Origin of the sequence: Deinococcus aetherius (assembly GCF_025997855.1) — a bacterium.
Lineage (GTDB): Bacteria > Deinococcota > Deinococci > Deinococcales > Deinococcaceae > Deinococcus > Deinococcus aetherius.
Window position 1 is genome coordinate 626,662 of the sequence record NZ_AP026561.1, and the last position, 55,011, is coordinate 681,672.

Consider the following 55,011-nt stretch of genomic DNA (forward strand, 5'->3'; position numbering starts at 1 on the left):
TGGGATTCGGGGGGTGGAACGTGCTGTCGGGGCGCCTGGGCAAGCGGGTGGGCCTGCTGCTGGGGCTGGGGCTGATGATCGTGAGCCTGCTGCTGTACGTCTACGCGGTGCCGCGCGGGGTGGTCTCGCCCCAGTTGATCGGCACCATCGTCCTGAACGGCCTCGGGCTCGCCGCAGTGTCCCTCTTTCCCTGGGCGATGCTGCCCGACGTGCTGGAGTTCGACGAACTGCGCAGCGGCGTGAGGCGCGAGGGCCTGCTGTACGCCCTGCTGCTGCTGGGTCTGAAGGCCGCCGGGTCGCTGGGGGTCTTTTCCAACGCGCTCGTGACGAGCCTGCTGGGCTACGTGGCGGGCCAGGCCACCCAGAGCCCGGAGACGGTGCGCGGCATCGCCCTGATGATGGGCCCGGTCGCGGCGGCCGTGTATCTCCTCGCCCTCGTGTTCGTGTGGCGCTACCCCATCACCCGCGAGAACCACGCCCGGGCCCGCGAGCAGCTCGCGGCGAGGGCATCCCCCGCCCCGCTCGCCCCCGGGGACTGAAAGGACACCGTGACCGACATCCTGCGCACGCCCGACGACTGCTTCCGTGACCTGCCCGGCTATGCCTTCGCCCCGCACTCCCTCGACGACCTGCCCGGTTACGGGGGGCTGCGGATGCACTTCTTGGACGAGGGCCCCCGGGACGCCCCCGAGACCTTTCTCTGTCTGCACGGCCAGCCCACCTGGAGCTACCTGTACCGCCGCATGATCCCCGTGTTCACTCAGGCCGGTTACCGCGTCGTCGCCCCCGACCTCTACGGCTTCGGGCGCTCGGACAAGCCGGTGGACGACGGGGTGTACAGCTTCGACTTTCACCGGAACTCGCTGTTGCACCTCATCGAGCGGTTGGACCTACGCAATGTCACCCTGGTCGTGCAGGACTGGGGGGGACTGCTGGGCCTGACGCTTCCGATGGAGATGCCGGGAAGGTTCTCGCGCCTGCTGGTCATGAACACGGCGCTCGCTACCGGGGACGTGCGCCCGAACGCCGCCTTCTACGCCTGGCGGACGTACTCGAACACCCACCCCGATATGGACGTGGGCACCCTGCTGCGGCGGGCCTCGCAGCGGATCAGCCCTGAGGAGGCCCGGGCGTATGAGGCGCCCTTTCCTGACCGTCTTTACAAGGCGGGGGTGCGCGCCTTTCCCCGGCTGGTGCCAACTTCCCCAGATGCCCCTGGGGCTGAGACTGCGCGCCTGGCGCGGAGCTGGTGGGAGGTGCAGCTTCACATCGAGAGCTTCATGGCCGTCGGCCTGCGGGACCCGATCCTGGGCGCGGGCCCCATGCGGCACCTACGCGCCCACATTCGCGGCTGCCCGCCGCCGCTGGACCTGCCGCACGCGGGCCACTTCGTGCAGGAGGACGCGGGCGATGAGGTGGCCCGCAACGCCCTGCGCGCATTCGGCCTGCTGCCCGGAGGTGCTGATGACCACCTCTGAGTCCCCCGCGCCGCACTTCGAGGTGGCGGTGATCGGCACCGGCTTTTCCGGGCTCGGCGTGGCCGCTGGCCTCAAGCGGGCGGGAATAACCGATTTCGTGGTCTTCGAGCGCGCCTCGGACGTGGGCGGCACCTGGCGCGACAACACCTACCCCGGCGCGGCGTGCGACACCGAGTCCAACCTCTACTCCTTCTCGTTCGCGCCCAACCCGGGCTGGAACCACACCTACGCGCCCCAGCCCGAGATTCTGGCGTACCTGAGGGACACTGCCCGGCGCTTCGGTCTTCTCCCGCACGTCCGCTTCCAGCACGCGGTCAGGAGTGCGGCCTGGGACGATGCCGAGGCCCGCTGGCATATCGAGACGAGCGCGGGCCCCTTCACCGCCCGCTTCCTGGTTTCCGGCCACGGTCCCCTCGCCGAACCGAAGTGGCCGGACATCCCCGGCCTGGACACCTTTCCGGGCCCCGTCTTCCACTCGTCGCGCTGGCGGCACGACCTCGACCTGACGGGAAAGCGGGTGGCGGTGATCGGCACGGGCGCCTCGGCGGTGCAGTTCGTGCCCGAGATCGCGAAGCAGGTCGGGCGGCTGACCGTGTATCAACGCTCAGCCCCGTGGATCGTGCCGCGCCTGAACCGCCGGGTGGACGCGCGCACCCAGCGCCTGTACCGCGCCCTGCCCGCCGCGCAGCTCGCGGACCGTGGACGGATCGCCGCCCGGCGCGAACTCCTCGTGCTGGGCTTTTTCGACCCCGGCAAGGAGAGGCTCGTGGCGGACGTGGCTCGCGCCCACCTGGAGGCGCAGGTCCAGGACCCCGAGTTACGGGCGAAGCTCAAGCCGAACTACCGTGTGGGCTGCAAGCGCATCCTCGTCTCGGACGACTATTACCCGGCGCTGACCCGCGAGGGCGTCGAACTCGTGACGGACCCTATCCGGGAGGTCCGCCCGGAAGGGGTGGTCACCGGGGACGGCACCCTGCGCGAGGCCGACGCCATCGTCCTCGGGACCGGCTTCCACGTCGCCGAGTCGCCCGCCGCCCGGGTCTTCCGGGGACGGGATGGCCGCACGCTCGCCGAGGTCTGGAACGGCAGCCCGCGCGCGTACAGGGGCACGACGGTCCACGGCTTTCCCAACCTCTTCCTGATGGTGGGGCCGAACACCGGGCTGGGGCACACCTCCATCGTGTACATGATCGAGGCGCAGGTCGCCTATCTCGTGAGCGCGCTGTGCCACCTGCGCCGTGAACACCTCCTCGCCCTCGATGTGCGCGAGGACGCCCAGCGGGCCTACAACGACCGGGTGCAGGCGGAGTTGGCGAAGTCGGTCTGGGTGAAGGGAGGCTGCACGTCTTTCTACCTCGATCAGCATGGGCAGAACGTCGGGCTGTGGCCGGGTTTCGCCTTCCGCTATAAAGCGGGGTTGCGCCGCTTCGATCCCGGCAGCTACCACTTCCGCCTCAGCCCGGTGCCGCTGGGACGGTCCGGCGTCCGGGCGGGGGCGCGGTAAATGCGGCTTTCGGGAGAGACGGTCGCGGTCGTCACGGGCGCCGGGTCGGGCATCGGTCGCTCGCTGGCCCTCGACCTCGCCTCGCGGGGGGCGAGTCTCGCTCTCGCGGACGTGAACGCCCCGGCCCTGGAGACCACCCGCGACCTCGCCCGTGGGGCCGGGCAGGTCACCCTGCACCGGGTGGACGTGTCGAGCGAGGACGCCGTGTCCACCCTCGCCCGCGAGGTGGAGTCGGCCCACGGGCGCGTGACCCTCCTCGTCAATAACGCGGGCGTGGCGCTGGGCGGCACCTTCGACGAGGTGAGCCTGGAGGACCTGCGCTGGATCGTCGGCGTCAACTTCTGGGGCACGGTATACGGTTGCGAGTTCTTCCTGCCCCTGCTGCGCCGTGAGGGGGCCGCGCACATCGTCAACGTGTCGAGCGTCTTCGGCCTGATGGCCCCGCCCGGGCAGACCGGGTACGCGGCGAGCAAGTTCGCGGTGCGCGGCTTTTCCGAGGCCCTGCGGCACGAGCTGGCGGGCTCGAACGTGGGAGTGAGCGTGGTGCACCCGGGCGGCGTCAGGACGGGCATCGCCCGGAGCGCGCGGGCGGGCTCCCGGTCGGGGCGCGACCCGGCGCGGATCGCCCGCGAGGTGGCCGACTTCGAGCGCACCTTCGTGACGAGCCCGGGGGACGCCGCCGCCCGCATCCTGCGCGGGGTGGAGCGCGGCGAACCCCGCATTTTGATCGGTCGGGACGCGCAGGTTATCGACCTCGCGGTGCGGCTGTGGCCGACCCGGTACCTGCGGGTGCTGGAGCGGCTGACCTGACCTACCCTTCCGGGCCAACGCAGGAGGTCGCTTCCCCAGTGCCCACATGCTGACGAAGTGTCCCCCATACCGACTCACCGCTCGCTTCGCCCGGATTCGGTCCGCCGCCGTCCGGGGTGGCATAGCGAAGCGCGGCCCTGCCCGGGCACGCACCCGAGCCTTTACCGGCGGGCAGCGTCCGCGCGCCCGCCGAGGTGCCGCGCCCGCGCCGCCAGGAGGGCCAGAACGTCCCCCACCTGCTCCCGGATGGCCGGGTCGAGAATCAGGCCGTCCGGGCCGACGCTCTGTCGGGGAACGGGAATCCGGGCGCACGCCGCCTCGACCACGCTCACGCCCGTGTAGCCCAGCACCTTGCGCAGGGAGTCGTGGGCGTCGGCGGCGCCCGTCGGCGAATGCAGCCCGGAGGCGTTGATCCAGGCGGCGGGCCGTCCGTACGTCTCGCCGCCGCCCACCGTCCAGTCCAGCAGGTTCTTGAAGGCGCCCGGGAGCGCCCCGGCGTACTCCGGCGTCGAGAAGAGCAGGGCGTCCGCCTGTCCCAGGGCCGCCCGCAGGTCGGCGACCGCCGGGGGCAGGGGCTCGTGATCGTCGTCCGGGTTGAAATGCGGCAACCGGTCCAGGCCCGTGTACAGCACCGCCTCCACCCCTGGGGGCGCCACGGCACCCGCCGTCTTCAGCAGCGCGGTATTTGTCGAGCCCGCCCGCAGGCTTCCCGACACCATCAAGACCCTCACGGAAGCTGTCATCGCGTCCAGCCTAACTTTCCCAGGAGTCGGCGGCGCGGTCCCCTGCGCCGTCCGTAGAGCACGACCGCCTCTCCGCCGTCCCCGGGGTTCGCGCCTCACCGCAACGAGAGCGCGGCGAGCGTCAGCCCGGCCAGGGCGACGGCGAGGCCCAGGGCGCGCGGGACGATCACACTGTCCCAGCGCCGCTGAAGCGGCCGGGACGCCAGGTTCCAGTGGCCCTGCGCCGCAGCCGCCGTGAGCGCAGTATTCACCGGCTTCGCCACCGTGAGGTACGCCGCGAGCTGCGTGCCCAGACCGGCCAGCGCGACGAGCGCCCAGCCGCTCGCGGTCGAGCCGGTCCCCGAGGCGAACACCAGCCCGAGGGTGGAGGCGAGGCCGAGCGCGCCGAACACCGGCATGCGCGCGTCGCCGTACCGGTGCAGCCGCCCCATCACGTCCGTCACACTCTCCTCCCGGGCCTCCTCGAGCGCCGGGCGTCCGACGACGGCGAAGAACACGTCCGTGCCGTACACCACCCCGGCGGACAGCACCCCCGTCACCACCAGCACCTCGGCGAGGCCCGTCATCGCGCCGCCTCCACCCGCACGCCGGGCGGCAACAGGCTCGCCCCGAGCTGAAGGAAGAAGTCGAGGGTGTTAAGTTCGTCCCAGTGCTCCTGAAGTTGCCCGCCCCGGACGTGCCAGATGTCGATGGAGCGCATCTCTACCGTGTGTCCGGTCGGCGCGTAGCCCATCAGCGGGTGGGTAAAGGTGCCCCGGTACGTGAAGCGGCCGATCAGGGTATCCGCGTCCTCGTACACGGCCTCGACCGTCACCGTGAAATCCGGGAAGGCGTGCAGGAAGGCCTCGAAGACCGCGACGCTGCCCGCCTTGCCCGGGGCGGCGAAGGCGTTGTGGTTGACATACTCCTCGTGCAGCAGGCGCGCGTACGCGCTCATGTCGCGCTCGGTGAGCGACTGGGCAAAACCGTGGGCGAGGTGTGTGTTTGACATGCAGGGCTCCTGGAAGACTGCGGCGGCCCGTCAGCCACGCAGGGTGGCCCGGGATGGGGGGGGCGAACGGGAGCGTTGCCTGGGCGGTTGTTCGAGGGGTGGGGTCAGGAGCACCACCGCCCGAAGTGCCCTCATCCTCGCGCCCAAAACGAGAAAACGCCAATCGAACGTTCGCCCGGGCCATCAAGAAAATGAATGACGGGGGGCGCCGCCGGGTAGGCTGAGCCATGGAGCTTCGGCAACTGCGGCTCTTCCTGGCGGTAGCGGAGGAGGGCAATTTTACCCGCGCGGCCGGGCGCGTGAACCTGTCGCAACCCGCCCTGACCCACCGGATTCACCAGTTGGAGGACGAACTCGGCGTGCGGCTGTTCGAGCGCACCTCGCGCGGCGCGCGGCTCACGCCCTCGGGCGAGTCCCTGCTCCTCGACGCGCGGCGCCTGCTGGCGGAAGCCGAGCAGAGCGTGCGCCGGGCGCGGCGGGCGGGCGGACTGGCGGACGGCGTGCTGCGCGTGGGCTTCGACTTCGTGGAGTTCGGCAGCGTGGGCCTCATGCCCGCCCTGCTGGGCGCCTTTCGCGGTCAGTTTCCTGAGGCGGAGGTGCGACTCTCGACGGGGAGCGAGGACGACCTGGAGCGCGCCCTGCTCGAAGACCAGCTCGACATCGCTTTTGTGCTGGGGCCACCCGGGCGGGGGGACCTGCGCTTCCACCCGCTGTTGCACGGCCCCTATGCCCTCCTGCTTCCCGCCGCGCACCCGCTGACCTCGTGGGAGGCGGTGCCCCGCCGCGCCCTGGCCCCCGTTCGCCTGATCCTGCCCCGCCTGCGGGCGCGGGACGACGCGGCCCTGCGTTCGTGGTTGAGCGCTCCCGAGGGGCAGGCGGGGGTGGTGTTTGAGGAAGCAGAGGTCGCGGCGATGGTGGGGTTGGTGGCGGCGGGGGAAGGGGTGGCGGCGCTGCCGTCGGGCCTGCTTCCCCCGTCGGTGGGTGGGGGGACCGTCGTTCGCCCGCTGGAGCCGCCGTCCCTGCCCTGGTCGTTCGGCCTGATGTGGCGTGGGGACAGGCCGCCGCCCATGGCGCAGATGGCGCAGCGTCAGATCCGGCGGATGGTGCCGAGGCCCGTCCCGGTGGACCTTCCTGTCAACCGTCCCTGAATGCCCGCCGCCGTTCGCGGGACGCCACCCTGGCTGGGGGCAAAAGGGGTGGAGACCGTCTCCGGGAGGCTCCGGCCCGGTGCGGAATGGCGTGAACCCGGGCCGGTCGGGTTCTCACCCTCGCGCCCGGGTTCACAGGCCGCCTCACCGGGAAGGGCTCACATCCGCCCGACGTGGGCTCCAGTGCTTCGCCCAGTCCCCAGTCGCCCGCGCCACTCGGGCTCAGTACTCGGCCAGCCCCTCCGCCCCCGGGGCAGGCAGTCCGTGGCCGTCGCCGCCCTCCACATTCAAGACGTGGCAAGAAATCGTGCGCCAGGCGGCCTGACGTTCAGACTGCCTGGCTTCTGGAACCTCCGCCGCACCTCAAGCTTCAACAACTTGCCACAACCCACAGCGGGTCAGCTTAGCCGATTCGGGTTTGGGGCGGCGCGCAGTGGGGTTGATGCCTGAGCTATGCGGCAACTTCACTCCGCGCCCTTCAGGTGTCCTCCGCGACGGGCGTACACAGTTCGATCAGCGCGCCGTGTCGGTCGCGCACATAACTCACCGTCTGGCCCCAGGGCATCTCGGCGGGCGCCCGGACCGGCACGGCCCCGGCGGCCACGGCCCGCTCGAAGGCCGACGCCACCTCGGGCGTCACGAACACGAGTTCGGTGCCGGCCGCGGCCTGGTCCGGGCGCTGCACGCGGACCGCCAGGTTCAGGTTCTCGGCCATCGCGGGTGAGGCGAAGGCCAACCTCGTGCGGCCGGTGTCGAGTTCGGCGTACTGGCCGCCGCCGTCGACGAAGCGGCGCCGCAGTCCGAAGGCCCGCTCGTAAAATTCGACGGCGGCGACGACGTCCGGCACGTACACGATCACGTATCCCAGATCCATGACTTCAGCGTGCCATCTTCGCCCGCGCGGCGCTTGGACGAATCGGCCGCCGCGCGGCGCTCGTGGCCGAACGCCGTGGGGGACAGGCCCGCGAACTCGCGAAAGTCGCGGTTCATGTGGGCGTGGTCGAAGTAGCCCGCGTCGAGCGCGAGCGAGGCGAGATCCGCGTCTGCCCGGGCGTCGAGCAGGCGTACGGCCCCCTGAAAACGCAGGACGCGCGCGAGGACCTTGGGCGGGAGTCCCACCGTCTCGACGAGGTCGCGCCGTAACGTGCGCTCGCTCACGCCGAGAACGGCCGCTGTGGACGCGACCCGCCACCCGCGCCCGAGGAGTTCGACGGCCCGCCCCACCCGGGCCGAGACGCCCGGCGCGGAGCGCGTCGGCATTGAGGCGGCGGCCCATCGCAGGACCCGCAGGGCCTCGACCGGCGAGGCGGAGCCGCGCAGGCGCTCTTGCCAGGCCCCGAGCTGGGGCAACGCCCGGTCGACGGCGACCTCGCGGCGGTACAGGTCGGGCGGGCGAACGCCGAGGCGGCCGGCCGCCATGCCGGGACGGAACCGAACGCCCACCGCGGGCGCCGGCATCGCGCCGTCGAGCAGGAAAGCACGGTCGGTCGGGCCGACGAGGCTGAGCTGCCCCTCGCCGGTCGTTCCTCCGAAGCGGAAGATCAGATCGACGCAGCCGTCGGGCAACACGCGGAGCGGGGAGACCGCCGGACCCGGCGTGGTTGGATTGACGCACCACAGCGCGTCCACGGCGAGGCGCAGTGGAGCGGGGGGCGGGAACTCGTGGTAGGTCGGCACGGCGCCTCAGCCTATGACGAACAAGTCCTCGCTTCGACCGTCGCTCGCACCCTGTGGGCGCTGCGTCTTGCCTACCGCGTGCCCCCCAAGGTTCCGCCCAAACGCCTCAGTATCCAGCCAGCCCCTCGGTCCCCAGCGCGGGCAGCCCGGTGCCGTCGCCGCCCTCCACGGCGCTCAGGCGACCGTCCGACCCGACCCGGTACGCCCCCACCACGCCCAGCCCGCTGTACTGCTGGTAGAAGTACTTCCCGTCGGCGCTCACCACCGCGTCCACCGGGCCGCTCGACGGGTTCCCGCCCACGTCCGCGAAGCCGCCCGGCGCCCGGTAGGCCTCGGCGGCGGACACCAGGTTCAGGCCGCCCGCCGGCGTCACGGTGTACACACTCACATTCCCGGAACTCGTGTTGCTGGCGTACAGGAACCTTCCGTCCGGCGTCAGGGTCAGCCAGCAGGTGGCCTTCTGCCCGTTGACCACCGTGGCCTGGATGGGCGTGAGGGCGCCGCTGGAAGCGACGTTGTACGACGACACCGCCCCCGAGCCCGCCTCGGAGACCAGCAGGACGCGGCCGTTCACGAACGCGGCCCCGAAGGGCGCCTGGCCCGCGCTGGCGTTCACGTTCGGGGTGCCCAACGTGCCGTCCGCGTTCACGGGATACACGCTGACCTTGCCGGTGTTCAGCTCGCTGACCTCCAGCAGCGCGCCGTCGGGGCTGAACAGGATCTGGCTCACGAGCGTGGTGCCGCTCGTCGCGTAGCGTGCCCCCGCGATGGGGCCCAGCGACCCGTTCGCGCCCACGCGGAAGCCGGTGAGCTGCACACCCCCGTCGCCCGCCCGGGCGTGTCCCACGTACAGCACGTCGCCGTGCAGCGCGAGCGAGGTCGGTACGGTGCCGCCGGTAGGGGAGGTGCCCACCAGGGTGAGGTTTCCATCCGCACCCACCCGGAAGGAGGACACCGTGCCGCTGCCCGCGTTCACCGCGAAGAGCCGCGTGTGGTCGGTGCTGAGGACCACGCTGTCGCTGGAGAAGAGGGGATCGACCCCCTCCTTGCCGGGGTCCACCACCAGCCTGCCGCCGACGCCCTGCCCGCCCGTGGGCGTCTCACCGAGGCGGGTAAGTCTGCCGTCCTCGCTGCGGCCGTAGTGGACGATGGCGTTCGCGCCTGCCGCGTTCGTCATAGCGAACAGGTGCCCGGCGTAATTCGCCCCCGGGGTGGTGAGGGTGCCGCAGGCGGCGAGGCTGACGGTGAGCAGGGCGGCGAGCGGCGCTTTCAGAAAGCTGGACATAAGGTTCCTCCTGGGGGTGGGCGACTCGCTTGAAATACGAGCAGAGGTGACTTGGGCGTTCGATTCACGTGGGAAAGCGCCGCATCTCCTTTCCCACGACCGTCACTCCAGCGGCGCCATGCCGAACGCCGCGCGGCTCCCGGCGCACCACACGACCACGCTGCCGAAGCCCGCCGACATGTCAACGCCGGGGGGCAGGGCGAACTCGAAACTGCCCCGGGGCAGGCTCATCTCGCCGAGCTGAAGGGCCGAGCCGCCCTGGCCCCCCTCCACCTGTGCCCGGGTTGGCACGCCCTTGTGCAGCCACACTTGCAGACGCGGGCAGCTCCCCGTTTGGAAGCGGTGCAGCAGCAGGTGGGTGGCCCCCTCACGGCTGCGAAAGGCGACCACCGTGCCGCTCGTCGGGGCCGCCCAGCTCCGGAAGACGCCCGTGCGCTCGATCACGCCGCTGGGCGCCACGCTGCTCTGCGCGCCCGCCACCCCCAGCACCGCGAGGGCAAGCAGCAGCGCCGGGCCGGGCTGTTGTCCGTTCTTCACTTCGTTTCCTTTCACGTGCCCTCAGGCGTGTTTCCCCGGCCCCGGATGGGCGAGCAGCGAGGGCGCCCGGCGACCTTCGGCGGGCCCCTCGTCCACCCTCGCCAGGGGCACGGTCAGAGCGGCGCTCTGCATCGGCAGCACCTCCCGCCAGTCGCGGATGAGCTGGCGGTACGCCTCGCCCACCGGGCGGATGTTGCGCTCCAGGTCGAAGAGCCCGAGCGGATTGACCCGCCCGCTCTGCTCGCACAGGGCCGTGTCCCAGTCCACCTGATCGGTCAGCGAGTACCACGTGAAGCCCACGATAGGCACCCCGTTCTGGCGCAGCCTGGTCAGGTTGGCCCACTCCTTGTACAGCCAGTTCACCGCCTCCTGCCCGCTCTCGCCCTGCCACAGGTTCGTCTCGGTGTGCATGACGGGCAGGCCGTAGCGGTCGAAGTACTGCTGGGTGATCAGCGCGTACCCGAAGACCTCGCCGCAGAACTTCCAGGTCCCGTCCGCCGTGACCCGGTGCTCGTTGGTGGCGTAGTAGTCGTTGCCCATGATGCAGTGGTGCTTGAGGTTGTGCATCAGGAAGAAGCGGTACTCCTCGCGGGTCATCCCGTTCCCGAGGAGGTACTCGTACATCTCCGAGTCCACTCGGTGCCCGTAGTTCAGGTCGAGCGACAGGAAGCGCACGTCGTTCAGGAAGCCCGCCAGCTCCGCCGACGCCGGAGTCTCGGCGTGGAAGTACTCGCTGGATTCGCTCTGGATGAAGATGGCGTCGGGCCTCGCGGCGAGGATGGCGTGCATGGCGAGGACGTTGGCCTTGACGAGGTGCTTGAGCGCCGTGACGAAGCCCCGGTCCGTTCTGAGCCGCTCGTTCCACCAGCCGTACTTGCCCGAGAACATCGCGCAGACGAACATCTCGTTGACGGGCGTGTAGAGCTGCACCCAGGGGAAGCGCCGCGCGAAGGCGCCCGCGTAGGCGGCGAACAGTTCCGGGAAGTCCGGGTTCTGGAAGTCCCCGAGCCAGTCCGGCACCCCGAAGTGGCACAGGTCCACGATGGGGGTGATGCGGAGGCGCCGCAGCTCCGCAAAGGTCTCGTCCGCGAAGCTCCAGTCGTACCTTCCCGGCGCGGTGAAACTCGTGTGCAGTGGGGGGCCGTAGCGCAGGAAAGGAATGCCGAGTTCGGTGACGAGTTCGAGGTCGCGCCGCCAGTGGGCGTAGTGGCCGCACTTCGCCATCTCGTCCACCCGCTCGCGGTTCTCCCCGATGGTAGGGGCGCTGTTCTCGATGCCGGTGGCGAACATGAAGTGGGTCATGGGGCCTCCCGGGAGAGGGCCGGGGAGGGGAGACCTGCCCCCGGCCCCCGCCGTCACTGAAGCGGCGCGGCGCCGAAGGCGGTCTTCACGTCCGCGCACCACAACACGACGCTCTTGTAGTCGCTGGCCTTGGTTCCGGCGGGCAGCGTGTACGTGAAATTGCCGCTGAACTTCTTCAGGGTCCCGACGCCGACGTGCTTCACCCTGGCGATGTCCGCGTCCTTGGCGCCCTTCATAGGAGCGGCGCCCGTATACAGCCACACCTGAAGGTCCGGCCCGGGTTCGGTCTTGAGATTGCTCAGGGTCAACGTCATCTTGCCGCCCGACTCGCTCAGGGTGGCGGTGCCCGTGGTGGGCGCGCCCAGGGCGTGAAAAGAGCCCGAGTGGGACATGCCCGACTGGGCCGCCAGGGCGGTCAGGCTACCCAGCAGGGAGGTGACGAGGACGGCGGAGAGGAGCTGCTTGTTCATGAGACCTCCAGGGGGGCGGGGAAGCGGTGGCGGATGCCGGACCCAGGGCGCACCCTGGGCCTGAACCTGCGGTCTTTACGACACCTTTACTTATCCGGAGGAGCAGGGAAAAAACAGGGTAATAGGGTCAGGTCAGCGGGTGCACCGCGCGGACGGTCCAGGCGGTGCGCCCGAGCGGTCCGTCCACGACCTCGAAGCGGACCTGGGCGCCGGGGGACGGAGCGCGGTCCCCCTCGCCGGGGATGGCGGTGAAGGGCCGCGACTGGCAACGGACGCTGCTGGTCAAGTCAGAACTCCTCTCCGCGCTCCCGCCACGCGCGTACACTGATCCATGGCTTTGATTGACCCCGCCGCGCTTGGCACCTTCCTCGTCGCGTCGCTCGTCATCATCATGGCTCCTGGCCCCGACTTCGCCATGGTCGTCGCGCGTTCCATCAGCGGCGGCTGGCGGGTTGGCCTCTCCACAACCTTCGGCTTTTCGCTCGGCGTCCTCGCGCATACCCTGTTCGCCGCGTTCGGTCTCAGCGCCCTGCTGCTTACCTCCGCGCTCGCCTTCGAGATCGTCAAGTGGGCCGGGGCCGCCTACCTCATCTATCTCGGCATCAAGGCATTGCTCGAACGCACGCCGCATGTCGCCTTGCCCGGTCAGGGCGCAGCCCCGCCGACCCTGCGCCGGGCCTTCTGGCAAGCCGCGCTCACCGACCTCCTCAATCCAAAGGTCGCCCTGTTCTTCCTGGCGTTCCTGCCGCAGTTCATTCATCCGGAGCGAGGTTCGGTCGTCGCGCAATTCTTGATCCTCGGCCTGCTGTTCTTGCTCGTCGGTCTCGTGTGGGACGCGTTCCTGGCAGTCCTCGCTGGCCGCGTGGGCGTGTGGGCCGCGCGGCACCCGTGGTTCGTGCTCGTGCAGACCAGGATCAGCGGCGCCGTGATGCTCGCTCTCGGTGTTCGACTCGCTTTGTCGCGCCGCGACGCGGTGTAGCCCTCACACAGTCGCTGGAAGTGGGGCAAAGCGGGCGGTTCTTGCTGGCGCACGAGGCCGTCTGGACGACCACCATCCCCATCGCTTGCAGCCCCGCCCCCACTTGTCGGACGTACCGGGCGCGCTCAGGCCCGAGAGGTGAACGGTCTGTCCCCGGTGGTCGGGCAGGGCGAGGTCCGGGAAGAGGTCGCCGGGACCAGGAAGGCTACGGGAGCGAGCGGGGCCTGCCCGAAGGGGTCGGGCCGCACCTGAAGGCCCTGATGGCACCGTCGGCGCTCGACAATCTGGCGTTCCTCGCGCGTCAGGCGCACGAACACAGGTTCATTCTCAGGGCGTTGCCGTCCGTGACAGGCGCCATCGCGAGCCTCACGTCCACGTGAGTCGACGCCGTCCCGCAAGCGTCGACCAGGCAGGGTGACGTGGGCGTGAGGGCGCCGCCTCGGTGCGGAGGCCGGACCGGGGATCGGCGCCTGACAGGCGGTGCAGCGTCCGCGCCGTTCTCCTCCGTAGGGTCGGACCATGAGACCAGCCCCGGCGGCGTTCCCCTCACGCTCACCGCCCAGTGATCCCGTCCTGCCGCACGGGTGGCCGACTTTGCAGGAGCTGTTCGAGCAACGCGGCACTCCGGGCGGGCGACTCCTGTTCCGGCGTGCCCCGGGCCCGGTCCAGCACAATCAACTCTATTCCCGGATTCTGGGCGGCCAAGCGCCGCCCCGTCGGTAACCCCACCTGCCGCTCGTGCTCGCCCCACACCATCACGGCGGGCACGGGCAGGTCGCGCAGCAGGGGCGCGAGGTCGTAGCGCAGATCGCCGCTCAGGAAGGGCAGTGCCGAGTACGCCGCGCCCGGCCGCCGCGCCGAGTCCAGACTGCCCTCCACGACCTCCCGGCTCACCGCCGCCGGGTTGTAGAAGCCCTGCCCCCTCAGCCACGAGCGGATGAAGCTGCCCCGGTGAAAGATCAGGCGGTAGAACACGGGGCCTAGCGTGCGCGAGCGGGCAATCGGCGTGAACGTGCGCCGGTAGAACGGGGCAAAGGAGTCCTCGCCGAAGTCCAGACCGCCCGAGGGGGTCCACAGGATCAGGCGCCCGAACAGCTCCGGGCGTTCGCGGGCGAGTTCGGCCACCCAGCCTGCCGCGAGCCCCTGGGCCACGACGTGGACGGGCTCACCGAGGTGGGCCAGCAGGGTCCGCAACTGGTCGACGTACTCCCCTCCCAGCAAGGACCGCCTGGGGTGCTCGGAGCGCCCCCAGCCCACCCAGTCGGGAGCGACCACCCGGAAGCGCCGGGCGAGGACGGGGGCCACCTTGCTCCAGTACCACGCGGAGGCGCCGCCCCCGATGCCGTGCAGGAGCACCAGGAGTTGCCCCTCGCCCGCCTCGTAGTAGCTCATCTCGCCGCTGGGGGTGCCCGGGCTCCGCCGGGAGAAGCTCAGGTCCGTGAAGTCGGTGGTGGGGTCGGAGGTGAGGCGGCCCCGCCAGGTGAGGAAACCGGCGGCAGCGAGGCCGCCCAGGAGCGTCCAGAAGAGCGTCCGTTTCATCTTCGCCTCCCTTTTCACGGGGTCGCCGGGCTCATGCCCGTCCGACCAGCGAGCGGGCATTCTCGGCGCGCCGGGCGGCCAGGTCCTCGTCCACGGTGAGCACCAGCTTGCCGCGCACGCGCCCGCTCGCGCTGTACTCGTGCGCCGCCGCCCCGTCCAAGAGTGGGTGAGTGCGGTCGATGACACTCTTGAGTTGCCCACCCGCCAGCCACTCACCGAGCGTTTCGAGGTCGGCGCCGCTCGGCTGCACGAACAGCGACCGCAGGCGCCGACCTCCCCAGAAGGCCGACAGCCACGCGGGGGTGAGGTTGCCGATCACCGGGTTGACGGTGACGAACGTGCCGCCCGCCCGCAGGACACGCCGCGCCCGCCGGAAGGCGAGGTGGTTCACGGCGTCGAACACCACGTCGAAGCGCGGGGGACCGGCGGTGACCTCCTGCCCGGTGTAGTCGATCACCTCGTCCGCGCCCAGCGAGCGCACGAGTTCGGCGTTGCGGCCGCTGCACGCGGCGGTGACCCGCGCGCCCAGCGCCCGCGCGATCTGCACCGCGAAGGTGCCCACGCCGCCCGAGGCGCCGTAGATCAGGACGCGCTGCCCCGCCCGCAGCCCGGCCTTGTCGCGCAGGGCCTGCAGGGCGGTCAGCCCCGCGAGCGGAACGGCGGCGGCGTCCCCCAGGCAAATGCCGGTGGGGACAGGGGCGACCAGGGCTTCCCGGGCCACCGCGAGCTGGGCGTACCCGCCCCCCTCCCTCACCGGGAGCATGGTGAACACGGCGTCCCCAGGACGAAAGCGGGTGACGGCGCTTCCCACGGCCAGGGCGACTCCCGCCACGTCCGAGCCGGGCACGAAGGGGAGCTTCAGCCGCACGGCGCGGCGGAATTGCCCGCTGCGAAAGCGCCAGTCGGCGGGATTGATCCCGGCCGCAGCGACGCGGATCAGCACGCCGTCGGCGGGGACCTCTGGCCGGGGCAGGTCGAGCGGCTGAAGCACTTCGGGCGGGCCGTACCGGGTGAAGCCGAGCGCGTGCATGGTCGCTCCTTTCGCCGTGGGGCGGTAGTGATCTTAATACACCGAATGGTGTATTACCGACTGTACACGCCGGTGATCCTTCCCAAGTGCGTGCGGTCCCACCATTGAAGTGGAGGCTCGCCCCCACACTCGGGATCAGGAGGCTCCACCATCTCCAAGGCACCCAGGTCCACGCGCCCGGTAGGTCGGCCCCGGCGTTCCGCCCCCGGCGAGCCCGTCCCCGACACGCGCGCCCGGCTGCTGGGCGAGGCGCAGGTGTTGCTCGAACGCTGGGGCTACGCGGGCATGGCCGTGGAAGATGTGGCGCGGGCGGCGGGCGTCACCAAGAAGACCCTCTACCACCACTTCGGTTCCAAGAACGCCCTGGTGATCGCCCTGATCCACCTCCGCCTCGATGAGCACGGGGCGGCCGTGCGGGGCATTCTGGCCTCGGCCCCCAGCGCCCGGGAGGGACTGGAGGCCCTGACGCTGTGGTTCGCCGCGCGTCCGCCCGCCCACGACGTGTTGCGGGATACCGCCCGCTTCCTGCCCGGGGAGGACCAGGTGGTTCTGAACCAGGCCTTTTTGCGGCACGTGATCGCCCCCCTTGAGGAGGCGCTGCGGCGCGGAGTCGAGGAGGGGGAGTTCGAGCCCCACGACACGACGTTCGCGGCCTGGATGCTGCTGGGCATGCTGTCCACCCTGCCCGCGCTGCTGGTCCTGGGACATCTCCCGTCCCTGCCGGGGAGCCTGATGACGCTCCTGATGCGTGGGCTCGAACAGCCGAAGACTCCCCCCTGACCCGTGGTCCTCCCGGCGCCAACGTGGCGGGTCGGGTCAGAAGAAGATGGGGAGGACGACCGGTCTCCCCGGTTCCGCGTCCAGCTACCGAATCAACCCCTTGCCCCTCAGGTAGGCCCGCGCCACCTCCTGCGCGCTGCGGCCCTCCACCGCGATCCGCCCGTTGAGGGTTTGCAAGGTTTTCCCGTCCAGGCCAGCGAAAACCCGGTTCAGCAGGCCCTCGATCCTAGGGTCGGCCTTCAGGGAGGCGGTGCGGATGATGGGGGCGGGTTGATACACGGGCTGCACGCCCAACGGGTCTTTGAGGGCCACCAGCCCCAGGGCGGCGAGGGTGCCGTCGGTGCCGTAGGCCATCGCCGCGTTCACGCCGCTCGTCCCGGCGGACGCGGCCGTCTGGGTCTGGACCGGGGTGGCCCCGGCGAGCACGAGTTTCTGGTCGGCCCGGAGCTTGAAGCCGTAGGCCTTTTCAAACGCGGGCATGGTGTCGGGCCGGTCGAAGAACTCCGGCGACCCCGCGATCTTGAACGTTCCGCCCCCCCTCAGGTAGCGCGCGAGGTCGGCGAGCGTGGAGAGCCTGCCCGACTGCGCCAGCCTCCGGGGCACGGCGACGACCCAGGTGTTGTTGGCGTTGGCGGGCCGGAGCCACGTCACGCCGTTTTTCGCGTCGAGTTGCCGGGCGAGGGCGTAAATCCTGCTGGGGTTGCCGGCGTCTTTGGGGTTGATCTTGGCGTCGGAAAAGAGGTAAACGGCGTTGCCGGTATACTCGGGGTACACGTCGATCTCGCCCGCCAGCAGCGCCTTGCGGTTCACGCCGGTGTCCCCCAGGGCCGTCTTGTCGGTGACCTCCATCCCGGCATTCCTGAGCGTCAGGACGATCATCTGCCCCAGCAGTTGCGCCTCGGGGTCGAGCTTGGAGCCCACCACGACGGGCGCGGCGAGGGCGCCCGGGGCGAGAGCGGCGGACAGGAGGGCGGTGAGGTGAAGACGTTTAGGCATGAAGCTCTCCGGCAGGGTGAAACGCCACGGAGTCGCTTTCCGCAAGCGGCGGCACGTCTCCGAGGGTCATGAAGAGGTTATTCAGGGACTCGGCGAGCGTCGGGTGCGAGATCACCGCGTCACGCAGCGTGGTGAAGGGCAGGCCGCCCAGCATCGCCATCTGGAGGGTCGCCGCCACCTCGCCGCCCTCGGGACCCAGCACCGCCGCCCCGAGGATGCGGTGCGTCTTCCGGTCCACGACGGCCTTCATCATCCCCGCCGTGCGCCGGGTCTCGATGGCGCGGGCCACATACGCCATCGGCAGCGTGGCGACGAGGATGTCGAGGTTCCGCGCCCGGGCCTCCCGCTCGCTCAGCCCCACCCGGCCCAGTTGCGGGTCGGTGAAGAGGGTGTAGGTGGGGAGCCGGTGGAGATGCCCGCGTCCGTGGAGCAGCCGGTCGCGCACGAGCCGGTAGTCGTCGTAGGCGACGTGGGTAAAGGCGGGGCCGCCGTTCACGTCCCCCAGGGCGTACACCCCGGGCACGTTCGTCTCCAGGTCCGCGTTCACCGGGATGAAGCCCCGGGCGTCGAGTTCGATCCCGGCCGCCTCCACGCCCAGGCTATCCGTGTTGGGCACGCGGCCCGTGGCGACGAGGAGGTGCCGGGTGTGACGGACGCACGGGCCCTCGGGGGTGCGGAAGTGCAGCGTGGCCTCCCCCTCCGGCCCGGGCTCCACCCGCAGGTCCCGCACGAGGACGTGAACGTCCAGTCCTTCCTCCCGCAGGGCGCCGAGCAGGGTGCCCGCCACGTCCTCGTCCTCGCGGTCCACGATCTGCGCCCCGGTGTGCAGGACGGTGACGTGGCTGCCGAAGCGCGCGAACATCTGGGCGAACTCCAGCCCCACGTACCCGCCGCCCAGCACGACGAGGCGGCCAGGCACCGCGTCCAGTTCCATGATGCTCGTCGAGGTCAGCAGATGGGGCACGTGTCCGAGCCCCGGCACCGGGGGCAAGGCGGGGCGGGCGCCGACGTTGACGAAGATGTGTCCGGCGGTGAGGCGGCGCTCGCCCTGTGGGGTCCGCACGCTCACCTCCCCCGGCCCGGTGAAGCGCGCGTGCCCGAGGAGGGGGGTGACGCCCTGGGTGCCGCGCAGCCGCCGCTCGCTGCCCCCCGCGAAGGAGGCGACGAGTTCACGCTTGAGGCGGCGGACCTCGCCCAGGTCCACCCGCACCGGGCCCGCCTCCACCCCGTAGTCGCGGGCGCGCCTGGCGCGGTGCGCGGTCTCGGCGCAGGCGATCATCAGCTTGGTGGGCGAGCAGCCCTCGTTGACGCAGGTGCCGCCCCAGTGCTCCCGCTCGGCGATGGCGACCCGCCAGCCCGCGCGGCCCAGCTCGGCGGCGAGCGGTGTGCCCGCCTGCCCCGAGCCGAGGATGAGGGCGTCGTAGGGTTCCGGTTCGGGCATGGCAGCGTCCTTTCGGGCGGGCTCAGGGCGTGGGCGCGAAGAATTCGTAGAGGGCCGCGTAGGGCACCCGGGCCTCGGCGCCCACCCGGGAGGCGTCACAGCCCGTGGTGGGGGCCGTCCCACCCAGCGTGTACAGCCGCCGCACGAGGGTCGTCCCCTTGAAGGCGCCCGGCTGCCCACTCCGGGCCGGGGTCGTCGCGCGGGCCTCGAGCAGCAGCCAGGGAATCGCGGGCGGGGTGGAGGGGGGCGCGGGCACGCTCCTGAGGACGCGCCCCACCACCGTGCTGCCGTCCGCGCCGTCCTCCCAGGTGGGACCCGCGTAGTGCGTGCCGACCTTGCGGAACACGCCCCTCTCGGCGCCGTAGAGGTCCGCCTGCGGGGCCCGGAAGGTCCAGGTGGAGACCCCGCCCAGCGCCGCGCAGGTGTAGACCTGCACGCCCACGCCGACCACGCGGCGGGTGAGGCGGTTGCCCCCCGGCACGGCCAGTTCGGCGGGGACGCCGGGCAACTCGCCGGGGGTCTGCGCCGGGAAGGCGAGGGGCCGCGCGGTGGCGGGCAGGGAAGCCTCCGGGGCGGGCGTGCCCTGCCCACACGCGACGAGGCTGGCGGCGAGGAGGGCGAGGGGCGCGGTGCGGGCAAGGAAACTGAGCATGGGGACCTCCCGGGAAGGGCCTAGCGGGCCCCGCCGAACACGTCGAACTTCTTGACGAAGGCGTCCTGTCCGCCCTGCGACACCTGACCGTCCAGCCCCCCGGTGGTGGTGCCCCCGACCGTCACGCCCCACAGGGCGCCCGCGCTCACGCCGCCCGCGTCGTAGGACACCAGGAAGGCGTCGAGACCGCCGGGCGCGGGCTGCCCGTCGAGGCCCGCGCCGTTGTAGCCCACCACGTACACGTTGCCCCGCAGGTCACGCGCGATGCCGAGGGCGGTGTCGTCCTGATCCGTGCCGAACTGCCGGGTGCCGAAGGGGACGAGGGTGGTAGCTGACACGGGCGAGGCGGAGTTGGCCGAGGTCTCCGGGGAAGGTGTGGCCGTTCCGCTCGCCGCGAGCAGTCCGGCGAGCGACAAGGTGCAGGCGGGGTGTTTCAACACCTGCTCCTCCAAAGCTCGGGAGAGCGTGTCTGGGGGCAGCCCTGGACGCCGCCCTGGACGCCGCCCTCTGCTTCGGCTCACAGGAAGCGCAGGACGATGGGGCAATTCACCACGAAGCCCGTCGAGCCGAAACGCGCGCCGCCGGGCCCGGTGATGAAGCCGCGCTGCGCCATGCCGAGAATCTGGAACTCCTCGATCATCCGCGAGCGGTATCCAGCCTGAATGGCGGTGGGCGTCCACTCATACACGTTCAGGTCCCACATCGGGCTGTAGTCGGTCGCCACGGTGGGGATGCCGCCCAGCACGTTCAGCGGCCCGGGCACGCCCGCGTCCCCCAGCGCCGAGTTGAAGCCCTGCCGCTGGGGGTTCTGCTTGCCGGTCGGCCCGTTCACCGCCGCGAACAGGCGCTCGACCGCGCTGAAGACCCCGTCGTCCCCGCCCACCGGCAGGTCCTTCATGCCGGGCGCCAGGGTCACGTTCTCCATCGCGGCGGGCAGCTCGTCCGAGGCGTCGAGGCTGAGGTACAGCACCGGCTTGGAAAACGAGAAGCCCGGCGTGAGTTGCAGGGTGACGGTGCCGCCGCTCTTGCCCTCGGGGCAGATCGAGACCACCTTGTCGTGCACGAGCCGGTGGTCCACGTTGCCCCGACAGAAGCGGGTGAGTTCCCCCGCGGAGTTGCCGAAGGCCACGACCGGCGCGTTGTAGATGTGCCCGCCCGCGTTCTCGATGCGGACCAGTGGAGAGTAGTTCGCGTCTCCCACCGCACCCGCCTTGAAGGCGCGCGGCGGGAAGAAGTTGGGTGCCGCGCCGGGAGTGAGGACGTGCTCGGGGGCGAAGCTCACGGTGCCGGACGCGAAGGTGAGGGTCCCGTCGCGCCCCAGGGTGGCGTTGCGGGCGGCGCGGCCCACGTTGCCGTAGGTGAGCTTGGCGGAGTAGTTCAGGCCCAGGGCGTCGGCGTTGCCCCGGTCCGTCGTGTCGGTCAGGACGTACCAGACGTTCCTGCCGTCACGCATCTGCCCCCGGTACAGCGGCAGGGTGATCGTCCCCTTCTCCTGGTCCACCGTGCCCGAGCGCAGCAGTTGCAGGGGACCCACGAGTTCCTTCTGCGTCTGCGACGGGGCCGGGCCGAAGTAGGTCGCGGGAATGTCCGCGCCGATGGAGGCGGGCGCGGGGCGGGTGTCCGAGTCCTGGGCGTGGGCTGTCCCCACGGCGCCCGCGAGGAGCAGGGCGCCCAGGGTCAGGGCACGGGTGGTGTGGGGCCGCAGGCTGGTCATGTGTTGCATAGGTCCTCCCCCTGTCTCTCGTCGGCGGGTCAGGGCGGACCTGCCGACGGGTGTGCCGGGCTGCCGCAGCGCGGGTGTCCGCGCCGCGTCACCAACCCGGCGGTGTTTACGACACCTTCATCCTGGGAAGGGACAGGGGAAAAATCGGGGTAACGCGGGAGGTGGCTTCGAAGTCGCCCACGCTGGGGGTGGTTTAAGGACGCGATACCGTTGGCGAAGTCGGTGGGTGAGGCGCACCCTGAGAGATGCTGCGTCCAGACCCACTTGGCCCTATCCCTAAAGACACCGCTCGAATCGCCCTTGCGGCCTTTCCCAAAGGGAATCTCTACCTCAAGCTCCGAGACGAGTTGGGCGTGCTGTACACCGACCAGGACTTTGCAGCGCTGTTTCCAGCGCTGGGTCAGCCTGCCCTGCCTCCCTGGCGACTGGCGCTGGTCACGGTCGTCCAGTTCCTCGAAAACCTGACGGACCGGCAAGCTGCTGAACAGGTTCGAGCGCGGTTGGACCTTAAATACCTGCTGGGATTGGAACTGAGCGATCCAGGCTTCGACTTCAGCGTCCTCTCGGAGTTCCGGGCTCGTTTGGTCGCGGGTAAGGCCGAACACCTGTTGTTAGACAGGATGCTGACACGCTTTCGGGAGAAGGGCTTGCTCAAACGGCGTGGACAACAGCGGACCGACTCGACCCATGTCCTGGCAGCGATCCGCCACCTGACCCGGATCGAGTTTGTCGCTGAAACCTTCCGAGGCACGCTCAATGCAGTCGGGCGCCATGCGCCCGACTGGTTGGCCCCGCGACTGGACTCACGCTGGCGCGAGTGGTACGAACACCGTGTCGAGTCGTATCGCTTTCCTCAGGGCGCACAAGCTCGCTTGGCCTATGTGCAGCAGGTCGGGCAAGACGGCTTTTCGTTGCTCGACCGCCTGCACGCCGATCCCAGTGCGGCCCCGCTGCTGAGCTTGCCCGCCGTCCAGACCCTTGAGCTGGTGTGGTCGCAGCAGTTCAGACGCAAGGCGGGCGAAGTGCAGTGGAAGCCTGGCACTGCCGTCCCACCTTCTGCACAGCGACCGGAGTCGCCGTATGACACCGAGGCACGCTTCTCGACCAAGCGTGGTCGTGGCTGGGTGGGCTCCAAGGTGCATCTGACGGAAGCCTGCGAACCGGATCTGCCGGAAGTCATCACCCACGTTCATAGCTCGTCTTCCTGCACCCAGGACATCCAGGTCATGCCCACCCTTCACCACGCACTGGCGGCCAAGGAGATGTTGCCGAAGCAACATCTCGTCGATTCGGGCTATGTCAGTGGGACCGTCCTGGCCGACAGCTTGGAGCAGCATGGGGTCGAGGTCATCGGGCCCACTCGACCGGGAGCCAACTGGCAACTCCGTGATCCGGAGGCCTTCAAGCTCGACGACTTCAGCCTTCACTGGGAGAGCCAGCACGCGACCTGTCCGCAGGGCCAGCGGTCGACCAGTTGGCTGTTGGGGCAGAGCCCAGAAGGTATCCCCCTGGTCTTTGTCTCATTCCCACGCAAGGTGTGCCAGTCGTGCGAGGTCAGGGCGCGCTGTACCAAATCTACGAGCGATGGACGGTGCCTCACCTTGCTGCGCCAACCGGCCTTCGAGGCCCTACAAATGATGCGCAAGCAGCAGGAAACACCTGAGTGGAAGACCTTATACAACCGGCGGTCCGGGATTGAGGGGACAGTTTCGGTCGCGGTACGTGCCCATGGGGCACGCACCGCTCGGTATCGAGGAGAAGCCAAACTGCGCTTACAGGGGATGGCGACGGCAGCGGGAATCAATCTCGAGCGCGTCTACGCCTGGTGGCAAGGTCGGCCCAGGGCGGCGACCAGAACAGCTTGTTTCGCCCGCCTTCCAGCGACCGCCTGACTTCGCCAACGGTATCAGGACGCCGCTACAAAGAGCAAAGTGAGGGCGTTCTCGAGCTAGACCGGGAAGCGCCCGATCACCCGGTCGTACTCGTGCTGGGCCTCGCCCAGCGTGAGCCGGGAGTAGACCTCCAACGACCGCCGGGAAGCGTGGCCGCTGTACGGCCGAATCAGAGGTACGCTCGAAGTGCAATTGGACCGAGCCGACCACGGGGGCACCCTCACAAGTGCTCACCACATAAACGGCACCTCTCCGGTCCCTTTCAGGCTGGGGTCACCCGAAAACAAGCCAGTTTGACCTCACTCATCTCCCGCACCGTGAACTGCACGCCCTCGCGCCCCAGCCCACTGTCCTTCACGCCGCCGAAGGGCATTCCATCCACCCGGTAGTCGGTGCTGTCGTTGATGATGACCGCTCCGCAGTCCAGGTCGCGTACCGCGCGGAACGCCAGGTTGACATTTCCCGTGAAGATGGCCCCTTGTAGACCGTAAGACACGCTGTTGGCCCGTCTTACCGCCTCGTCATAATCGTCAACGCGCTCCAAAACGGTCACTGGCCCATAGACCTCCTCCTGATAGAGCCGTAGGTCACCCGCCACGTTCTCCACCAGGGTCGGCGCAAAGAAGGCGCCGTCGCGTGTTCCGCCCGTCAGCAGGGTTGCTCCGGCGGTCACGGCCTCCTGCACGAGCGTCTCCACACGCCGGGCACTCACCTCGCTCACCAGGGGCCCCATGTCCGTGTCCTCGCTCAGCTTGTCTCCCACGCGGTAGCCGCGAGCCCCCTCAACGAGCCGTGAGCGGACCTCCGCATAGACCGCGTCCTGAACCAGAACGCGCTGCACATGCAAGCAGTTCTGTCCGGCCGCCCAATAGGCTCCACTGAGGATGCTCGGCACGGCGAGGTCGAGGTCGGCGTCATCCATGACGAGGGTGGGGCAGTTGCTGCCCAACTCCATCGCCAGCCGTTTGAGCCCAGCGAGCCGGGCGATCTGTTGGCCGGTCCCCACGCCACCCGTGAAGGACACCATCCGCACCCGTGGGTCGGACACGAGCGCGGGTCCAATTTCCGTGCCGTCTCCAGTCAGAACCTGAAGGACGCCAGGGGGCAGGCCCGCCTCGCGCAGCACCTCGGCGAGCCCCAGGGCGCTGAGCGGGGTCTGCTCGTGCGGTTTGACGATGACCGCGTTGCCCGCGGCGATAGCGGGACCTACCTTGTGGGCCACGAGGTTCAGGGGATCGTTGAAAGGCGTGATCGCCACGATCACGCCTACCGGCTCCCGGGTCCAGTAGCCAATTCTCCCCTCGCTGCCCGGGCGCTGGTCGAAGTTCACGATCTCCCCGCCCAGACGCCGCGCCTCCTCGGCACACAGGCGCAAGGTGGCCGCGCAGCGCGCCGCCTCCTTGCGCGCCTCACGAATCGTCTTGATGCCCTCCGAGGCGATGGTGCGGGCAAACATCTCCTGGCGCCCTCCGATCAGTTCGGCGGCGAGAGAGAGGACCTGGACCCGCTCGTGGGTCGGCAGCGCGCGGGCAATTCGCCTCGCTTTCCACGCCACCGACAACGCCAGTTCCACATCCAGCAGGGTCGCCTTCGGCACCCGGTCAATCAACCGTCCGTCCTGAGGGTCCCGCACATCCATCTGGGGCGCACGGTCCACCCAGTTCTCGCCCAGCAGCATCCTCATGCCTGGACCTCCAGGACCGGCCCCAGCCACAGCCGCATCTGTTCAGGGGTCAGGTTGCCTCCACACAGGACCGTACCCACCGCCCGGCCGCGGTACAGGTCTGTGTGTTCGAGGAGCGCGGCCACACCCACGGCGGCAGAGGGCTCAACCACGAGCCCGGCGTGTTCGTGGATCAGGCGCATGGCGCGCAGGATGACCTCCTCGGAGACCAGGTGCACGTCGTCCACCAGCCCCTGCATGTCCTCCAGGGCCTCGGGTATGGGGACGCGGACGGCGAGGCCGTCCGCGATGGTGTTCACACGTTCGTGCTCGATCACGCGGCCTGCCTGCCACGACTCGATCATCGCGGGCGCCCCCTGCGCGCCCACGGCGACGACCCGGGTGCCCGGACTCCTGGCCTTCATCACCCGCGCAATGCCGTTGAACAAGGCGCCATTGCCCAGGGCGACGAGCACCACGTCCAGAGGTTGGGGGAGCTTAAGCAGTTCCAGTCCGATGGTGGCCGCACCCTCAAGGGTCTCGATGTCGAGGCTGTCCACCACGAGGCGCGCGTTCCCCTCTGCGGCAACGCGGGCTGCCTCCAGCTTGGCCGCGTCGAAGTCCTCACCGTGCAGCACCACCCGGGCCCCGAGGGCGCGTATCCGGTCGAGCTTCAGGTGATTTGCGCGCGTGCTGGCGTACACCGTGAGCCCGACGCCCCGTTTCCGACAGGCGTAGGCCATGGCCTGCCCGAGGTTTCCAGCGCTGGCGCATAGCAGCGGTCTGTCGTCGTTGACCTGCGAGACCAGGAAGTCCGCGCCGCGACCCTTGAAGGAGCGGATGGGACCCAGCGTCTCGACCTTGAGCAGGAGGTGAACGCCGATGAGTTCGCCCAACGCCTCGCAGGAGTACTGCGGCGTATCGAGGAATACCGGATCAATGGTTCGCGCGGCTTCCTCGACCCGGGCAAGGGTCACACGATGGGGAAGGGGCATGGCCCAGTTTGCCCCTATCTGTATCCAAAGTCAAAGTTTGGATTCAGAAGTAGAGTTTGGACATGCCGAGTGTGAAGGTTTCCGTGACCGATCAACTGCGGGAGGACATCCTGAATGGCCTGTACCTGCCGGGGCAGGCGCTCATTCAGGAGGAATTGTCACAGGGGTACGGCGTGAGTCGCCTCCCGGTGCGGGAGGCGCTGCAACGCCTGGAAGGCGAGGGCCTGGTGCGGCAGGAAGGCAAACGCGGTGTGGTCGTCGCGCACCTCGACCCATTCGAGGCAGAAGACCTCGCGCTGATGCGCGCACAGCTCGAACCGCTCGCGCTCGAACTGGCCTTTGGGCATTTGACCAAGGCCCAGCTCGGACGCGCAGAGGACCTCGTGGACGCGATGGCGCGGGAGGACGATGCCCGGCAGCACGGCCGGTTGAATTGGGCTTTTCACCGCACCCTCTACGAACCCGCACACCGTGCCCGCCTGCTCCACACACTCGATGTGTTGCACCGCAGCGCCGACCGCTACATGCGCTTTCAATTCAACGTTATCGACAACAAGCGCCAGAGCCAGCAGGAACACTCGGCGCTCCTCGCCGCCCTTCGGGCGCAGGACCTGGGAGAGGCGCAGCGGGTGCTCGAGCACCACATCGTCGACGCGGGCATCCAACTCGTCGCCTTCCTGCACACGCATCTGAATACTCCTGAGAGGACCCACACAAGAAGACCCTGACTGCGGCTTTTGGGACGGAGGAGAACAGGCAGGACGAACACCTCCCGTGCTGCCCGGGAAAGACTTCACTTTGCACTTCCTGGCAGCTTCCTTGAACCATGGCCACGCTGTGCGGGGCTCAAGGCCCGCCGAGCGCGGCGTGAATGCCGCCGTCCACCGGATACGCGGCGTGTGCGGCATCACGTCCCAGGGCGGCATCACCGGAAGAGAAGCCCGGCAGTCCACATGTCGGCGGGACGCCGGGTCCGCTGGCCCCGTCAGCTGGTGGAATGCCCCTCGCCCAGCTCGTCCTCCAGCACCCGCCGGTGGGCCCGGCGCGCGACGTTGGCGCTTGCCTCGTCCCCCAGCGCCGTCAGGACCCGGATCACGCCCCGGTGCGCGTCCTCGTTCAGGGGGTCGAGTTCCACCGCCCGGCGGTAGGCGTGCAGGGCTTCCCGGGGAGAGGCCGCCTCCACCTTCGCCCCCAGCATCAGGGCGACGGTCACCGCGTCGTCCAGGGCGCGGCGGCGCACCAGTTCCACCCACTCCCCGCGCGCCCCGCTCAGGAACTCGCCCCGGTAGCTCATCAGCACCTCGCGCATCGCCCGCTCCTCGCCCGACTCGGCGGCGCGCGCGAGGGCCACTACGTCGGCCCGCACCTCGAAGCGCGGGGAGAGGCGGTAGGTCCCCCCCTCGAAGGGCAGCGGGTTGAAGTCGAGCCCCCCGCCCTCGGCGAGCGACGCGCGGGCGCGCCGGACCACCACCTTGAAGTACTCCAGTTGCGAGGGCGTCACGGTGCCGTCCCACAGGGCGTCCACGATCTGCTCGCGGGCGGCGGGCCCGTACAGGGCGAGCCACGCGAGGAGTTCACCGCACTTGGCGAAGGGCAGGCGGACCTCCCGCTCGCCCACCCGGACCTCCAGGGGGCCGAGGGTGCGCAGCGTGAGGGTGGGCATGCTCGGCGCCCCCGCCGCGCTCAGGGGCGGCCCGAAGCGTTCCGGCCACCAGCCCCGGCGCACGGCCTCCGCGTACAGGCCCCCCACGGCGGGCGCGTCGGGACGCAGCAGGCCGTCCCCGCCGAGGGCGTCGAGCCGCGCGACGACCTCGGCCAGGTCGGCCCGCGCGAGCTGCCCGGCCCGGCGCGCGAGTTCGGCGAGGTAGACCCGGGCGCGCAGGGCCGCGTCGGGTTCCGCGCCGAGCGCCGCCGTGAACAGGGGCCGCGCGTCGGCGGGCCGGGCGTCCCCAAAGGCGATCAGCCCCTCCTGAAAGGCGAGTTCGGCGGCCAGGGGCAGGTCCAGGGCGCTGCGCTCCGGCGTGCCCGCCACCGCCAGCCGGGCGCGGTCCAGGGCGAGCCGGGCGGCTCCCGCGTCCCCGGCCCGGCGGGCCGCCTCCACCGCGCGGACCCAGGTGACCCCCTCCAGCCCGTCGGGCGCGCCCACCTCGCGCGCCGCCTGCCGGGCGCGGGCGTAGGCGTCCAGCGCGTCCCTGAACCGTCCGGCGTGGCGGTGCACGTCCCCCAGCGTTCCCAGCAGCAGCGGCAGGTGGCGCACGCCCGCCGCCTGCGCGTGGGCGAGGGCGCGCTCCAGTTGCCCGCGCGCCTCCTCCAGTCGGCCCTGAAAGGCGTAGAGGGTGGCGAGGTTGTTGCGCTCCACCGTCGCCCGCCCGGGCAGGCCCAGCGAGTCGTACAGCGCGACCGCGCGCTCCAGCAGCGGCACCGCCGCGCCGTACTCGCCCATCCCGGTGTGGCACAGCGCGAGCAGGCTCAGCCCCCCCGCGAGGTCCGCCGCGTCGCCGCTCGCCTCGGCGCGCCCCACCACGTTTTCGGCCACCGTCCGGGCGTCCTCGGGCCGCCCCAGTTCCCAGTACACGGTGGCGCGCGCCTGGCGGGCCCCCGTCAGCGCCGGGCCCTCGGCCACCCCCTCGGCCTCGTCCAGCAGGGCCAGCGCCTCCTCGGGGTGGCCCAGCCCCAGCGCCCGCCGCGCGAGGTAGGTCAGGGCCCGCGCGTCCGCCTGCCTGGCCGCCCGCAGCGCGAGCAGCGCCGCCTCGCCGCGCCCCTGCTCCCCCGTCTCGATCTGGGCGACCGCCAGGGCCCGGCGCAGGGCGGGGGGCAGCCCAGCCTCCCCCAGGGGCCCCAGGACCTCCCGCACGAGGTGGTGCTCGGCGCGCTCCTCCAGGGCGGGGACCAGCGCGAGAGCAAGGCGCCGGACGTCTCCCTCCCGCCCCGCGAGGTGGTGGTGGCGTGTGGCCTCCAGCACCCCGCCGCGCGCCTCGGCGGCAAGGGCGGCGACCCCGTGCAGCCGCGCGTGCCGCGCCGGGTCGCGCAGCAGGGCCGCCTCCAGTTCGGCGCGCAGCAGGCGGTGGGGGCGCCAGCGGTCGTCCCCCAGGGGCGTGAGGGGCAAGCCCGCCTGCCGGGCCACGCGCATCAGGCCCGGGGGCCAGGTGAGGCCCATCCCGCTGGCCCCGGGGGCACTCCACTCCTCCAGCACGCTGAGGTCGGCCAGCACCGATTGCTGCCCGGGGGTGAGGCGGGCGAGCAGCTCACGCACGAGGTCGGCGGGGTCCGGCGGCGCAGGCCCGCCCGCGGCGAGCAGCCCCAGCCCGATGGGCCAGCCCTCCAGCGCGCGGTGGGCCTGCGCCGGGTCGAGCGTGGAGCCCCGCGCAGCGAGGAAGGCGCGCGTCTCGGCCTCGCTGAAGGCCAGCTCTCCCGGGCCCAGCACCAGGGCGTCGCCCCGCGCCCGGCGGCGGGCGAGTTCGAGGTTCGAGGCGTCGTAGGCGGCAATCAACACGTGGTGGCCCTCGCCCAGCGCGTCGAGCAGGGCGGTGAGCCACCCCTGGGCGTCCGGGCCGAGCCGCTCGGCATGGTCGAGCACGAGGGAGACGCCGAAGGGAAGGGCGTTGAGGTGCGCCCCCAGCGAGGCCGCGAGCCGGGCGGGAGGCGCCCCCGCAGCGGCCGACCGGCGCAGGTCGCGCACCTCCTCCGGCGACAGCACCGGCACGAGGGCCGACAGGACGGAGGCCGCCAGGGTGGCAGGCATGGCGTCGTCGGGCCGCAGGCTCAGCCAGCTCACCCCCCGCCCACCCCGTCCGGACGCCGCGCGGGCGTACTGCGCGAGCAGGGTCGTCTTCCCGAACCCCGAGCCCGCCGCGAGGACGATCAGCCGCTCCTCGGCCGCCAGCAGCCGGGCCAGGAGCCCCCCGCGCGCCAGTTCTTCCGCCAGGGGGCGCGGAACCGGTCCCCAGGGACCGGCGGGCGGAAGGTCGGGCGGCTGCGGCAGGGCGTTCACCTCCGGGCACGGGCGGGAGTCAGGGCAGCGGACAGGGGCAGGTTCACCCTCACTGTAACTCGTTTGGATCAGGGTCAAAATGGGCCGTGGTCCCGCCTGCGGAGGGTAAGGTACTCCCACCCCCGCCTTGACGTTGGTTGAGCCCAACCCTTCAGGCTCAGGTCACTTCTAACCCTGGCCTGCCTCCCGCCGTCCCCGTTTCGGCGTCTCCTGCGCCTGCAAGGCACCGGCGGCGCGCTTCGAGGTCAAGGCAACGAAATACCTGCGACGAGAGGGCAGCTATCTTCAGCAACTCACCGGGTACCTGGTGCTCGACCGTCTCGGGGGCATTCAGGGCAGCACGCTCCCAGTACGGCGACTCGGGGTGTACTACGCCCGGCACGGCGTGTTGCAGGTAATGCACGTGCGGGAGGTCTTTCGACCCGGCCTGTTGCCCCAGCTCGTGACCTGGTTCGACGACAGCCTGCCGACGAAGTGAGCCCCTTCAAGAACAGCTCACCCGTCATGGGCAGGGAGAGCAAATGCGCCGCAGAGGTTCCCCACGTGCGTGTAAGGGTCAGGTCATGTGGCTGCGGCTCCTCCCCCTGCTGTTGATCGTCACCGCGTAGGCCCAACCTCCCTCTGGGCCTGCATCCCAACTTGCGGTCACCACGTTCTGTCGAATTGGCGGGTCAGCTTCAAGGTGAAAGCCTGTCAGCTAGGAGCACCTTCACACAGATCACCGTGCAGGCGCTCTGCAAAGCTCAGGCCAAGACCACAGCGCATGTGGCAGTCATACCGGAATAGCCGCAAGGGGCTCGACATGACCAATTGGCTGCTGCTGGCGCTGCTCATCCCACGGCGCGTCATCTGAGGGCGTACGCTAATTCGGGGAATGAACTACGTAAGATAATCACGTTTAGTCAGATATTCTATGGTGAACTTCTGACAAATGCGCGCGAAGTCCACCACGGAAGTCCAGCAGTTCGTGGAGCGGCAACCCGAGGGCGCGCCATTCTCCCCGACGGAACTGCTGCTGTACGGCACGCGCGCAAGCATCGACCGGGCGCTCTCCCGCTTGACCAAGGACGGCGTGATCGAGCGGGTGGCGCGCGGGATCTACGTCAAGCCTAAACGCAGCCGTATCGTCGGCAAGGTCCTGCCCAGCCCGGTGGCGGTTGCCAGGACCTACGCGCGAGCGCGCGGCATTCCCGTCACCACCCCTGGGGCCCAGGTGCTCGCCGACTACGGCCTCAGCACCCAGACGCCGGTGACGCCGGTGCTCAGCGCCGGGGTGAGCGGCAAGAAGACCCTCAAGATCGGCAACCGTCAGGTGACCCTCCGGCACGCACCCAGGTACGTGCTACGGCAGGCGGGCACCCCTGCTGGCGACGCCCTCGCCGCGCTGCACCACCTGAGCCGCCACCGCCCGGACGAGGGCCACGCCGTCCTTGCCCAGCTGGACGTCGCCACCTTCGACCGACTGCTCGAACTGCGCCCCACCCTGCCCGGCTGGCTCGCTGACCTGATCACCACTCACGCCCGGGGAGCGGTTTACCCGGGGAGCGTGCGGCCTTGAACTGGCTGCCCCTGGAGCCTGAGGAGCAATGCGACGTGCTCGAGGCTGTCGCTGCCCGGCAGAACCGGGAGCCCGTCATCCTGGAAAAGGACCTGTGGGTGGTGTGGGCGCTCGCCCAGACCTTCGCGCTGGGCGGGAGTGAGGTCCCGATGGCGTTCAAGGGAGGGACCAGCCCCCCAGGGGGACGCTGCCGTCACCCGCTTCAGCGAGGATCTCGACATCACCCTGGGCCTGCTCGGCGCGTCGGGTCGCACGCCCCAAGACCTCGCCAGGATGTCGCGCGATGCGCGGGACACGGTCATCGCCGACTTGGGGCTTCAGGCCCAGGCCTTCGTGCGGGACCGGATCCTGCCCCACCTGCGCGCGGCGGCACCCGCCCTCGACGCGCGGGTGCAGGTCGTCACGGAGGGAGAGCCCGCCGCCCTGCAACTGGCCCTGCGCTACCCGACCGTCCTCTCGGCGGGCACGGCACACATCCGGCGGCGCGTGCTGCTGGAGTTCGGGGGCAAGAACCGCATCGAGCCGCGTGAGCAGTGCATCATCCGCACCTACCTCGGCGAGGACGCCCAGGTGCGGGAAGCAGTGGAGCTGCCCGAGGCGACAGTCGAAGTTCTCGACGCGCGGCGGACCTTCTGGGACAAGCTCACGGCGCTGCAGGTGGCCTGTGCCCAACCACAGAAGCTGCGTCGGCTGGTCCACTTCTCCCGCCACCTGCTCGGCCTGCACGTGCTGATGCAGGGAGGGATTGGCCCCGCCGCGCTGGCGGACGTGGCGCTGCGTGACGACGTCATCGCCACGAAGACCGTCCTCTTCCGCGAGGCGGGCGTGGATGACGCGGACTGCTGCACGGGGAAGGCCGTGATCGTGCCCCAGGGGGAGGTGCTGCGGGCGCTCGAACAGGACTACCGGGAGATGGAGGCTTCGGGCATGTTCGGCGGCGAGGGCATTTCCCTCCGCGACATCCTGGCGACGCTACGTCAGGTGCGGGAGCGACTTGGCCGTGAGGCAGCCGCGCCTGGCGAGGTGACGGGAGACCCGTAGCCTGAGGGCTCCAGTCAGCCCGGACGCACCGCACGTTCGCGGTTGGCTGGCGACGCCGTCCCGGGAGACGCAGCACTGGCGGACGTGTTGAACGACAGCAACCTGCCTGAAGGCCAGGCCCAGGGGTCACCCGGTACTGGAAGGCCGTACCGCGGTAGGGGAGGGTCAGGGTGTCGCCTTGGGCGAGGACGTTCGGGTGGCGCTCTGGACTGGAGGAGGACCTGACGTCGGCTTGCCTTTTCGCCGCCGGGCAGGCACGATGCACAGCATGACGAAAAAGTCGACGAAGGCCCCGGCCAAGAAGTCCGCCGCTGCCAAGGCTCCCCAGCGGGAGGCGGCCGAGGTCGAGCAGCCTGCACCTGTCGCCGAGGCAGGCGCGGGCGAGTCCACCGGGGGGCGTGGCGGCAAGGTCGCCAAGACGCAACTCGTCGAGCAGGTGGCCCAGCAGAGCGGTTTGACGAAGAAACAGGCCGGTCAGGCCGTCGACGCCGCGATGGAAGCCATCGTGGACGCGATCAAGCAGGGGCAGAGCGTGGGGTTGCCCGGTCTGGGCACGCTGAGTGTGAAGGCGACCGCCGCCCGCACCGGCGTCCGCCCCGGCACCAGCGAGAGGATTCAGATCCCGGCGGGCCGCAAAGTCGCGTTCAAAGTCGCCAACACCCTCAAGGGAGCGCTCGGCGGCACGGGCGACGCGGCAGCCGCCCAGTAAATACCCAGGAAAGATGCCTCCACCCCGGTGCCCCCTTCGGGGCGCTTTCTTCTGCAAAACCAGCACCAGGCGGAAAGCACAGGCTCCGGCCCCGAGCAGTGGTGGAGTATGGCTCCGAAGCCTTGCTTCACCGTCGAACTGGAAACGCCCGGAGGAGAGGTGCCGTTAGCATCAGGGAGTGCCCGGGTCCTCCATCCTGCCCGTGCTCCGTTCGCGTGTCGAATCCCTCGAGTTCCTCTCCGGCTCCCCCGCCTTCTACCCGTTCTCGGCCCAACTCCTCGACCGGGTGTTCACGCAGCCGGAATTTGCCCGTCCCCTCGAACAGATCAGTCTGGAATTCAAGCACCTGCTCGACGGATTCCGGGCGCAGCAGGAGGCGTTCAGACAGGAGGCCAGTCCGCTCCTCGGGCGCTTCTGGGAGCTGTTTCCCGAACGGCGCGACGACAACGTGCAGCGTGCGGGTGAACACGGCCTTCCGACGTTGGCCTACTACGGCAGCCTGAAACGCGCAGAGAACATCCTCGCTGGGCAGGACCTATACGCCCTGAGGCAACGGCTGGAGCCTGCCAAGTTCGGTGACGACCGCACCCCGGTCGGCGCCCTCCTCTGAATTCTGGGGAACGCCTTCCAGCAGGAGACGGAGAAGAACCCGGAGGTGTGGGCCGACGAACGGACCGAACCGCTGTTCCTGGACCTGGCCCGCCTCACCGATCAGCAGCACCATGAGGTCGCGGCCCTCCGGCTGTACCTGCCCGCCACCCCGGGCAGCGTCGTTCGGAACCTCCTCCAGATTCGTCAGGCCCTCCTGGGAACCTCAAAGCGGTACGGCTCGCTGACTGAGCGGAGCCGCGACCTCATAGCCATCCTCCCGCTGCAACTTAACTTCCAGGTTCAGGTGCGCGCCGAGGCGGGCGGCGAACGTGAGCCGTACCCCGAGCTGCGGCAGAGAACCTTGCGGTTGTGGGCCACGCTGCTGGGGGAGCTGAGCCTCCGCTGGCCCGCCAGGCCGCCACCCTGCGGGGAGAGCAGACCGCCGTGCCCGTCATCGGCACCCCCACCGTGCTGTTGGTCACCGCGAACCCCGCGGACCAACGGCTGTGGATCGACGAGGAGATGAAGCGCGTTCAGGACGAGTTGAGAACGTCCACCCGGCAGAACGCCCCGCAGGTGGTGCGTGAGGACGCGGCCCGGGGCGAGGATTTCCTGCGGGTCCTCAACCGCTACCAACCGCAGCTCCTGCACTTCAGCGGGCACAGGGACGAGGAGAGCCGCACCTTCGTGGACGCCGAGGGCAGCACCCTCCCCCTTTCCCACGACCGGGTGGTGGAGGCCCCGCGCATCGCCGGTGGGGTGCGTGTGGCGGTGTTCATGGCGTGCCATTCGGGCGCCGTGGCGGGACGGGTCGTGGAAGTTCGTGGACGCGGCCATCGGCATGGCGACGGAACTCGACGACGTCGTGGCGCCCTTGTCCTCGGCCCACTTCTACCAGGCGCTCGCCGAGGGCCAGAGCGGGCGGCGCCGCGCTTCGGCGGGCGTGACCGCCCGCCATGACCTCCGGCACGTCCGGCACAGGCACGCCGCCGGTACGGTGGGCGCAGTGAACGTGTTCCATGGAGAAAACGCGCCGCCGAACGGGCGGCTGTTCATCCACCGGCCGACTCCACACCCGGCCTGAGGAGTTCGGGCAACCGTTCCAAAGGAGCGCCCCATGAACAAGCACCCCCACACGCACGGCAGCACACCAGCGTCCGCACCCCGCCCGTGGGCACGCCTGTTGCACCGCTGGCCCACAGTGCTGGGGCTGGTGGTCGCGGGCCTGACGGCGTTCGACCTGAAGCTCGACCGGGATTTCGTCTCGGTCCTGTCCGCCCTGATCGTGCTGATCGCCGTGGTCTACCCCGGCGCGGCCCTCCTGGGGCGGCGCCAGGCGGCCTGGTGGGTCTTGCTGACAGGCCTGGTGGTCATCGCGGCCATCCTCGGGCTTGACCTGAGCGTTTCGCCCGCGCTCGTCCTCTTCGTGGCGGGCCTCGCCGCGCTGGGGTGGGGCCTGGCACGAGATCAGTGGCGGGCGGTCCGTGACCTGCCGCTCGAAACCGTCGGCATGCTCGCGTTCAGCGCGCTGGCCTTCACCGCGCTCAGCGTCGAGGTGTCCTGGGCCGCCTATCTGGTGGCGGGTGCGCTTGTCAGCCACGCCGTGTGGGATGTGGTGCACCTGAAGTGGGGCCGGGTGGTCTCAGCCTCCTACGCCGAGTTCTGTTGGGTGCTGGACCTCACGCTGGGCGCCGCCATCCTGATTCTGATGCCGAGGTGAAGGATGGTGGGTGCTGGCCAGAGGGCTGCACCCTGCGGGTGACGCCAGCTCGGTGCGCTCTCACCAGCGGTCCATGGCCCCCACGGGATCTCGCGTTTCACAGGGCCGCCCTCACCGGGGGGCGACCGCACCAGGCTGCCCTGGCTAGACCCGCGTTGTGGCGGGGCGTACTCTGCCACAACGCGCCGATGGGCACTTCTTGCAGGGGCACTGCACGCATTCACACGCTCGCCCTGCTCAACCGGGGTGCGCGTGTGGCTGGCCGTGCCTGCCCCAGGGGCAACGACGCCCCGTCCAGGTCATACGCGCCACATGACGACGAACCACAGCTACCTGGGCGCTACCCTCGGGACAAGATCAGGAGAAGAAAACAGTCGTGAACGCCCACCACCACGCTCCCCGATGTCGGCCTTTTCATTGAGGCGCTTTCTCCGGTTGGTAGCGCAGCAAGAGCACGCCCAGGGGGAGCGCCCTCGACTCCACCAGCTCGAGCGTCAACACCTGCGCCGCCTCACGGAAGAGCCTGGCCCCGCCGCCCACGACCATGGGATGCACCAGCAATTGAAGCTCGTCAACGAGCCCCGCCGCCAGCAGGGTCTGGACCAGCGCCGCGCTGCCGTGCACGAGGATGTCCCCGCCCTCTTGCCGCTTGAGCCGACCGATCTCCTCAACCGCGTCGCCCCGGATGATCGTCGTGTTGTTCCACTCCGCTTTCTCAAGGCTTGAGGAGACGACGTATTTCTTCATGCTGTTCAACTTGTCGGCGACGCCCATCTCGTTGTTCCTCAGGGCGGACCAGTGCGGCGCGAGCATCTCGTAGGTCACGCGACCCAGCAGGTACGCGTCGCTGCCCTGGATGCCCTGGAAAATTACCTCGGCCCTCTCGTCGCCGTGGTACGGGAAGTCCCACTGTCCCATCGACGCGGCGTCGAACATGCCGTCGAGCGTCATGCGTTCGAGAACGATGAGTCTTCGCATCGTCTTGCCTCCTCGGCCGGTCTCATTGGGTTCACTCCAACCACCCGCCATATAACCACTCCCCTCTTTCTCTACCGGTCCTCCGAATGGGGGAAGAGGTTGAGGGATAAGGGTGCTTGCATCCTCACTCGTAATACTCCGGCAGCTTTTTCAGCCCTTCCCACTGGGCCTGGTCATGCCCGAAAATAACCAACCCGACATGCTCGCGTTCCGCCAGATCAAGCAGCTTCACGGTGCTGGCCCGGGTCGCTTCGGCGTCGGGGTTGCTCCCGTCGTCCTGCTCGTCACGGGTAAAGCCCGCAGCGAAGGGGACTGCGTCAACCGTCAACAAAGTCGCCCCCGTTTTGGGCAGCCGCACCAGCACCGATTGATGTCCTGGCACATGCCCACTCGTCTCGATCAGCGTCAGCCCTGGCAGCAGTTCCGTGTCCCCGTCCACCAGCCGAATACGTTCCATGGGCTGATCCCATTCAGGTCGTGTGGCCGCAAAACGGGGGTTACTCGCCGCATCCAGGTGATGCACACGTTGAACGACATACTGTGCCTTCGTGAATGCCGCGTGCCTTCCGGCATGGTCGATATCGTAATGGGTCGAGATGACAACATCGATATCGTCCGGTTTTAGGCCGATGCTCGCCAACTGCTCGATTACGTCCTGCCCATTCTCGAACTCAGTTTCTCCTTCAGGCATGATCTCCGGGAGGCCGCTGTCAATCAGGATGTTTTTGCCGTCCTCCGTCTGCACCAGGGAGCAAACAATCGGAATCTGGTATTCAGGCATGGATCCCACCTGCATCAGATAAAGACGCTTCACGGCATTCCGGCTCATACGCTCCTCCCTGAAGTCGAACCTACGTTTTCGGCCATGAAGACTTGAGGCCTGAGGCTTGAATCTCGAACAGACCCAGATGACCCAGCCGGACCGGCTCTCCCGCCTCTTTGGCTTGCTGAGCCTGCCTCCACTACGGGGCGCCGAGAAATGAAGTGACGGCGGGCAGCAACAGAGGTGACTGCAAGATGTCGTAGTGGGTTGCGCCGGGCAGGACGGCGAGGCGGTGCGCGGTTCGGCCAGAGCCGTCCCAGCCCGCGTCCCGCAGGCCACCCCCCAGCAGCGCGAAGAACTCGGCGGCGTGGGCAGGAGCGAAGCTGTCAGCGTCCCCGGCGACGATCAGGGCCGGATTCTGGAACCCCCGGAGTTCGTCGGCCCAGTCGTACTCGCTGTTCACCACCTCGCCCACCCGGGTGACCAGCCTCGGCCACTCGTCGGGGCGAGGGGCAATGCTGGCGTAGAGCTTATGCATGGGCCCCTGCTTCAGACCCTCCGCAGCGTGAGGACCAATCTGGGCCATACCCTCTCGTACCTCCTGGAACCAGCCGCTGCGGCGGAACGGGAACGACACGACGACCAGCTTGCGGAGTAACCCTGGGTGCTGGAGGGCGAACCTCAGGGCCACGCCCGCCCCCAGCGAATAGCCGAGCACGTCAGCCCGGGGGAGATCCAGGTGCCCCAGCAGTACAGCGATGTCGTCGCCCAGGGTCTCGAAGCGCATCGGGCGGTCGATGTCCGCCGTACGGCCGTGTGCCTGCAAATCCACGGCGATCACTTCCCGCCCGGCGGACAGTGCGGGAATCAGCCCGCTGAACATGGAGGTCGCCCCGAAGCCTCCGTGTAAGAGGACCAGCGGCGCCTGATCGGGTCGGGGGGCGCCGTGCCGCTCGTAGTACAGGTTCAGTCCGCCCAACTCGGTGTAGGTGCCCTCGGTGGCTTGATAGGTCATGGGTTCACTCCTCTCATCAGGGTAGACGCGTCCGCTGCGGCTGACCCACAGGCCCGGTTGGCGGCGATCAGCTCGGGGAGGTCCCAGTTGCAGGCTCGTAGGTCAACAGCAGCACACCCGAGCCGAGGTCCCGCGAGGCGGTGAGGTGCAGCGGCAGCCGGTCCCCGCCCGAGAACAGGCGCTTGCCGTTCCCCAGGACCAGCGGGTAGACCATCAGGCGCAGTTCGTCCACCAGGCCGTGCCGCAACAGCGTCTGGACAAGGGTGCCGCTGCCGTAGACCAGGAGGTTCCCGCCCTCCTGCCGCTTCAGGGCCTCCACCGCCGTGGCCACGTCCCCCTCAAGGGCGGTGGCATTCCACTCCAGGGAGCGCAGGGTGGTCGTGGCGACGAACTTCGGCAGGCTGTTCATCCGTTCCCCGAATGCCCCGGTGTCGGTGGCGGTCGGCCAGTACCGGGCGAAGCCCTCGTAGGTCACACGGCCCAGCAGGAGGGCGCCACTCTCGAAGAGTTCGTCGTGCTTGAACTGGCCGTCGTCCGGGTTGTAGTCGCTCTGCCAGGGGGTGGAGTCCTCGTACACGCCGTCGAGAGTTAGAAACTCGGTCACGATCACCTTCCGCATATGGGCTCCTTGTGCGGCTCATCTTGTGGTCTTCTTGGAGGGCGATGCTCCTCGCGGGCTGACGTGTTCAGCTCAAGAAAAACTCCTCCAGCACGGGGGCGAGCACGGGTGCCGCCACCGCGTGAGTCTGGCCTTCCAGGGTGCGCCAGTCTGCGTCGGGGATGGCCCGTGCGAGCTTCTCCGCCGTCTGGTGCATGAACCCATAACTGGCCCCGCCGACCAGGATCAGCGTGGGGACCGTGACGCTGGCGGCCCGCTCCACGGGTACCGCAGCCTCATCCCCCATCAGGGCGCCATGGTCGTAGGCCAGGGTGGGGGCGACCGCCTCGTTCATCGGCCACGTCGGGGCCGGGCGCATTCCCTCGATCCGCTCGGCAGGGACGCCCACCAGCCGCAGAAAGAGCGCCATCGCGTCGCCCCGGCGGCCCTGGGCCAGCCGTTCCCGGAGCTGCCCGGTGTATTCCTTCCACCGCTGCCGGGCGGCCTCATCGTCGTTGAAGGGGGGCTCGTACATCGCCAGTTTCCTGATCTTGGTAGGAAGCGTGGTGACCGCCTCCATCGCCAGAACGGCGCCGCTGGACATGCCGTAGAGAAAGGTTGAGCCTCCCACCGCATCGATCAGAGCCTCGATGTCTTCGATCTCGCGCTCCTCAGCGAACGGCAGGGTGTCCGTGCTCTCGCCCCTCCCCCGACGGTCGTACTGAACCACGGTGAAGTGCCGCGCCAGCAGGTCGGCCAGTTGTCTCATGCTCCGGTCGGTGGCCCGGTATTGGGTGGCCCCGTGAATCAGGATCAGCGCCGGACCTGTTCCTGACTGATCGAAGGCGATGACCGTGCCGTCTTTAGAAGAGACCGTCTTCATGGGTTCCCCCTGGTCTGGCGCCAGCCGCCCGCACGGTTGTTGGTCATGATCGGCTTGAACATTGCGGGCGCATATCGAGCCCCGTTCGCAACGTGCCTGCCTACCACACCGCATGCACGGCTCAGGTGCACGGCGCCCATGTGCGCGCCGTCATCCGCCATCGCCTCGGCACGTCGAGTCACACTCAAGCCGGACGATAAACCAGCGAGATCGCGCCACCGCCGAACGTCCTGGTGCCCACGAGTTGGAAGTCGACGGGTTTGGACAACCCGGAAAACAGGGAGACACCCTGGCCGAGCGCGACCGGACAGACCAAGAGGTGATATTCGTCGATGAGACCGCTGGCTGCAAGAGCCTGAGCAAAACTGGCGCCGCCGAGCGCCCTGATATCTTTGCCGGGCTGCGTCTTGAGTCGAGCGACTTCGTCGGAAAGGTCACCACTCGCGACCATGGGGTTGGCCCAGGAGCCCTGGACCGGCGCGGCTGGCTCTGACTCACGTTGCGCGCGCTCGGCGTCAGTCCTTGCCGTCGTCGCCTGACCGCCCGGCGCACCAGCAAGGCCCTTCCTCGTGAACACGACCTTGGGAATCGCGTTCATCGGGGCGGCGAATGGCAGGTCAGAGGAGGGCCAAAAGGTCGCCATGTCGCGGTAGGAGCGGCTGCCCATGGCGATCAAGCCCGCCTGCCACAGGTGATCGACGATCCACTCATCCGTCGCGTCGTCTCCAGACTTGAAGATCCAGTCAGCTTCGCCGCCCGGGCCGCTGACAAAGCCATCGAGTGAGACGAACATTCCCAGCACCAATTTCCTCATCGTTCCTCCATGGCCTCATCTAATCTGTCTGTGGCGGAGCCTCCGCCTCCTGGCCCTGCGATTGCCGCCCGGCACGGTACCGCAGCACGATGCAACCGCCCCGGGCCCTCACGCCGCTTGTGAACACTGTTTACATTAATACGCCAGACACAGAATTGCAACCGAGGATATGTGTGTCGAAGAAGAGCGAACGAAGATCCGAGCGGGCCACCTACCGGCACGGCGACCTACACGGCGCCCTGGTACGCGCGGGCCTCGACCTCGCCCGCGACGGCGGCCCGGAGGCGGTCGTGCTGCGCGAGGCCACCCGCCGCGCCGGGGTGGCCCCCAGCGCCGCCTATCGCCACTTCGCCGACCGCGAAGCGCTGCTCGCCGCCGTCTGCTCTGCGGCCCAGGCGGAGTTCGCCCGCGCCATTGAGGCCGAGCAGGCGGCGGTTGACCCCGGACTAGCGGGGGTGGCGCTGGCCCGGGCGCGGTTTTGGGCGGTGGGGCTCGGCTATATGGGGTTTGCCCGACGCGAGCCGGGCCTCTTCCAGGCCGCCTTCTGGCTGTCGCGCGATCTCAACCGGGCGACCAGCCCGGAGCGGCGGGGCGAGACCGGTCTGACCCCTTTTGAGCTGCTGGGCGCGGCCCTGGACGGCCTGGTCGCGGCTGGCGTACTTCCACCAGAGCGGCGCCCGGGGGCGGAGTTGCTGGCCTGGTCGGCGGTGCACGGCCTGGCCACCCTGCGCACCGAGGGGCCGCTGGGCGGGCTGCCTGCCGACCAGATCGAGGCCCTCGAGCGGCGGCTGGTGGAGTCGGTCGAGCGCGGCTTGTGAGGCCAGGTCCGAGGAAGACGCGGCGCTGCCACCGGGTCTTCATCCCAGCCGCAGGGAGGCGAGCGCGAAGGCCGCCGTGGACAGCAGACAGCCGACCGCCCGCACCGTGTTCCAGGCGGTCCAGGGTCCCAGATAGGCACGCCAGACCTCTGCCCCCGCCGGACTGCCGGGCTGGGCCGCCTCACCACCGCGTGACAGGTGCCCCATGGGAAGACCGGACGGAAGACGGCGAGGTCAGGCCCGCAACGATTCCAAGAGCACGTCGAGGGCCTCGCCCGCCTCGGCCAGCGCCGCGTCGGGCTGCGGCGACTGCGCGATCCAGAGCGCAGCCTCGTTCATGGCGCCGGACAGCAGGTGAACGCTGGCTCCCAGCGGCACATCCCGCAGCTCGCCGATCTTCTGGAGGGCCAGCAGCCCTTCACGCAGCGAGCGCACCGCGTGGGCCTGATCCAGGTCGCGCCAGACGCGCCAGCCCACCACCGCCGGCCCGTCGAGCAGCATGATGCGCCGCACCTCCGGATCGAGGCTGGCGCGCATAAAGGCCTGACAGCCCAGGCGGAGCTGCGCCCAGGGGTCCGCGCCCTGAGAGGCGGCCAGTTCGACGCGGACCGCGACCTCGGCCTGAACTGCGCCCAAGACGGCGACGAACAGATCCTGTTTGTCCTTGAAGTGATGGTAGAGCGCGCCGCGCGTGACGCCGGCGCGCTCCACGAGGTCGGCGGTAGAAGTGTGGGCGTAGCCGCGCTCGGTGAACAGCTCGCGGCCAGCCACGATCAGGCTCTGTACCGTCCGCTCGCGCTGGGCGGCCTTGGTGGTGGGGCGTTCGGGCATGGCGCAACCTCCGGTTTGACAAACATACCGACTGTCTGTATTTTTTACATACATACAGTCGGTATGTCACCTGGAATGGAGGAACCATGGCCCTGTCGAGCTTCTATCCGGTCATCCAGACGCGGGACATTGCTGCGTCGCGCACCTTCTACGCGGAGCACTTCGGTTTCGAAGTCACCTTCGAAGCAGATTGGTACGTCAGCCTGCGGTGTCCTGACCCGTGTGGCTACGAACTGGGCCTCGTGCAGGCCGACCACCCCACCGTGCCGGACGGGTTTCGCCATCCGGTCCGCGGCCTGATCCTGAACTTCGAGGTCGAGGCCGTCGACGACGAGTACCGGCGCCTGATCGAGCGGGCCGGATTGCCGCTGCACCGCAGCCTGCGCAGCGAGGCGTTCGGCCAGCGCCACTTCATCACGGCCGACCCGAATGGCGTGCTGATCGACGTCATCACCGTCATCCCGCCGACGCCGGAGTACGCCGCGCAGTACCTGAACCCGCCAAAGTAAAGAGGTTCTGCGGGCCACGTCCGCCCGTGGAGCCCAGGCTGACCGTACCGGGTCGCCGGTTCAGGACACCGGGCGAACGCTGCGGGTGCGCCTGGGCACACGGCTGGCCCCCTCGCCGCAACCGTTGTCCAGGCAAGCGTCTTCACCGGCACAGCGGGCATCACAGCAGCCCCAGCGCTCTGGCCTGTAGGGCGGCCTGCGTGCGGTCCCGAACGCCCAGCTTGCCCAGCACGTTCGTCACGTGGTTCTTGACCGTGCCCTCCGACAGGTGCAGGGCTGCGGCGATCTCCCTGTTGCTCGCGCCCACCGCGAGCAGCCGCAGCACCTGACGCTCGCGTTCGGAGAGCGCCTCGCTCGGCGGCTCGGCCAGCAGCGCGGGGGCCGCGACCTCCGACAGGCGCGCGAACTCCGCGACGACCTTCGCCGCCACCGAGGGCTGCAACACGGTCTCGTTCCTCGCCGCCGAGCGGATGGCCTCCACCAGCGTGGCGGCGCTCACGTCCTTGAGCAGGTAGCCCACCGCGCCCGCCCGCAGGGCGCCGTACACGTCCGCGTCCTCCTCGAAGGTCGTGAGGACCAGCACGCGGACCTGCGGATGGGCCGCCCGCAGCCGGGCGGTGGCCTCGACCCCGTTCATCACGGGCATGCGCAGGTCCATCAGCACCACCTGCGGCGCGAGGGCCGCCGCCCGCTCCAGCGCCTCCAGGCCGTTGGCGGCCTCGCCCACCACCTGGCACTCCGGGCGCGTCGAGAGCAGGGTGATCAGGCCCTCCCGGAACAGCGCCTGGTCATCCACGACCAGCACCCGGACAGGCCTCACCGGGGCACCGTTGCGCTGAGGGTCAAGCCGCGTCCGGGCGCACTGTCAACGCGCAACTCGCCGCCCAGCAGCGCGACCCGCTCGCGGGCCCCGGGCAGGCCGAATCCCCCGCCCGGAGCCCGCGCCCCCACCCCCTCGTCACAGATCGTCAACGTGACCGACCCCGGGTGGTACTCCAGCGTCAGCTCGGCCCGCGAGGCGTGGGCGTGCTTGCGGACGTTCGTCACGCCTTCCTGCGCCACGCGGTACAGCGCCTGCTCGGCGTCGGAACCCAGCGGCCGACGGGCGCCGTGTACGCGCAGCGCCACCTCGACTCCGGCCCCGTGGGCCTCCTGCGCCAGAAGCGCGAGCGCGTCCGGCAGCGCCGGCGGCGCGTCCCGCAGGGTGCCCACCGAGCGACGCACGTCCGCGAGCGCGCCCTGCGTCAGGCCGCGCGCCTGTTCGAGCGCGTGCCCGGCCCGCGCGGGGTCGCCCGGCAGCACGGCCTGCGCGGCCTGCAACTGGACGTGCAGGGCCGTGAGGTGGTGCCCGAGGCCGTCGTGGATGTCGCGCGCGATGCGGTTGCGTTCCCGGGTGGCGGCCAGTTCCTCGGCCTGCGCGGCCGACGCCCGCAGGGCCCGGTTGACCTGCTCGAGTTGGGCGGCCCGGGCCTCCTGCTCGGCCCGGCGCCGGCCCTCCTGCACCGCGGCGTGCGTGGTCAGCACCACGAAGAGGCCGGAGGCGAATAAAGCACCGCCGAGGCGCAGCGCGTCGTCCCACCGCGTTCCGAGGTAGTAGAGCGGCAGGCCCGCGCAGTACACGAGTGACCAGGACAGCGGCTGCGCCCGCGCGGCCTGACTGACCATCAGCAAGATCAGCAGCGTGAGACCGCTCCAGGTGCCGAGGGCGCCCGCCCCCGCGCCGCTCACCACGGTCAGGACTGCCCCTAGGGCAGCCTGCACGTGGGTGTAACCCAGCACCCACCACGGCCCGCGGCGCCGAAGCCGCGGAAAGGCGACGACCGCCAGCGTCAGGTACGCGGCGCCGAGGCCGGCGACGGTCAGGCGCCGCCCCTCGCCGGCGACAGGCTCGCCAAGCATCAGCAGGTACGCCACGAGGAAAAAGGCCGCCAGCAGGGTGTCGCTGGCGCCGAGCGCGTCCCGTGGGGGTATCAAGGCCTTGCGGATCATGGGCCCACCTCGTTTCAACATCATGGAGAGGCGGCCTGAGGGCCCCGTCGTCGCCCGCGCGAGGGGGCGTGCCCGTCCGGTCGGCACCCGGGCCCGGACGCCTGCCGCGGCCCGCCGGGGAGAAGGGGCCTCTTCCCCTGGTTGACCTGCGGCCCTCTCCCCGGCGCCGAGGTTGAGCGCCTCCAGGGGTCAAGACGCGCTCGGCCCTTTCGCAGACTGGGGGGTGGCCCCGCGTGCTGGCCTCCCGGCTGGACAGCGACCCCCGCCAGCGCGTCCTGCTGGCCCGGCACCACGATCCTCTGTCCTCCTGACCCCTCCATGGTGGCGCTCCTTTCTCAGGCGGTGAGTGGGGGCCGCGGGCCTCGTCCGCACCCGGACCAACCGGGGCCTCCGGCGGGCGGACGGCCCCGACAAATCGTAGCAAGCGCCCGGACGCCACTGCGCCCGCGCGGGCCAGGACTTCACGCCGCAACGTCTCCCCGTTCGCGCATCCGGTCGGTCAGCTTCCTGGGCTGAAACAGGCTGACCCCCGCACCGTACCGGCGCTTCACGGCCTGCTGGACGAGCCAGACGCCGAGGCCCACGCCCAGCAGGCTGATGGTCATCTCCGGAAGGCGCATGATGGCGTTGACCTCAGCCACCTGCGCGTTGAACGCGTCGCTGCCGAAGCGGGCCGTCACCCGGCCGTAATTCACGGCGCTGTTCACCACGCCCCCGATCAGGTCGAAGACCGCGCAGGCGACGGTGCCCAGCACGAGTCCCCGGTGAATCCACCGGTCGCGCGTGGCCTGCCGCAGGGCGGCCCGAGTGCCCGGCTTCTCGCCCAGGCTGGCGGCGTCGACGAAGACGCGGAACAGGGGCAGCGTCGTCCCCGCGCTGATCAGGAACAGCAGGGCCGTCAGGTAGGAGCGGGCGCTGTCCTTGACCGCGAACCAGAAGCCGTCCACGTACCAGAAGGTCAAGGCGCCCGAGAGGATAGCTCCCGTCCCGGCGATCAGCGAGATCGGGCTCACGCGGCGACTGAGCGCCAGCTCCGTCAGGACGTACCCGACGGGGAGAAGCGAAGCGAGCACGTAGGCCCGCACGTTTCCCGCCTCGCCGCCCCCGAACACGTTCTCGGAAACGCTGAGGCCGAGGCCCAGGAAATTCGGGCTCAGGATCAGGATCGGGAGGACCAGGGTGAAGAGCAGGTCCCAGACGGCCTTCGGCAGGCGGCGTGCGCGGGCAGGAAAGACCTGAGCCGCCATGCCCCTTGCCGCCTGGGGAGGCCCAGCACGCTCTGATGGATTCGTCATGCCGCCAGGGTAGGCGCGTGGCGGCCACACGGGATGCGCTAGAAGTCATGCGGGGCGGTCACCCCGCCAGGGCCGGTCGGGTCACGCGCCCTTCCGGCACGAATCACCTGCCGCTCCTGGTGTCGGCCTCCCCGAGCCTGGGCGGCCCTGACGGTTTCAGCGCACGGCCCCGAAGTCCTTGCGCGGATCGTCGGGAACACTCCACGCGAACGCCGTAGATGTGCCATGAACCGGAGGCATGGAGCATATTGGCGGATATCGGCCCCAGGCCGCCGCCCTGGACGGAACCCGGCGAAGCGCCACCCGGCGTCAGGAGCACCTCACGAAAGCCAGAAACCCGGTCGCTGTCACAGTCAGTCCGTGGTGCAGGAAAGGCGGCAGCGGAGATTGAGCTTCCCGACGGTCACTGTCCCCCACCCTTGCGAGCCGGATTGAAATCAAACCGGGTCAGGACGAGGGCGAACGGTCTGGTGGTCTGCGGCGCGTCCGTTCCTGGTGTGAGCGTCGTCGAATACGGCCAGCACGCCCTGGGAGTCAGCTGCCGTGAGGACGAAAGCGGCACGGCAGCGGCAGGTCGAAGCGGGCACACAGCCGCGCCACGTCGTGATGATCCACCGAACGAGGTTCAAAGCTGTTCCGAAACTGGAGCACGAAGGGCGCAGCCACACAGCGCACCCGCAGCTCGCCCAGCGTTCCCGCCCCGTCCAGCGCGCCCACCGGATACATGATTCCCTGTGCAGGGTCGCCGAGGACGGCGTTGCCAGCCACGTCGAGCACGAAGCCGTGTAAGTCGACCTGCCAGCCCGACGGTTGACGGAACACGCGGTTCCACTCGGGCTCGCCGTCGCGTTCGGCCTCCACGTAGCCGTGGGACTTAAGGATGTTCTCGCACGAGGGAAGTTCCCCGAACTTCAGCGCCAGGTCGAGATCGGAGTGTGGCCGCGTCTGTTCGCCCAGAAGGGCGTCAACGCCCCAGCCGCCATCGACCCAGACTTGAAGCTGTGCCGCCTCGAAGGATTGGTAGAGCTCCACGACCTGCTCCAGCTTCATTCTCACAGCCTACCCGTCCGGCTGTGGTTGGCGTTCACCCACGGGCCGGCCCCGTCGTAGTGACGCAGGGGCTGCTGTCAATGTCAGTTTCGTCGTGGGTCCCCCTACCTTTTGGTGACGCTGGCCGTGGGGCGTTGGGCCTGGTGCAGCACCCTCGCCTTGGGCAGGTCGAGGCCCGCCCGGCCGTACATCCCCCGCTTGATGGTCTTGAGGCGGTTGATCTGCCCCTCCATCCGCCCATTGCTGTACGCCGTTTCCACCGCTGCCCGCACTGCGTCGAAATCGCGGTCGAGTCCGACCGCGAAGGCCCGAAGTTCTTTGATGCCACTCTGCTCCAGGTCACTGAGCCAACCCCGTAGGGGTTGGGCCTCGTGTCCAGCCAACAGCTTCCAGCCCGTCGTCAGCAGCCGTTCCACCTGGACGAACTTGGGCGTCGCCGCTCGACCCGCTTCCAGCAGCGCGCCGACTTCCGGCGCGCGAATGGTGCTGGGAACCAGCACGGCCCAGGAGAGCGTAGAACTCACGGACGGCGGTGTACCCGCCCTGGTAGCCCTGCCCCCGCAATTCCTGGTGCAACGCCACCGCGTTGCACCTCCCTGCCGCCCATTGGGCAGTCAGCCACTCCCGATACGGCGCGATCACCTGACGGCGCGGTGGCCGTGCCGCCGTGCCAGGGTGCTGCTCGAACTGGGCCTACTTCCTGACCGTACCGGTAGCGACTCCCGCCTCACGGGCGGTCTGCTTGACCGACCTGCCCCCGGCCAGCAGGCGTTTGACCGCCTCGAAGCACTGCCGCTGGTGGGCGGAAGGTGGATGAGCCTGGAGCGGGGCAGCGGGCTCTTCCGCCCTTTCTTCCTCGACTGCTTGAAGTGGTCGAGGGTCGGGCGCCGGGAGGGTCTTGCGCAACGCGGCGAAGATGGAGTGCGTGCGCTGGAAATAGCGTTCGAGGGTTTCGCGCAGGTTTTTAAGCTATGACGGCAAAGCAAGCTTAAGGAGCTGAGCTTCCAGAGCGGCGGGGTACCGATCAGGAGAACGGCGGAAGCGGAGTTGCTGTCGTCGCGCTTCATGCCGGACTTCCAGTCCGGCCCGGAGACGGCGCCAAGCGATGAGGCACCGAGGCCGAAGATCAGGTCCCGTAAGTGGCTGAAGTCGTGTGCCGAAGGCCGCGACCAGACGAACCTGCCCACGGATCACGGTGCTCGGGGAGGCGACCTTGCGCCTAGCGATGCGCCGCTCGTGGTATCGAGCCGAGCCGAAGAAATGCTCTAGATCGTTGTTGGTGCGCGGCAGGCCAGGCAGACGGTAGGTATGGAACAGGCGCGAACTTGGGGACCTGCGCGCGTGGCGCGGGGCGGAGCCGGACTGGCGGGTCACGCGGGAGCGCATCGAGGCGGAGTACGGCTACGACCGCTACGGCGGCCTGGTCCACGTCGTGCCCAACCACGCCCTGGTGCAGCTCGCACTGCTCTACGCGGACGGCGACTTCACCCGGGCCATGCTCATCGCCAACACGAGCGGCTGGGACACCGACTGCAACGCGGGCAACGTGGGCTGCTTCCTGGGAATTCAGCAGGGACTGGCGGCCTTCGAGGGGCAGGCGTTCGACTGGCGCTCCCCGGTGGCCGACCGGCTGTACCTGCCCTCGGCGGAGGGCGGGCGGGTTGCGGCGGTACTATGCCCTGTTGCGGCGGGGAGGGCTGTTGCAACTCGTGAAGGTGCTGGGGGAGGAGACGGTGCTGGCCGAGACTTCCTGCCCGTGGTCCTTTGGGGAGGCGCGGGGCTTCGCGCTGGAGGTGCGGGGCGGGGTGGTACGGGCCTGGCTGGACGGGGAACTCCTGCTGGAGGCCCGGGACGGGGAGGAGCCGCTGCCGGGGGGCGCGGTGGGCCTGGTGTGCGAGGAGGGGACGGTGACGTGTGAGGCCGTGCGCGTGACCCCACTGCGAGGTGACGTGTCCAGGCCGCAGGGAGACCCGATCTCGCGGCCTCCGTTCCCCTGAGGTTCCCCACGCCGGAGCATGACAGGAGGGTCGGGTCGTTACGGCTGTGGCGGGCCGCCGACGGTCGACACCCCAAGGACTCCCAGGGGTTGCTGACCCTCCAGGCCGGACCGGGTTCATCGGGGTGAGGAGACCACCCGCGCGGGTCCTGTGCACGTCCGGCCCCCGGGAGAGCCCGCCGCGGTAGGGCCTGGGCACCATACGGGTGAAGACCGGGGAAGTCTGGACGTCCCGCCGGGTTGTCACGGTCGCACCTTCAACGCGGGGAGGCGCTGGCCGGGCTCAGGGCGGCCCCGCCTCCGCCCGGTTCCCCGCGCTGCCTGCGCGGAAGCCCGAGGGTGGCACGCCCGCCCAGCGGCGAAAGGCGGTGGAGAAGGCGAAGGCGTTGTCGTACCCGACGGCCAGGGCGACCGCCTCCACGGACCACCCGGTGGCGCGCAGCAGGTGGGTGGCGCGCTGCATGCGCAACTGGGTCACCTGCCGCAGGGGGCTGCGCCCCAGGTGGCGGTGGCAGAGGAGGCGCAACTGCTCGCTGCTGACGTGGGCGAGTTCGGCGAGGTCGCGCACCGTCCACGCCCGGGCGAGGTCGCCGTCCACCGCCTCCCACACCCGGGCCAGCCGCCCCTCGCGTCGCCGCCGCACGGCGCGTTCCACATGCAGGTGCACGAGGTCGGCCCAGTGGCGCAAGAAGGCGGGCTCGGCGCTCCCGATGAATTCGCCGTACAGGCCCAGGATGCTTGCGTGCAGGGGTTCGGCGGCCAGCGGCACGAGGGTGGGGGCCGGGACGTCCACGAGCGGGGCCTGCTGCGGCCCCTCCTGGTAGATGACCCAGGCCAGGGTCCAGCGCTCGTCGCCGGAAGTGTGGTAGGCGTGCAGGGCGCCGCGCGGCGCGAGGTAGGCGCTGCCCGGGGCGCACACCACCCACTGCTCCCCGACCCGCACCTGCCCATGGCCCGCGACACACGCCAGCAGCACGCTGATGTCCGGCTGGCGCCTCACCCACTGGAAGCCCGGCCCCGCCTCCGACACGCCCGCCGCGACCATGTGGTGCAGCGCGAGCGGCAGACAGCCCGTGGCGGGCACCACGTGCTCGCGGGTGCGGTCGCCCAGGACCTGGGTGTCACGAAGGTCCGCTGGTGTCTCGCCCATCACGCCTCCTCACCTTCGTCGTCAATGCCCCCGCACGCCCTCTTCGATCATGTTCCGGCGTCTCGCCCGTGACCGGCGGACCCGGGCTTCGCCAGAGCGTGGTCCGTCACGTCATCGTGCCGCTCCCGGTGCCCGCCCTCGTGAATTCGCCTCTGTGGGACCGTGGAAGAGCCCCGTGTGCCTGTTGGGAACCCACGGACTCGCAGGTCCTGCCAACCGGCATCGCCCCTTTCCCGGGGAGTGCCGTCAGCCACCACGGCGAGGTGCCGCCATCGTCGCCGTGCACGCCCTGATCGCCTCCCTGTTCGCGCCCTGCTCCCCGGAGCAGAGCGTCACCCGCACAGGCCCGGGGGACCGGGGAGCCCGCCGCCCGGCCTCCGGCCCTCTCCGGACAGGAGTGGGGTTTGACGAAGGTCGCGCTGTATCTCAGCCATAGGCTTTTCCCTGACACGCCGCGAATATGGCAGAAAGACAGACAGGTGAGGAGGAGGCGTTGCCCAGAACGCAGCGGTGAGGTGTCGTTTTACGAAGGAAGCCCTTTCGACGGCGCGGCGGGCGCCGGTCCCCTCCCGTCACAGGAGGCACGGATGAACAGCCAGGTGACGCCCGAGCAGGTGCGGCAGTTTCAGACCCGGGGGTTCGTGGTGCTCGATGGGTTTCTCGACGCTTCCGACCTCGCCACCTGGCGCGAGGTCGTGGAGGATGCGGTGGCCCAGCGCCTCTCGCTACGCAACGGGCTGAGCAACGCGGACTACCCCGACGAGTACTACCGTCAGGTCTTTACCCAGGCCCTGCGCCTCGCCGACACGCACGAGGGCGTCGCGCGGCTGGTGCGCGACCCGCACCTGGGCGAGGTGGCCGCGACGCTGACCGGCGTGGACGGCGTGCGTATCTGGCACGACCAGGCCCTGATCAAGCAGCCGTACGGCAACCAGACCGCCTGGCACCGCGACACGCCCTACTGGGCGGTGCACTCCCCCAAGACCGTCAACATGTGGTTCGCCCTCGACGACGCCACCCTGGAAAACGGGTGCCTGTGGTACCTGCCAGGCACGCAGAACGACGGTGATTACCGCCTGGTGCGCATCGGGTCGAACATGGGCGACATCTTCAAGGAGTACCCGGAGTGGAAGCGGATCGAGGCGGTGCCCGCCCCGTGCCGCGCCGGGTCGGTGGTGATCCACAACGGCATGGTCGCGCACGCGGCCGGGGCGAACATGACCCCGCGTCCCCGCCGCGCCATGACCAGCGTCTACTACCCCGACGGGGAGGTGTACAACGGCCAGCCCGATACCCTGCCCGAGGCGTACTACCGGAATCTTCAGGCGGGTGACCTCCTCGACGACGACCGCTACGTGCCGCTGGTGTGGAGCAAGGCCACCCACGGCTCCCTGGTCGCCGGCTGAGGTGCGCGATGTGCTCGCTCCCCCTGCACGTCTGCCCGGCCGGGAAAGGGCGCTGTGATCCTTCCTGCCGCTCGCTTCCGAACGCTCCTGGGACGCCGGGGGTCCAGACACGCCCCCCGACCCCGGTCCCCGGCACGCCTGGTCACTCGCTTTCCGGCGGTGACGCGTCCCTGCGAACCCCGGCGGCGCGGAGCCGCCCCACAGGTGCCGGAGAGGTCAAGTCGCCTCTGGATGCACCCGGGACGGTGCACCGCGTGGTGGCCAGACCGGACCATGAGGAGCGTCGCACCGGTCCGGGCTGAGAACACCGCCCCCGGTTGGTGGGCGTCATGGTCGGTCGCGGGGGAGGTTCGGCTTCCCGGCCTCACCTCTCGTGTGGAAGAAGCCCCTGGCCTACGCGCTCAAGCGAGAATTTGGCGGGCCTTGAGGCAGCAGGTCGGCCCTCCTTCACTTCACCCTGTAAGGCTTCGTGTCCTGGCTGAACTCGTAACGAACCTGCATCAGCAGGTCCTGCGCGTGGTTGCCGCAGCGTCGGCCGAACAGGTTCAACCCGCCGACGTGCCGCGCGTCCTCCCGAACGCCGATCCGCACCGCGACGTGGTGCTGGCCCTCCAGCCCCAGGTCGCCCAGGGTGACGTCCGACACCCGCTCGTCGTCGACGGAGGTGCCCTCTCCCGTGACGCGCCAGCGTTTGAGGAGGCCGTACATCGTCTGGTCATCCGGCCACCACTGGGGTGTGAGACGGCCCCGCTTCCCGCCGAAATCGCCCGGGCAGGTCCACGTGCCGATCTCCACGTCGTTGATCCACACCGTCACGTCCGAAGGCCACTCCGGGTCGTACTGGGGCGCTTCCGAACAGAGTTCCATGGAGAGGGCGAGTTCGGTGGCAAAGGCGCCGAAGGGCAGGTTGTTGGGAAACGCGTACTCGACGAAGCCCGAGCGAAACCACAGGAGCTGCGCGAAGACGTGTTCGGGCTCGAAAAAGGACCTCGGGTCGTCGAGCGTCCCGATGAACTGGAAGTCCCCCGCCAGGCCGCAGGTCGGCACCACCTGCGCGAAGCGGTAGTTGCCGATGGGCATCGAGACGGCCACCACATCGGGGGCGGCCTCGGCGACCGAGCCCGGCAACCGGACGTGCAACTCGTCGTACCGTTTGGAGATCAGCTTTTGCGTGCCCCGCGTGCCCGGCACCGTCTGCACGTGCAGCAGCCCGGCCTCCTCCAGGTGCTTGAGATTGAAACTCACCGTGGCGTGGGGCAGGCCCAGCGCGGCGGTGAGTTCGGCGAGGTTCATCACGTTGTGCGAGAGCAGGCTCAGGATCAGCAGCCGCGTCTCCGACCCCAGGGCCTTGAGCACAGGCAGCGAGACCTCGCCGTCCACCGTGAGAATACGTTTCCCGGATACCGCCATCGCTCCCCCTTTGCATCCAATCTATCAAAATACTGGATGGTTTGGAGGATTTTACGCTCCAGAACGAGGAGATGCGAGGCGAACCGAGGCATCAAAAAAACTTGACTTTTAAGGGTCGGAGGACTTAACGTGACGGTAGTTCCAAAACGAGGTCCTGTCCCGTCACGTTTCCCCGCCAAGGAGGACGCGCTTGCTTACGTCGCCTCATCCCACCCCCCTGCTGCGCCGCTCCGAGTGGCGGGACCTCGGCGGCACCTGGGCGTTCGCGTTCGATCCCCAGGGGCGGTGGCGCGTCCCCGGGGACGTGCGGTACGACCGGAGCATCGAGGTGCCCTACCCGCCCGAGAGCCAGGCGAGCGGCCTTCACGACACCGGACCCCACCCGGTCGTGTGGTACGAGCGAACCGTTCACCTGTCGCCCGAGGAGCGTCCCCTCGCGGGGCGGCGCCTCCTGCTGCACTTCGGGGCGGTCGACTACGCCGCGACGGTGTGGGTGAACGGCCAGCATGTGACCGAGCACCGGGGCGGCCATACCCCCTTTCACGCGGACGTGACGGAGGCGCTGGGCGGGGGCGGGGACCTCACGCTGACGGTCCGTGCCCAGGACGACCCGCGCGACCTGACGCAGCCGCGCGGCAAGCAGGACTGGCTGGACGAGCCGCACGTGATGTGGCACTGGCGCACGACCGGCATCTGGCAGCCCGTGTGGCTGGAGTGGGTGCCCGAGACCCACCTCTCCGCTCTCACCTGGACGCCCAGCCTCGACCGCTGGGACCTCACCCTCGACGCCCGCCTGACCGGCCCGGTGGACCCCGCGCTCAGCCTGCGCACGGTCCTCACGCTGGACGGCCGCCTGCTCGCCGACGACCGCTGCGTCCTCGTGGACGCCCACCTCGTTCGCCGGATCGGATTGCCCGACCCGGGGGTGGAGCAGGGGCGCGACGGGTGGCTCTGGAGCCCGGAGGCGCCCCAACTGATCGAGGCGACCGTCGAGCTGTGGCGCGGGGAGACGCTCGTGGACCGCGTGCACAGCTACACGGCCCTGCGCTCGGTGGGCGTGGACGGTCGCCACTTCCTGCTCAACGGGCGGCCGTACTTCCTGCGCCTCGCCCTCGACCAGGGGTACTGGCCGGGCACGCTGCTGGCGGCGGACGACGCGGCGCTGCTCCTGGACGTGGAGCGGGCCAAGGCGCTGGGCTTCAACGGGGTGCGGCAGCACCAGAAGCTCGCCGACCCCCGCTCCCTGTACTGGTGCGACGTGCTGGGCCTTCTCGTGTGGGCCGACATGCCCAGCCACTACGCCTTTTCCACGGAGGCGGTCGAGCGCCTCGTCGCCGAGTGGACCGAAGCCGTCCGCCGCGACCGCTCGCACCCGTGTGTCGCCGCCTGGGTCCCCTTCAACGAGTCGTGGGGCGTGCCCGACCTGCCCACCAACCCCGCGCACCGCGACTACGTGCGGGCGCTGTACCACCTGACGAAAACCCTCGACCCCACCCGGCCGGTGATCGGCAACGACGGCTGGGAGCATGTCGCGACCGACATCGTGGGCGTCCACGACTACAGCCTCGACCCTGCGGTGCTGCTCGGGCGCTACGGCACCAAGGCGGCCACCGAGGCGACCCTGGGGGACGAGCGCCCCGGCCTGCGCCCGCTGTTTCTCGACGGTTTCGTCGGGCTGTCGCACCCGGTCGTCCTCTCCGAGTTCGGCGGCATCGACGACGCGTTCAGCACCGCCGGGGCGCCGGGGCGGCAGGCCCGCGACGCCGAACACCTGCTGGTCTGGTACGCGGAACTCCTCGCCGCCGTCCACGCCTGCCGGGGCCTGGCCGGGTTCTGCTACACCCAGCTCACCGACACCTTCTACGAGCGCAACGGGCTGTTGCACGCCGACCGCACGCCCAAGGCTCCCCTGGAGGCGCTGCGGGCGGCCACCCTGGGCCCCCTCGCCGGCACCCTGACCGCCCAGGGCTACCTTCCCCGGTGGGCCGCCCGCCCAGGGAGACAGGAGGCGCCTGCCATGATCTGACGCCCACGGCCCCCGCCTTCGCCGCCCGCCGCCCCAGGAGGACCGTATGCCGCACCGAATGACCCTGACCCTCGCCCTCGCGCTCTTCAGCGGTGCCCTCGCGCAGTACAGCGGCCCCCGAGTGACCCTCACCTACGTCCACGGCTTCACCGGCCCGGACCGCCCGGTGATGGAAAACCTCGTCAAGCAGTTCAACGACACGCACCCGAACATCGTGGTGCGCTCGCAGGCCACG

At 69.8% G+C, this 55,011-nt stretch carries 57 protein-coding genes and 1 pseudogene (2 of these 58 cut by a window edge); 23 read left to right on the forward strand and 35 right to left on the reverse strand.

Annotated elements, in window-relative coordinates; translation table 11 throughout:
* The 4 genes in view from DAETH_RS19175 to DAETH_RS19190 are tightly spaced (at most 9 nt apart) and all read left to right on the forward strand, a layout consistent with a single transcriptional unit that may run on beyond the window.
* On the forward strand, positions 1-539 hold the 3' portion of the coding sequence (locus DAETH_RS19175) for an MFS transporter (RefSeq protein WP_264777697.1). 862 nt of this gene lie to the left of the window's left edge; only the last 539 of its 1,401 coding nucleotides appear in the window; its start codon lies off the left edge, out of view; its stop codon occupies positions 537-539.
* A gap of 9 nt (positions 540-548) precedes the next feature.
* Positions 549-1,478, forward strand: coding sequence for a haloalkane dehalogenase (locus DAETH_RS19180; RefSeq protein ID WP_264777698.1), 930 nt, complete (start codon positions 549-551; stop codon positions 1,476-1,478).
* The gene (locus DAETH_RS19185; protein ID WP_264777699.1) at positions 1,465-2,982 is read left to right on the forward strand and encodes a flavin-containing monooxygenase; all 1,518 of its coding nucleotides are present in this window, start codon (positions 1,465-1,467) and stop codon (positions 2,980-2,982) included. The genes DAETH_RS19180 and DAETH_RS19185 overlap by 14 nt, the downstream gene beginning before the upstream one ends.
* Positions 2,983-3,792 (forward strand): SDR family NAD(P)-dependent oxidoreductase, encoded by an 810-nt coding sequence (locus tag DAETH_RS19190; RefSeq protein ID WP_264777700.1) that lies wholly within the window; start codon positions 2,983-2,985, stop codon positions 3,790-3,792.
* 161 nt (positions 3,793-3,953) lie between these two features.
* Here the strand turns inward: DAETH_RS19190 and DAETH_RS19195 are convergent, their stop codons facing one another.
* From DAETH_RS19195 to DAETH_RS19205, 3 genes are all read right to left on the reverse strand, one after another.
* On the reverse strand, positions 3,954-4,535 hold the full coding sequence (locus tag DAETH_RS19195) for an NADPH-dependent FMN reductase (protein ID WP_264777701.1): 582 nt from the start codon (positions 4,533-4,535) through the stop codon (positions 3,954-3,956).
* Positions 4,536-4,630: 95 nt separating this feature from the next.
* The gene (locus tag DAETH_RS19200) at positions 4,631-5,101 is read right to left on the reverse strand and encodes a DUF1772 domain-containing protein (protein WP_264777702.1); all 471 of its coding nucleotides are present in this window, start codon (positions 5,099-5,101) and stop codon (positions 4,631-4,633) included.
* Positions 5,098-5,526 (reverse strand): ester cyclase, encoded by a 429-nt coding sequence (locus tag DAETH_RS19205; RefSeq protein WP_264777703.1) that lies wholly within the window; start codon positions 5,524-5,526, stop codon positions 5,098-5,100. The genes DAETH_RS19200 and DAETH_RS19205 overlap by 4 nt, the downstream gene beginning before the upstream one ends.
* Before the next feature lie 227 nt (positions 5,527-5,753).
* On the opposite strand from DAETH_RS19205, the gene DAETH_RS19210 reads away from it, so the two are divergent.
* Positions 5,754-6,674, forward strand: a complete 921-nt coding sequence (locus DAETH_RS19210) for a LysR family transcriptional regulator (RefSeq protein WP_264777704.1) — start codon at positions 5,754-5,756, stop codon at positions 6,672-6,674.
* Between the two features lie 478 nt (positions 6,675-7,152).
* On the opposite strand, the gene DAETH_RS19215 is transcribed toward DAETH_RS19210, so the two are convergent.
* The 7 genes from DAETH_RS19215 to DAETH_RS19245 all read right to left on the reverse strand — a co-directional run bounded on the left by DAETH_RS19215 (position 7,153) and on the right by DAETH_RS19245 (position 12,231).
* Positions 7,153-7,548: a VOC family protein gene (locus tag DAETH_RS19215; protein ID WP_264777705.1), complete on the reverse strand. Its 396-nt coding sequence runs from the start codon at positions 7,546-7,548 to the stop codon at positions 7,153-7,155.
* Complete coding sequence (locus tag DAETH_RS19220) at positions 7,530-8,351, reverse strand: helix-turn-helix domain-containing protein (RefSeq protein WP_344870062.1); 822 nt, start codon at positions 8,349-8,351, stop codon at positions 7,530-7,532. Before DAETH_RS19220 ends, DAETH_RS19215 begins: the two co-directional genes overlap by 19 nt.
* A gap of 106 nt (positions 8,352-8,457) precedes the next feature.
* A complete protein-coding gene (locus DAETH_RS19225; RefSeq protein WP_264777707.1) occupies positions 8,458-9,636 on the reverse strand; it encodes a lactonase family protein in 1,179 nt (392 codons plus the stop codon).
* Between the two features lie 102 nt (positions 9,637-9,738).
* Positions 9,739-10,173, reverse strand: coding sequence for a DM13 domain-containing protein (locus tag DAETH_RS19230; protein WP_264777708.1), 435 nt, complete (start codon positions 10,171-10,173; stop codon positions 9,739-9,741).
* A 21-nt stretch (positions 10,174-10,194) separates the two neighbouring features.
* Positions 10,195-11,475, reverse strand: coding sequence for a family 1 glycosylhydrolase (locus tag DAETH_RS19235; protein WP_264777709.1), 1,281 nt, complete (start codon positions 11,473-11,475; stop codon positions 10,195-10,197).
* A 53-nt stretch (positions 11,476-11,528) separates the two neighbouring features.
* Positions 11,529-11,945: a DM13 domain-containing protein gene (locus DAETH_RS19240; RefSeq protein WP_264777710.1), complete on the reverse strand. Its 417-nt coding sequence runs from the start codon at positions 11,943-11,945 to the stop codon at positions 11,529-11,531.
* A 127-nt stretch (positions 11,946-12,072) separates the two neighbouring features.
* Positions 12,073-12,231 carry a hypothetical protein gene (locus DAETH_RS19245; protein ID WP_264777711.1) on the reverse strand — a complete coding sequence of 53 codons (159 nt, stop codon included), beginning with the start codon at positions 12,229-12,231 and terminating at the stop codon, positions 12,073-12,075.
* Between the two features lie 45 nt (positions 12,232-12,276).
* Between DAETH_RS19245 and DAETH_RS19250 the strand changes: the two genes are divergently transcribed.
* A complete protein-coding gene (locus DAETH_RS19250) occupies positions 12,277-12,924 on the forward strand; it encodes a LysE family translocator (protein WP_264777712.1) in 648 nt (215 codons plus the stop codon).
* Between the two features lie 552 nt (positions 12,925-13,476).
* Here the strand turns inward: DAETH_RS19250 and DAETH_RS19255 are convergent.
* The gene (locus DAETH_RS19255; RefSeq protein WP_264777713.1) at positions 13,477-14,463 is read right to left on the reverse strand and encodes an alpha/beta fold hydrolase; all 987 of its coding nucleotides are present in this window, start codon (positions 14,461-14,463) and stop codon (positions 13,477-13,479) included.
* Positions 14,464-14,494: 31 nt separating this feature from the next.
* Complete coding sequence (locus DAETH_RS19260; RefSeq protein ID WP_264777714.1) at positions 14,495-15,493, reverse strand: NAD(P)-dependent alcohol dehydrogenase; 999 nt, start codon at positions 15,491-15,493, stop codon at positions 14,495-14,497.
* A 255-nt stretch (positions 15,494-15,748) separates the two neighbouring features.
* Here DAETH_RS19260 and DAETH_RS19265 point away from each other — a divergent pair, with 255 nt between their 5' ends.
* Positions 15,749-16,273: a TetR/AcrR family transcriptional regulator gene (locus tag DAETH_RS19265; protein WP_264777715.1), complete on the forward strand. Its 525-nt coding sequence runs from the start codon at positions 15,749-15,751 to the stop codon at positions 16,271-16,273.
* Between the two features lie 84 nt (positions 16,274-16,357).
* On the opposite strand, the gene DAETH_RS19270 is transcribed toward DAETH_RS19265, so the two are convergent.
* From DAETH_RS19270 to DAETH_RS19290, 5 genes are all read right to left on the reverse strand, one after another.
* Positions 16,358-17,269 carry an ABC transporter substrate-binding protein gene (locus DAETH_RS19270; protein ID WP_264777716.1) on the reverse strand — a complete coding sequence of 304 codons (912 nt, stop codon included), beginning with the start codon at positions 17,267-17,269 and terminating at the stop codon, positions 16,358-16,360.
* Positions 17,262-18,710, reverse strand: coding sequence for a mercuric reductase (locus DAETH_RS19275; protein WP_264777717.1), 1,449 nt, complete (start codon positions 18,708-18,710; stop codon positions 17,262-17,264). The genes DAETH_RS19270 and DAETH_RS19275 overlap by 8 nt, the downstream gene beginning before the upstream one ends.
* A gap of 22 nt (positions 18,711-18,732) precedes the next feature.
* The gene (locus DAETH_RS19280; protein WP_264777718.1) at positions 18,733-19,362 is read right to left on the reverse strand and encodes a DUF3455 domain-containing protein; all 630 of its coding nucleotides are present in this window, start codon (positions 19,360-19,362) and stop codon (positions 18,733-18,735) included.
* 20 nt (positions 19,363-19,382) lie between these two features.
* The gene (locus DAETH_RS19285; RefSeq protein ID WP_264777719.1) at positions 19,383-19,802 is read right to left on the reverse strand and encodes an SBBP repeat-containing protein; all 420 of its coding nucleotides are present in this window, start codon (positions 19,800-19,802) and stop codon (positions 19,383-19,385) included.
* Positions 19,803-19,879: 77 nt separating this feature from the next.
* Entirely contained in the window at positions 19,880-21,085 is a 1,206-nt protein-coding gene (locus tag DAETH_RS19290) for a hypothetical protein (protein ID WP_264777720.1), read from the reverse strand.
* A 248-nt stretch (positions 21,086-21,333) separates the two neighbouring features.
* Between DAETH_RS19290 and DAETH_RS19295 the strand changes: the two genes are divergently transcribed.
* Positions 21,334-22,977 carry an IS1182 family transposase gene (locus tag DAETH_RS19295; RefSeq protein ID WP_456264407.1) on the forward strand — a complete coding sequence of 548 codons (1,644 nt, stop codon included), beginning with the start codon at positions 21,334-21,336 and terminating at the stop codon, positions 22,975-22,977.
* Between the two features lie 262 nt (positions 22,978-23,239).
* Here the strand turns inward: DAETH_RS19295 and DAETH_RS19305 are convergent, their stop codons facing one another.
* Together DAETH_RS19305 and DAETH_RS19310 are read right to left on the reverse strand one after the other, a co-directional pair.
* Complete coding sequence (locus DAETH_RS19305) at positions 23,240-24,661, reverse strand: aldehyde dehydrogenase family protein (RefSeq protein ID WP_264777722.1); 1,422 nt, start codon at positions 24,659-24,661, stop codon at positions 23,240-23,242.
* Complete coding sequence (locus DAETH_RS19310; protein WP_264777723.1) at positions 24,658-25,635, reverse strand: threonine ammonia-lyase; 978 nt, start codon at positions 25,633-25,635, stop codon at positions 24,658-24,660. Before DAETH_RS19310 ends, DAETH_RS19305 begins: the two co-directional genes overlap by 4 nt.
* A 62-nt stretch (positions 25,636-25,697) precedes the next feature.
* Between DAETH_RS19310 and DAETH_RS19315 the strand changes: the two genes are divergently transcribed.
* Complete coding sequence (locus DAETH_RS19315; RefSeq protein ID WP_264777724.1) at positions 25,698-26,363, forward strand: GntR family transcriptional regulator; 666 nt, start codon at positions 25,698-25,700, stop codon at positions 26,361-26,363.
* A 257-nt stretch (positions 26,364-26,620) separates the two neighbouring features.
* Here the strand turns inward: DAETH_RS19315 and DAETH_RS19320 are convergent, their stop codons facing one another.
* Positions 26,621-29,626 (reverse strand): tetratricopeptide repeat protein, encoded by a 3,006-nt coding sequence (locus DAETH_RS19320; RefSeq protein ID WP_264777725.1) that lies wholly within the window; start codon positions 29,624-29,626, stop codon positions 26,621-26,623.
* A gap of 307 nt (positions 29,627-29,933) precedes the next feature.
* On the opposite strand from DAETH_RS19320, the gene DAETH_RS19325 reads away from it, so the two are divergent.
* From DAETH_RS19325 to DAETH_RS19355, 7 genes are all read left to right on the forward strand, one after another.
* On the forward strand, positions 29,934-30,104 hold the full coding sequence (locus tag DAETH_RS19325) for a hypothetical protein (protein ID WP_264777726.1): 171 nt from the start codon (positions 29,934-29,936) through the stop codon (positions 30,102-30,104).
* 453 nt (positions 30,105-30,557) lie between these two features.
* Positions 30,558-31,184 carry a type IV toxin-antitoxin system AbiEi family antitoxin domain-containing protein gene (locus tag DAETH_RS19330; protein WP_264777727.1) on the forward strand — a complete coding sequence of 209 codons (627 nt, stop codon included), beginning with the start codon at positions 30,558-30,560 and terminating at the stop codon, positions 31,182-31,184.
* 138 nt (positions 31,185-31,322) lie between these two features.
* Positions 31,323-32,225 (forward strand): nucleotidyl transferase AbiEii/AbiGii toxin family protein, encoded by a 903-nt coding sequence (locus DAETH_RS19335; RefSeq protein WP_264777728.1) that lies wholly within the window; start codon positions 31,323-31,325, stop codon positions 32,223-32,225.
* Positions 32,226-32,493: 268 nt separating this feature from the next.
* Positions 32,494-32,934 (forward strand): HU family DNA-binding protein, encoded by a 441-nt coding sequence (locus tag DAETH_RS19340; RefSeq protein WP_406585116.1) that lies wholly within the window; start codon positions 32,494-32,496, stop codon positions 32,932-32,934.
* Between the two features lie 178 nt (positions 32,935-33,112).
* Complete coding sequence (locus DAETH_RS19345) at positions 33,113-33,544, forward strand: hypothetical protein (RefSeq protein ID WP_264777729.1); 432 nt, start codon at positions 33,113-33,115, stop codon at positions 33,542-33,544.
* A 350-nt stretch (positions 33,545-33,894) separates the two neighbouring features.
* The gene (locus tag DAETH_RS19350) at positions 33,895-34,485 is read left to right on the forward strand and encodes a type VI secretion system baseplate subunit TssK (RefSeq protein ID WP_264777730.1); all 591 of its coding nucleotides are present in this window, start codon (positions 33,895-33,897) and stop codon (positions 34,483-34,485) included.
* Between the two features lie 157 nt (positions 34,486-34,642).
* Positions 34,643-35,245: a hypothetical protein gene (locus DAETH_RS19355; protein ID WP_264777731.1), complete on the forward strand. Its 603-nt coding sequence runs from the start codon at positions 34,643-34,645 to the stop codon at positions 35,243-35,245.
* 414 nt (positions 35,246-35,659) lie between these two features.
* Here DAETH_RS19355 and DAETH_RS19360 read toward each other — a convergent pair whose 3' ends face one another.
* The 6 genes from DAETH_RS19360 to DAETH_RS19385 form a co-directional block, all read right to left on the reverse strand.
* Positions 35,660-36,223 carry a dihydrofolate reductase family protein gene (locus DAETH_RS19360; RefSeq protein WP_264777732.1) on the reverse strand — a complete coding sequence of 188 codons (564 nt, stop codon included), beginning with the start codon at positions 36,221-36,223 and terminating at the stop codon, positions 35,660-35,662.
* A 124-nt stretch (positions 36,224-36,347) separates the two neighbouring features.
* Positions 36,348-37,052 (reverse strand): N-acyl homoserine lactonase family protein, encoded by a 705-nt coding sequence (locus DAETH_RS19365; RefSeq protein WP_264777733.1) that lies wholly within the window; start codon positions 37,050-37,052, stop codon positions 36,348-36,350.
* 133 nt (positions 37,053-37,185) lie between these two features.
* Positions 37,186-38,001, reverse strand: a complete 816-nt coding sequence (locus DAETH_RS19370) for an alpha/beta fold hydrolase (RefSeq protein WP_264777734.1) — start codon at positions 37,999-38,001, stop codon at positions 37,186-37,188.
* A gap of 67 nt (positions 38,002-38,068) precedes the next feature.
* Entirely contained in the window at positions 38,069-38,620 is a 552-nt protein-coding gene (locus DAETH_RS19375; protein WP_264777735.1) for a dihydrofolate reductase family protein, read from the reverse strand.
* Between the two features lie 67 nt (positions 38,621-38,687).
* Positions 38,688-39,482: an alpha/beta fold hydrolase gene (locus tag DAETH_RS19380; protein WP_264777736.1), complete on the reverse strand. Its 795-nt coding sequence runs from the start codon at positions 39,480-39,482 to the stop codon at positions 38,688-38,690.
* A gap of 184 nt (positions 39,483-39,666) precedes the next feature.
* Positions 39,667-40,296 carry a dihydrofolate reductase family protein gene (locus DAETH_RS19385; protein WP_264777737.1) on the reverse strand — a complete coding sequence of 210 codons (630 nt, stop codon included), beginning with the start codon at positions 40,294-40,296 and terminating at the stop codon, positions 39,667-39,669.
* Positions 40,297-40,469: 173 nt separating this feature from the next.
* Here DAETH_RS19385 and DAETH_RS19390 point away from each other — a divergent pair, with 173 nt between their 5' ends.
* Positions 40,470-41,114, forward strand: coding sequence for a TetR/AcrR family transcriptional regulator (locus DAETH_RS19390; protein WP_264777738.1), 645 nt, complete (start codon positions 40,470-40,472; stop codon positions 41,112-41,114).
* Between the two features lie 39 nt (positions 41,115-41,153).
* Here the strand turns inward: DAETH_RS19390 and DAETH_RS19395 are convergent, their stop codons facing one another.
* Together DAETH_RS19395 and DAETH_RS19400 are read right to left on the reverse strand one after the other, a co-directional pair.
* The gene (locus DAETH_RS19395) at positions 41,154-41,321 is read right to left on the reverse strand and encodes a hypothetical protein (RefSeq protein WP_264777739.1); all 168 of its coding nucleotides are present in this window, start codon (positions 41,319-41,321) and stop codon (positions 41,154-41,156) included.
* 27 nt (positions 41,322-41,348) lie between these two features.
* Positions 41,349-41,945 (reverse strand): TetR/AcrR family transcriptional regulator, encoded by a 597-nt coding sequence (locus DAETH_RS19400; protein ID WP_264777740.1) that lies wholly within the window; start codon positions 41,943-41,945, stop codon positions 41,349-41,351.
* An 86-nt stretch (positions 41,946-42,031) separates the two neighbouring features.
* On the opposite strand from DAETH_RS19400, the gene DAETH_RS19405 reads away from it, so the two are divergent.
* On the forward strand, positions 42,032-42,454 hold the full coding sequence (locus DAETH_RS19405; RefSeq protein ID WP_264777741.1) for a VOC family protein: 423 nt from the start codon (positions 42,032-42,034) through the stop codon (positions 42,452-42,454).
* Positions 42,455-42,614: 160 nt separating this feature from the next.
* On the opposite strand, the gene DAETH_RS19410 is transcribed toward DAETH_RS19405, so the two are convergent.
* The 5 genes from DAETH_RS19410 to DAETH_RS24720 all read right to left on the reverse strand — a co-directional run bounded on the left by DAETH_RS19410 (position 42,615) and on the right by DAETH_RS24720 (position 47,312).
* A complete protein-coding gene (locus DAETH_RS19410; RefSeq protein ID WP_264777742.1) occupies positions 42,615-43,274 on the reverse strand; it encodes a response regulator in 660 nt (219 codons plus the stop codon).
* A complete protein-coding gene (locus DAETH_RS19415; protein WP_264777743.1) occupies positions 43,271-44,443 on the reverse strand; it encodes a sensor histidine kinase in 1,173 nt (390 codons plus the stop codon). Before DAETH_RS19415 ends, DAETH_RS19410 begins: the two co-directional genes overlap by 4 nt.
* Positions 44,444-44,904: 461 nt before the next feature.
* On the reverse strand, positions 44,905-45,738 hold the full coding sequence (locus tag DAETH_RS19420) for a VC0807 family protein (protein WP_406585117.1): 834 nt from the start codon (positions 45,736-45,738) through the stop codon (positions 44,905-44,907).
* A 534-nt stretch (positions 45,739-46,272) separates the two neighbouring features.
* The gene (locus DAETH_RS19425; RefSeq protein ID WP_264777744.1) at positions 46,273-46,788 is read right to left on the reverse strand and encodes a nucleotidyltransferase domain-containing protein; all 516 of its coding nucleotides are present in this window, start codon (positions 46,786-46,788) and stop codon (positions 46,273-46,275) included.
* 104 nt (positions 46,789-46,892) lie between these two features.
* Complete coding sequence (locus tag DAETH_RS24720; protein ID WP_406585118.1) at positions 46,893-47,312, reverse strand: transposase; 420 nt, start codon at positions 47,310-47,312, stop codon at positions 46,893-46,895.
* Between the two features lie 809 nt (positions 47,313-48,121).
* Here DAETH_RS24720 and DAETH_RS24725 point away from each other — a divergent pair.
* Positions 48,122-48,364, forward strand: a pseudogene (locus DAETH_RS24725) (ADP-ribosylglycohydrolase family protein); the annotation flags it as partial.
* 85 nt (positions 48,365-48,449) lie between these two features.
* A complete protein-coding gene (locus tag DAETH_RS19440; protein ID WP_264777745.1) occupies positions 48,450-48,785 on the forward strand; it encodes a hypothetical protein in 336 nt (111 codons plus the stop codon).
* A gap of 282 nt (positions 48,786-49,067) precedes the next feature.
* On the opposite strand, the gene DAETH_RS19445 is transcribed toward DAETH_RS19440, so the two are convergent.
* Positions 49,068-49,934 (reverse strand): AraC family transcriptional regulator, encoded by an 867-nt coding sequence (locus tag DAETH_RS19445; RefSeq protein WP_264777746.1) that lies wholly within the window; start codon positions 49,932-49,934, stop codon positions 49,068-49,070.
* A gap of 587 nt (positions 49,935-50,521) precedes the next feature.
* On the opposite strand from DAETH_RS19445, the gene DAETH_RS19450 reads away from it, so the two are divergent.
* Positions 50,522-51,340 (forward strand): phytanoyl-CoA dioxygenase family protein, encoded by an 819-nt coding sequence (locus DAETH_RS19450; RefSeq protein WP_264777747.1) that lies wholly within the window; start codon positions 50,522-50,524, stop codon positions 51,338-51,340.
* Positions 51,341-51,787: 447 nt separating this feature from the next.
* Here the strand turns inward: DAETH_RS19450 and DAETH_RS19455 are convergent, their stop codons facing one another.
* Positions 51,788-52,750 (reverse strand): ArsR/SmtB family transcription factor, encoded by a 963-nt coding sequence (locus DAETH_RS19455; RefSeq protein ID WP_264777748.1) that lies wholly within the window; start codon positions 52,748-52,750, stop codon positions 51,788-51,790.
* Between the two features lie 190 nt (positions 52,751-52,940).
* Between DAETH_RS19455 and DAETH_RS19460 the strand changes: the two genes are divergently transcribed.
* Both DAETH_RS19460 and DAETH_RS19465 read left to right on the forward strand, forming a co-directional pair.
* Positions 52,941-54,776, forward strand: coding sequence for a glycoside hydrolase family 2 protein (locus DAETH_RS19460; protein ID WP_264777749.1), 1,836 nt, complete (start codon positions 52,941-52,943; stop codon positions 54,774-54,776).
* 46 nt (positions 54,777-54,822) lie between these two features.
* A protein-coding gene (locus DAETH_RS19465; RefSeq protein ID WP_264777750.1) for an ABC transporter substrate-binding protein crosses the window boundary here: on the forward strand, positions 54,823-55,011 show its start. It continues 1,116 nt past the right edge of the window; the window shows 189 of its 1,305 coding nt (coding positions 1-189); it begins with the start codon at positions 54,823-54,825; its stop codon lies beyond the right edge, outside the window.

Excerpts from the sequence above, each read along its gene's own strand:
- DAETH_RS19380 (WP_264777736.1), bottom strand. The coding sequence starts at position 39,482 with ATGAAGACGGTCTCTTCTAAAGACGGCACGGTCATCGCCTTCGATCAG.
- DAETH_RS19280 (WP_264777718.1), bottom strand. The coding sequence starts at position 19,362 with ATGCTCAGTTTCCTTGCCCGCACCGCGCCCCTCGCCCTCCTCGCCGCC.
- DAETH_RS19215 (WP_264777705.1), bottom strand. The coding sequence starts at position 7,548 with ATGGATCTGGGATACGTGATCGTGTACGTGCCGGACGTCGTCGCCGCC.
- DAETH_RS19385 (WP_264777737.1), bottom strand. The coding sequence starts at position 40,296 with ATGAGGAAATTGGTGCTGGGAATGTTCGTCTCACTCGATGGCTTTGTC.
- DAETH_RS19250 (WP_264777712.1), top strand. The coding sequence starts at position 12,277 with ATGGCTTTGATTGACCCCGCCGCGCTTGGCACCTTCCTCGTCGCGTCG.
- DAETH_RS19200 (WP_264777702.1), bottom strand. The coding sequence starts at position 5,101 with ATGACGGGCCTCGCCGAGGTGCTGGTGGTGACGGGGGTGCTGTCCGCC.
- DAETH_RS19445 (WP_264777746.1), bottom strand. The coding sequence starts at position 49,934 with ATGGGCGAGACACCAGCGGACCTTCGTGACACCCAGGTCCTGGGCGAC.
- DAETH_RS19415 (WP_264777743.1), bottom strand. The coding sequence starts at position 44,443 with ATGATCCGCAAGGCCTTGATACCCCCACGGGACGCGCTCGGCGCCAGC.
- DAETH_RS19420 (WP_406585117.1), bottom strand. The coding sequence starts at position 45,738 with ATGACGAATCCATCAGAGCGTGCTGGGCCTCCCCAGGCGGCAAGGGGC.
- DAETH_RS19260 (WP_264777714.1), bottom strand. The coding sequence starts at position 15,493 with ATGCACGCGCTCGGCTTCACCCGGTACGGCCCGCCCGAAGTGCTTCAG.
- DAETH_RS19190 (WP_264777700.1), top strand. The coding sequence starts at position 2,983 with ATGCGGCTTTCGGGAGAGACGGTCGCGGTCGTCACGGGCGCCGGGTCG.
- DAETH_RS19360 (WP_264777732.1), bottom strand. The coding sequence starts at position 36,223 with ATGCGAAGACTCATCGTTCTCGAACGCATGACGCTCGACGGCATGTTC.
- DAETH_RS19225 (WP_264777707.1), bottom strand. The coding sequence starts at position 9,636 with ATGTCCAGCTTTCTGAAAGCGCCGCTCGCCGCCCTGCTCACCGTCAGC.
- DAETH_RS19240 (WP_264777710.1), bottom strand. The coding sequence starts at position 11,945 with ATGAACAAGCAGCTCCTCTCCGCCGTCCTCGTCACCTCCCTGCTGGGT.
- DAETH_RS19365 (WP_264777733.1), bottom strand. The coding sequence starts at position 37,052 with ATGAGCCGGAATGCCGTGAAGCGTCTTTATCTGATGCAGGTGGGATCC.
- DAETH_RS19305 (WP_264777722.1), bottom strand. The coding sequence starts at position 24,661 with ATGAGGATGCTGCTGGGCGAGAACTGGGTGGACCGTGCGCCCCAGATG.
- DAETH_RS19330 (WP_264777727.1), top strand. The coding sequence starts at position 30,558 with ATGCGCGCGAAGTCCACCACGGAAGTCCAGCAGTTCGTGGAGCGGCAA.
- DAETH_RS19205 (WP_264777703.1), bottom strand. The coding sequence starts at position 5,526 with ATGTCAAACACACACCTCGCCCACGGTTTTGCCCAGTCGCTCACCGAG.
- DAETH_RS19195 (WP_264777701.1), bottom strand. The coding sequence starts at position 4,535 with ATGACAGCTTCCGTGAGGGTCTTGATGGTGTCGGGAAGCCTGCGGGCG.
- DAETH_RS19310 (WP_264777723.1), bottom strand. The coding sequence starts at position 25,635 with ATGCCCCTTCCCCATCGTGTGACCCTTGCCCGGGTCGAGGAAGCCGCG.
- DAETH_RS19185 (WP_264777699.1), top strand. The coding sequence starts at position 1,465 with ATGACCACCTCTGAGTCCCCCGCGCCGCACTTCGAGGTGGCGGTGATC.
- DAETH_RS19270 (WP_264777716.1), bottom strand. The coding sequence starts at position 17,269 with ATGCCTAAACGTCTTCACCTCACCGCCCTCCTGTCCGCCGCTCTCGCC.
- DAETH_RS19450 (WP_264777747.1), top strand. The coding sequence starts at position 50,522 with ATGAACAGCCAGGTGACGCCCGAGCAGGTGCGGCAGTTTCAGACCCGG.
- DAETH_RS19235 (WP_264777709.1), bottom strand. The coding sequence starts at position 11,475 with ATGACCCACTTCATGTTCGCCACCGGCATCGAGAACAGCGCCCCTACC.
- DAETH_RS19400 (WP_264777740.1), bottom strand. The coding sequence starts at position 41,945 with ATGCCCGAACGCCCCACCACCAAGGCCGCCCAGCGCGAGCGGACGGTA.
- DAETH_RS19340 (WP_406585116.1), top strand. The coding sequence starts at position 32,494 with ATGACGAAAAAGTCGACGAAGGCCCCGGCCAAGAAGTCCGCCGCTGCC.
- DAETH_RS19290 (WP_264777720.1), bottom strand. The coding sequence starts at position 21,085 with ATGCAACACATGACCAGCCTGCGGCCCCACACCACCCGTGCCCTGACC.
- DAETH_RS19255 (WP_264777713.1), bottom strand. The coding sequence starts at position 14,463 with ATGAAACGGACGCTCTTCTGGACGCTCCTGGGCGGCCTCGCTGCCGCC.
- DAETH_RS19210 (WP_264777704.1), top strand. The coding sequence starts at position 5,754 with ATGGAGCTTCGGCAACTGCGGCTCTTCCTGGCGGTAGCGGAGGAGGGC.
- DAETH_RS19455 (WP_264777748.1), bottom strand. The coding sequence starts at position 52,750 with ATGGCGGTATCCGGGAAACGTATTCTCACGGTGGACGGCGAGGTCTCG.
- DAETH_RS19275 (WP_264777717.1), bottom strand. The coding sequence starts at position 18,710 with ATGCCCGAACCGGAACCCTACGACGCCCTCATCCTCGGCTCGGGGCAG.
- DAETH_RS19395 (WP_264777739.1), bottom strand. The coding sequence starts at position 41,321 with ATGGGGCACCTGTCACGCGGTGGTGAGGCGGCCCAGCCCGGCAGTCCG.
- DAETH_RS19425 (WP_264777744.1), bottom strand. The coding sequence starts at position 46,788 with ATGAAGCTGGAGCAGGTCGTGGAGCTCTACCAATCCTTCGAGGCGGCA.
- DAETH_RS19355 (WP_264777731.1), top strand. The coding sequence starts at position 34,643 with ATGAACAAGCACCCCCACACGCACGGCAGCACACCAGCGTCCGCACCC.
- DAETH_RS19315 (WP_264777724.1), top strand. The coding sequence starts at position 25,698 with ATGCCGAGTGTGAAGGTTTCCGTGACCGATCAACTGCGGGAGGACATC.
- DAETH_RS19405 (WP_264777741.1), top strand. The coding sequence starts at position 42,032 with ATGGCCCTGTCGAGCTTCTATCCGGTCATCCAGACGCGGGACATTGCT.
- DAETH_RS19370 (WP_264777734.1), bottom strand. The coding sequence starts at position 38,001 with ATGACCTATCAAGCCACCGAGGGCACCTACACCGAGTTGGGCGGACTG.
- DAETH_RS19375 (WP_264777735.1), bottom strand. The coding sequence starts at position 38,620 with ATGCGGAAGGTGATCGTGACCGAGTTTCTAACTCTCGACGGCGTGTAC.